The 57,671-nt window shown below is 63.0% G+C and carries 42 protein-coding genes, 1 other RNA gene and 1 pseudogene (2 of these 44 only partly in view); 25 read left to right on the top strand and 19 right to left on the bottom strand.

Annotated elements, in window-relative coordinates; translation table 11 throughout:
- The 3 genes from ACWHXP_RS01005 to ACWHXP_RS00995 form a co-directional block, all read left to right on the top strand.
- A protein-coding gene (locus ACWHXP_RS01005; RefSeq protein WP_489634680.1) for a DUF748 domain-containing protein crosses the window boundary here: on the top strand, nt 1-2,652 show its 3' portion. The gene continues 753 nt to the left of window position 1, outside the view; 2,652 of the gene's 3,405 nt are visible here — the last part of the coding sequence; its start codon lies beyond the left edge, outside the window; the stop codon is at nt 2,650-2,652.
- A gap of 182 nt (nt 2,653-2,834) precedes the next feature.
- Nucleotides 2,835-3,215, top strand: a transfer-messenger RNA (tmRNA) gene (ssrA, locus tag ACWHXP_RS01000).
- A 424-nt stretch (nt 3,216-3,639) separates the two neighbouring features.
- Nucleotides 3,640-4,335 (top strand): type I restriction-modification system subunit M, encoded by a 696-nt coding sequence (locus tag ACWHXP_RS00995; RefSeq protein ID WP_489634681.1) that lies wholly within the window; start codon nt 3,640-3,642, stop codon nt 4,333-4,335.
- Here ACWHXP_RS00995 and ACWHXP_RS00990 read toward each other — a convergent pair.
- The 3 genes and pseudogenes from ACWHXP_RS00990 to ACWHXP_RS00980 all read right to left on the bottom strand — a co-directional run.
- A pseudogene (locus ACWHXP_RS00990) lies at nt 4,313-6,490 on the bottom strand (type I restriction endonuclease subunit R); the annotation flags it as partial. The gene ACWHXP_RS00995 and the pseudogene ACWHXP_RS00990 overlap by 23 nt on opposite strands.
- Before the next feature lie 121 nt (nt 6,491-6,611).
- The gene (locus tag ACWHXP_RS00985; RefSeq protein WP_489634682.1) at nt 6,612-7,832 is read right to left on the bottom strand and encodes a restriction endonuclease subunit S; all 1,221 of its coding nucleotides are present in this window, start codon (nt 7,830-7,832) and stop codon (nt 6,612-6,614) included.
- Nucleotides 7,829-9,280 carry an HsdM family class I SAM-dependent methyltransferase gene (locus tag ACWHXP_RS00980; protein ID WP_489634683.1) on the bottom strand — a complete coding sequence of 484 codons (1,452 nt, stop codon included), beginning with the start codon at nt 9,278-9,280 and terminating at the stop codon, nt 7,829-7,831. Before ACWHXP_RS00980 ends, ACWHXP_RS00985 begins: the two co-directional genes overlap by 4 nt.
- Nucleotides 9,281-9,363: 83 nt before the next feature.
- Between ACWHXP_RS00980 and ACWHXP_RS00975 the strand changes: the two genes are divergently transcribed.
- The 3 genes from ACWHXP_RS00975 (at nt 9,364) to ACWHXP_RS00965 (ending at nt 11,205) form a co-directional block, all read left to right on the top strand.
- Nucleotides 9,364-10,449, top strand: coding sequence for a type I restriction enzyme endonuclease domain-containing protein (locus ACWHXP_RS00975; protein ID WP_489634684.1), 1,086 nt, complete (start codon nt 9,364-9,366; stop codon nt 10,447-10,449).
- A 139-nt stretch (nt 10,450-10,588) separates the two neighbouring features.
- Entirely contained in the window at nt 10,589-10,864 is a 276-nt protein-coding gene (locus ACWHXP_RS00970; protein ID WP_259433091.1) for a type II toxin-antitoxin system Phd/YefM family antitoxin, read from the top strand.
- Nucleotides 10,861-11,205: a type II toxin-antitoxin system RelE/ParE family toxin gene (locus ACWHXP_RS00965; protein WP_489623685.1), complete on the top strand. Its 345-nt coding sequence runs from the start codon at nt 10,861-10,863 to the stop codon at nt 11,203-11,205. The genes ACWHXP_RS00970 and ACWHXP_RS00965 overlap by 4 nt, the downstream gene beginning before the upstream one ends.
- A gap of 30 nt (nt 11,206-11,235) precedes the next feature.
- Here ACWHXP_RS00965 and ACWHXP_RS00960 read toward each other — a convergent pair whose 3' ends face one another.
- Genes ACWHXP_RS00960 through ACWHXP_RS00950 form a run of 3 tightly spaced genes read right to left on the bottom strand, consistent with a single transcriptional unit; the run spans nt 11,236 to nt 14,979 of the window.
- Entirely contained in the window at nt 11,236-12,972 is a 1,737-nt protein-coding gene (locus ACWHXP_RS00960; RefSeq protein ID WP_489634685.1) for a tannase/feruloyl esterase family alpha/beta hydrolase, read from the bottom strand.
- A 59-nt stretch (nt 12,973-13,031) separates the two neighbouring features.
- Nucleotides 13,032-14,105 (bottom strand): maleylacetate reductase, encoded by a 1,074-nt coding sequence (locus ACWHXP_RS00955; protein WP_489634686.1) that lies wholly within the window; start codon nt 14,103-14,105, stop codon nt 13,032-13,034.
- Nucleotides 14,106-14,112: 7 nt separating this feature from the next.
- Nucleotides 14,113-14,979 (bottom strand): intradiol ring-cleavage dioxygenase, encoded by an 867-nt coding sequence (locus tag ACWHXP_RS00950; RefSeq protein WP_489634687.1) that lies wholly within the window; start codon nt 14,977-14,979, stop codon nt 14,113-14,115.
- A gap of 159 nt (nt 14,980-15,138) precedes the next feature.
- On the opposite strand from ACWHXP_RS00950, the gene ACWHXP_RS00945 reads away from it, so the two are divergent.
- The 11 genes from ACWHXP_RS00945 to ACWHXP_RS00895 all read left to right on the top strand — a co-directional run bounded on the left by ACWHXP_RS00945 (nt 15,139) and on the right by ACWHXP_RS00895 (nt 28,713).
- Nucleotides 15,139-16,056, top strand: coding sequence for a LysR family transcriptional regulator (locus ACWHXP_RS00945; protein ID WP_489634688.1), 918 nt, complete (start codon nt 15,139-15,141; stop codon nt 16,054-16,056).
- Between the two features lie 280 nt (nt 16,057-16,336).
- The gene (locus tag ACWHXP_RS00940; protein WP_134223205.1) at nt 16,337-16,933 is read left to right on the top strand and encodes a chalcone isomerase family protein; all 597 of its coding nucleotides are present in this window, start codon (nt 16,337-16,339) and stop codon (nt 16,931-16,933) included.
- Complete coding sequence (locus tag ACWHXP_RS00935; protein WP_489634689.1) at nt 16,930-18,183, top strand: MFS transporter; 1,254 nt, start codon at nt 16,930-16,932, stop codon at nt 18,181-18,183. Before ACWHXP_RS00940 ends, ACWHXP_RS00935 begins: the two co-directional genes overlap by 4 nt.
- 21 nt (nt 18,184-18,204) lie before the next feature.
- A complete protein-coding gene (locus ACWHXP_RS00930; RefSeq protein ID WP_489634690.1) occupies nt 18,205-19,779 on the top strand; it encodes a cryptochrome/photolyase family protein in 1,575 nt (524 codons plus the stop codon).
- A 225-nt stretch (nt 19,780-20,004) separates the two neighbouring features.
- Entirely contained in the window at nt 20,005-20,646 is a 642-nt protein-coding gene (locus ACWHXP_RS00925; RefSeq protein ID WP_489623693.1) for a response regulator, read from the top strand.
- 29 nt (nt 20,647-20,675) lie between these two features.
- Nucleotides 20,676-22,343 carry a sensor histidine kinase gene (locus tag ACWHXP_RS00920; RefSeq protein WP_489623694.1) on the top strand — a complete coding sequence of 556 codons (1,668 nt, stop codon included), beginning with the start codon at nt 20,676-20,678 and terminating at the stop codon, nt 22,341-22,343.
- Between the two features lie 15 nt (nt 22,344-22,358).
- Nucleotides 22,359-22,754, top strand: coding sequence for an Hpt domain-containing protein (locus ACWHXP_RS00915; protein ID WP_489634691.1), 396 nt, complete (start codon nt 22,359-22,361; stop codon nt 22,752-22,754).
- 35 nt (nt 22,755-22,789) lie between these two features.
- Nucleotides 22,790-25,096, top strand: a complete 2,307-nt coding sequence (locus tag ACWHXP_RS00910) for a hybrid sensor histidine kinase/response regulator (protein ID WP_489623696.1) — start codon at nt 22,790-22,792, stop codon at nt 25,094-25,096.
- 153 nt (nt 25,097-25,249) lie between these two features.
- The gene (locus ACWHXP_RS00905; RefSeq protein ID WP_489634692.1) at nt 25,250-26,995 is read left to right on the top strand and encodes a methyl-accepting chemotaxis protein; all 1,746 of its coding nucleotides are present in this window, start codon (nt 25,250-25,252) and stop codon (nt 26,993-26,995) included.
- Nucleotides 26,996-27,009: 14 nt separating this feature from the next.
- Nucleotides 27,010-27,972, top strand: a complete 963-nt coding sequence (locus ACWHXP_RS00900) for a chemotaxis protein (RefSeq protein ID WP_134223209.1) — start codon at nt 27,010-27,012, stop codon at nt 27,970-27,972.
- Between the two features lie 294 nt (nt 27,973-28,266).
- On the top strand, nt 28,267-28,713 hold the full coding sequence (locus ACWHXP_RS00895) for a bacteriohemerythrin (protein WP_489634693.1): 447 nt from the start codon (nt 28,267-28,269) through the stop codon (nt 28,711-28,713).
- Nucleotides 28,714-28,763: 50 nt separating this feature from the next.
- Here the strand turns inward: ACWHXP_RS00895 and ACWHXP_RS00890 are convergent, their stop codons facing one another.
- Nucleotides 28,764-30,392, bottom strand: coding sequence for an EAL domain-containing protein (locus ACWHXP_RS00890; RefSeq protein ID WP_489634694.1), 1,629 nt, complete (start codon nt 30,390-30,392; stop codon nt 28,764-28,766).
- A 360-nt stretch (nt 30,393-30,752) separates the two neighbouring features.
- Between ACWHXP_RS00890 and ACWHXP_RS00885 the strand changes: the two genes are divergently transcribed.
- From ACWHXP_RS00885 to ACWHXP_RS00860, 6 genes are all read left to right on the top strand, one after another.
- Nucleotides 30,753-32,384, top strand: coding sequence for a methyl-accepting chemotaxis protein (locus ACWHXP_RS00885; RefSeq protein WP_489623699.1), 1,632 nt, complete (start codon nt 30,753-30,755; stop codon nt 32,382-32,384).
- 54 nt (nt 32,385-32,438) lie between these two features.
- Nucleotides 32,439-33,803: an ATP-binding protein gene (locus ACWHXP_RS00880; RefSeq protein WP_489623700.1), complete on the top strand. Its 1,365-nt coding sequence runs from the start codon at nt 32,439-32,441 to the stop codon at nt 33,801-33,803.
- Nucleotides 33,800-35,146, top strand: a complete 1,347-nt coding sequence (gene nosR, locus ACWHXP_RS00875) for a response regulator c-di-GMP phosphodiesterase, NosR family (RefSeq protein WP_489623701.1) — start codon at nt 33,800-33,802, stop codon at nt 35,144-35,146. Before ACWHXP_RS00880 ends, nosR begins: the two co-directional genes overlap by 4 nt.
- A gap of 179 nt (nt 35,147-35,325) precedes the next feature.
- The gene (locus ACWHXP_RS00870) at nt 35,326-39,849 is read left to right on the top strand and encodes a CHASE domain-containing protein (RefSeq protein ID WP_489634695.1); all 4,524 of its coding nucleotides are present in this window, start codon (nt 35,326-35,328) and stop codon (nt 39,847-39,849) included.
- Entirely contained in the window at nt 39,846-40,820 is a 975-nt protein-coding gene (locus ACWHXP_RS00865; RefSeq protein ID WP_134223215.1) for a diguanylate cyclase, read from the top strand. Before ACWHXP_RS00870 ends, ACWHXP_RS00865 begins: the two co-directional genes overlap by 4 nt.
- Nucleotides 40,821-41,196: 376 nt before the next feature.
- Nucleotides 41,197-41,832 carry a response regulator transcription factor gene (locus tag ACWHXP_RS00860; RefSeq protein WP_134223216.1) on the top strand — a complete coding sequence of 212 codons (636 nt, stop codon included), beginning with the start codon at nt 41,197-41,199 and terminating at the stop codon, nt 41,830-41,832.
- 71 nt (nt 41,833-41,903) lie between these two features.
- On the opposite strand, the gene ACWHXP_RS00855 is transcribed toward ACWHXP_RS00860, so the two are convergent.
- From ACWHXP_RS00855 to ACWHXP_RS00840, 4 genes are read right to left on the bottom strand one after another with little or no spacing between them, the layout of a single operon-like run.
- Nucleotides 41,904-42,626, bottom strand: coding sequence for a GGDEF domain-containing protein (locus ACWHXP_RS00855; protein ID WP_209582496.1), 723 nt, complete (start codon nt 42,624-42,626; stop codon nt 41,904-41,906).
- The gene (locus ACWHXP_RS00850; protein WP_034336874.1) at nt 42,626-43,015 is read right to left on the bottom strand and encodes a DUF1987 domain-containing protein; all 390 of its coding nucleotides are present in this window, start codon (nt 43,013-43,015) and stop codon (nt 42,626-42,628) included. The genes ACWHXP_RS00855 and ACWHXP_RS00850 overlap by 1 nt, the downstream gene beginning before the upstream one ends.
- 28 nt (nt 43,016-43,043) lie before the next feature.
- Nucleotides 43,044-43,607, bottom strand: a complete 564-nt coding sequence (locus ACWHXP_RS00845) for a SiaB family protein kinase (protein ID WP_489634696.1) — start codon at nt 43,605-43,607, stop codon at nt 43,044-43,046.
- Nucleotides 43,604-44,887: a PP2C family protein-serine/threonine phosphatase gene (locus ACWHXP_RS00840; RefSeq protein WP_489623704.1), complete on the bottom strand. Its 1,284-nt coding sequence runs from the start codon at nt 44,885-44,887 to the stop codon at nt 43,604-43,606. Before ACWHXP_RS00840 ends, ACWHXP_RS00845 begins: the two co-directional genes overlap by 4 nt.
- A gap of 532 nt (nt 44,888-45,419) precedes the next feature.
- Between ACWHXP_RS00840 and ACWHXP_RS00835 the strand changes: the two genes are divergently transcribed.
- Both ACWHXP_RS00835 and ACWHXP_RS00830 read left to right on the top strand, forming a co-directional pair.
- Complete coding sequence (locus tag ACWHXP_RS00835; RefSeq protein ID WP_489634697.1) at nt 45,420-46,280, top strand: SDR family oxidoreductase; 861 nt, start codon at nt 45,420-45,422, stop codon at nt 46,278-46,280.
- Between the two features lie 133 nt (nt 46,281-46,413).
- Nucleotides 46,414-46,773, top strand: coding sequence for a response regulator (locus tag ACWHXP_RS00830; protein WP_489634698.1), 360 nt, complete (start codon nt 46,414-46,416; stop codon nt 46,771-46,773).
- A 3-nt stretch (nt 46,774-46,776) separates the two neighbouring features.
- Here the strand turns inward: ACWHXP_RS00830 and ACWHXP_RS00825 are convergent, their stop codons facing one another.
- From ACWHXP_RS00825 to ACWHXP_RS00790, 8 genes are all read right to left on the bottom strand, one after another.
- Entirely contained in the window at nt 46,777-49,293 is a 2,517-nt protein-coding gene (locus ACWHXP_RS00825) for a hypothetical protein (RefSeq protein ID WP_489634699.1), read from the bottom strand.
- Between the two features lie 8 nt (nt 49,294-49,301).
- Entirely contained in the window at nt 49,302-50,576 is a 1,275-nt protein-coding gene (locus tag ACWHXP_RS00820) for a DUF3142 domain-containing protein (RefSeq protein WP_489634700.1), read from the bottom strand.
- Between the two features lie 118 nt (nt 50,577-50,694).
- Nucleotides 50,695-52,014: an MFS transporter gene (locus ACWHXP_RS00815; protein ID WP_489634701.1), complete on the bottom strand. Its 1,320-nt coding sequence runs from the start codon at nt 52,012-52,014 to the stop codon at nt 50,695-50,697.
- Between the two features lie 463 nt (nt 52,015-52,477).
- Nucleotides 52,478-53,188, bottom strand: coding sequence for a response regulator transcription factor (locus ACWHXP_RS00810; protein ID WP_489634702.1), 711 nt, complete (start codon nt 53,186-53,188; stop codon nt 52,478-52,480).
- Between the two features lie 166 nt (nt 53,189-53,354).
- Nucleotides 53,355-53,765 (bottom strand): response regulator, encoded by a 411-nt coding sequence (locus ACWHXP_RS00805; protein WP_051156474.1) that lies wholly within the window; start codon nt 53,763-53,765, stop codon nt 53,355-53,357.
- A gap of 251 nt (nt 53,766-54,016) precedes the next feature.
- Nucleotides 54,017-54,412, bottom strand: a complete 396-nt coding sequence (locus ACWHXP_RS00800) for a response regulator (RefSeq protein WP_134136627.1) — start codon at nt 54,410-54,412, stop codon at nt 54,017-54,019.
- A 2-nt stretch (nt 54,413-54,414) separates the two neighbouring features.
- Nucleotides 54,415-55,890, bottom strand: coding sequence for a DUF7125 family protein (locus ACWHXP_RS00795; RefSeq protein ID WP_121043674.1), 1,476 nt, complete (start codon nt 55,888-55,890; stop codon nt 54,415-54,417).
- Nucleotides 55,891-56,143: 253 nt separating this feature from the next.
- Nucleotides 56,144-57,671, bottom strand: the 3' portion of a protein-coding gene (locus tag ACWHXP_RS00790) for a methyl-accepting chemotaxis protein (RefSeq protein WP_489635887.1). The gene runs 23 nt beyond the window's last position; 1,528 of the gene's 1,551 nt are visible here — the last part of the coding sequence; the start codon falls outside the window, past its right edge; it ends in the stop codon at nt 56,144-56,146.

The following is a 57,671-nucleotide window of genomic DNA, read 5'->3' as shown; positions in this document are numbered from 1 at the left end:
CCTGCCGAATTACCGGTCATCATCCAGAGTGCCAAGCTGAGCACCAAGCTGGATCTGGGTTTTACCCGCAAGGATGACAAGCCGACCGTCACCCTGGCAGGCGATGTGCGCCTGGATGACGTCGCTCTGCAGGACAAGGCCCGCGCACCGCTGCTCAAAGCCAAGTCGGTAGCGCTGCAGGTGAAGCAATTTGACGTGTTGGCCGCCAGCGGCGAATTGAACCAGCTCACGCTGGAGCAGCCGCAAGTCTGGGCCGGCATGAATGCGCGTGGCGAGATCAACTGGCAGCGTGCGCTGGCCGGTGGCGGCAGTGCCGGCGGCAAGAACAGCGCAGGTACCGCGAAGAAGGATGCCCCCGCTCCTGCGGCCAGCACACCCCAGCCGACAGCCCCCATCGTGCTGCAACAACTGACCGTGCGCGGCGGCGAAGTGAACTGGCGCGACGAAGCCAATGCGGCGCCTGCCCAATCGATCAAGCTGAGCAAGATCGACATCAACGCCACCCAGCTCTCTACCGCCGCTGATGCCAAGCCCGCGCACCTGACCCTGTCGGCGGTGGAAAACGGCCATGGCAAGCTGGCCTTCGACGGCCAGCTGCAGCCGCTCAAACCCGGGGTGGCAGGCAAGATCACGCTGGAGAACATCGACCTCGCCGGCTACCAGAATTACCTGTCACGCGCCCCCATCAGCGGCGTAGCCGGCAAACTCTCCGGGCAGACCACACTGCAGCTGCGTGACGGCCATCTCAAGCTCGACGACAGCAAGGTACAACTGGCCGACCTGCGCTTGACGCCCCCGGGCAAGGGCGCACAGCCGCTGGCGCTGGAATCGCTCTCGCTGCAGGCACCCACGCTCACCGATACGCTGGACCAGGCCATTCCCTTCAAGCTGCAGGCGCGCTTCGACAAGAACGGCAGCGCCGATCTGGCCGGACAGGCTGCAGCGCACTTCAGGAGTGTGGCGCTGGATCTGGATGTGAAGGATTTGCCCATCACGCCCTTCCAGCACTATTTCACCGATGTGCTCAATGTCACCATCAGCAGCGGCCTGGCCAGCGCCAAGGGCAAGCTGGAGCTGACGCCCCCGCTGGACGAACGCAAGCTGGCCCTGGACTACAAGGGCAGCGCCGCCATCACCAACCTGCGCATGCAGGACAAGCTGACTTCCACCGACTTCCTGCGCTGGCGCACGCTGCAACTGGCCGGCATCCAGGCCAAGTTGGGCGGACGTGCGCAGGTGGCGCTGGAGAAGGTGACGCTGTCCAACTTCTACGCTCGCGCCATCCTTTCCGAGAAGGGCCGCCTGAACCTGCAGGACATCGTGGTGGCCGATGCGCAGGAACAGGGCTCGATCACGGATGATGGCAAGAAGGGCGGCAAGCCTGCCAGCACGGCAAGCGCGCGCAAGACCGTCTCCGCCACCCCGGTCACGCCCGCTGCCGCGCCCGCGGATGCGCCCATCGTGCGGATCGGCCAGGTGGTGCTGGAAGGCGGCAACATCAACTACACCGACAACTTCGTCAAACCCAACTACACCGCCAACATGACGGGACTGTCCGGCAGCATCGGCCAGATCTCTTCGGAGAAACCGCAACCGGCCCCGGTCAACATCAGCGGCAAGATCGACAACGATGCTCCTCTGCAGATCTCGGGCTCGCTCAATCCGCTCTTCAAGCCCATGTACCTGGATCTCAAGGCCAGCGCCAACGGTGTGCAGCTGCCGCGCCTGACGCCCTACTCGGCCAAGTACGCCGGCTATCCGATCACCAAGGGCAAGCTCTCGATGGATGTGCAATACAAGATCGAGAACGACAAGCTGGTGGCCCAGAACGATCTGCGCATTGAACAGCTGAGCTTCGGCGAACGCGTGGACAGCCCGGATGCCACCAATCTGCCGGTGATGCTGGCGGTGTCGCTGCTGAAGGACCGCGATGGCAACATCAACCTGAACCTGCCGATCTCCGGCTCGCTGTCGGATCCGGAGTTTTCGGTCGGCGGCATCATCGTGCGGGTATTCGTGAACCTGATCGTCAAGGCCGTCACCTCGCCCTTTGCGCTGATCGGGTCGATGTTCCGGGCGGACGAGCATATTGGCGAGCTGCGCTACATCGAGTTCTCGCCGGGCTCCTCGGAAATCACCGACGAGGTGCGCAAGAAACTGGATGCGCTGGGTTACGCGCTGCATGAGCGTCCGGGCATCAAGCTCGACATCACCGGTCGCGTCGATCCCCAGGTCGATGACCAGGGCCTGCGCCGCGAAGCGCTGGAACGTGCCATGCGCAGCCTCAAGCGTGCCGACCTGATCGCCAAGGAAGGCCAGCCGGACGGCCCGGTGCGCGTGAGCGCGGCCGAGCGCGTCAAGTACCTGGAGCGCGTCTACAAGGATGCCAAGTTCGACAAGCCGCGCAACATGATCGGCCTGAGCAAGAGCCTGCCCGAAGCCGAGATGGAAAAGCTGATCCTCGAGCACACCGAGGTGACCAAGGATGACTTGCGCAACCTGGCCCAGCGCCGGGCCGACCAGGTGCGAAATTATTTGCAGGAACAGAGCGTGATCGATCCGGCGCGCATCTTCCTGATCGCGCCCAAGCTGGATGGTGCGGGCATTCCTGAAAAGGAACCGAAGGCACGGGTCGAGCTGACCATCCAGTGAGCAGGCGATGCGCCAGCGGGCGGCGCGGGGCTTGAAAAGCCGTGCGCTGCCCATATAGTAGGGAGTAGGTTATAATTCACCTCCCGCCGAACAAGCGGGCGCCTCTTGAAGAGACTCGGAGAGAGGCAAGCGTAATACGCAAGTTCACGCGCCCAGCGGGATTTGCGAAGCTTCAACACCACGGGGCCGACTTGGTTTCGACAGGGGTTGCAAAGCGGAACAGGGCATGCCGAGGACTGGTTACCTCGTTAATCCATCCGGAACTGCTTAAATGCAAACGACGAATCTTACGCTCTCGCAGCGTAAATCGCACCTAGAAACCTAAGAAACTTCTAGCTCTACAGCACTTCTTCCCTGGGGTGTGCTGGCAACAGCGGTAGAGTCATTTACAGGGAATCGTGGCGTATGGGGTTACTTCATACGTCATTAAATCCAAGGTAACTCGTCCTGTCGAAGCGTGTGCGTCCGCGTCGCCAGGATCAAAACCAATTGACTGCACTACGCATGTAGAACTGTCTGTAGAGTGCTTCTGGACGCGGGTTCAATTCCCGCCGGCTCCACCAATAACAAGGGCTCGGAATTCTCCGGGCCCTTTTTCTTGCGATGGCCTCCTCCCCGCTCCCATCCCTTAGTGCTCAATGCTCGTTTTTCGCAAGCTTTCCGCAGTTCGTCACGGGCAATTCAAGGCATCTCAAAGTAGCAGCCGCTGCGCCCGTCTGGTAGAGTGCTGACGATTCAAAGCGACTTGATACATCCGTGCTCGCCACTGCCTGAGACGCCAAACCTTGGTCACTGCGTTCGATGTCACCCGTCATCGCGTCACGGTGAAAAACATCGACGCCCGCTGGCGCAAGCACCAGGAACGGGCCGCGTACAAGATGGAGGGATTCGGAATTTCCAGCTCTCTGAGGGCGATAAATGGATGCGCGCCGGGGGCGCGGATGAAGATAGTAGCGCATCCGATGAACAGAACAATGAGAACTACGCATGAATGTGCAGCAACTCGAAAACGAACTGTGGGACGCCGCTGACCAGCTGCGTGCCAATTCCAAGCTCACCGCCGCCGAGTACTCGATGCCGGTACTGGGGCTGATCTTCCTGCGTCACGCCGATAACCGTTTCAAGGCTTACCTGCCCGAAATAGAAGCTGACATCCCGCCACAAGTGCCCGCCGCCCAGCGTGAGACAGTGGTGAAGCTCGGCTTTCAAGGCAAGGCCGCCATCTATCTGCCTGAGGACGCGCGTTTTGATCGCATCGTCAGCCTCCCGCAAGGGGCCAAGGTAGGCGAGATCATCGACGCCGCCATGGACGCTGTCGAGGCCGAATACCCCGTACTCTCCGGCGCACTGCCACGTGGCTATGCCGCCTTCGAACCCGATCTGCTGGCCGAGCTGGTCAAGATTTTCGACCGCCCCGCCATCAAGGCGGCCACCGGCGATGTGTTCGGGCGCATTTACGAATACTTCCTCAACAAGTTCGCCATGAGTGGCGCACAGGAAGGCGGCGAATTCTTCACGCCGCCATCATTGGTACGCATGATCGTCAATGTCATCGAACCGGATCACGGACTGGTGCTTGATCCGGCCTGCGGTTCGGCTGGCATGTTCGTGCAGACCGGCCATTTCATCGAAGATGTGCGTCATGCGGTGGTCAACGATTCTTGCCACGACCAACCCGATTGACGCGGGCGATGGCTTGCATCAGGGTATGGCCCTGCATGGGCTTGTCCAGATACAGCGTGGCCAGGCATTTCACGTCGAAGCCGGTCAACCACATCGCGCAAACAATAGCGATGCGGAACGGGTTATCCGCCTTCTTGAATTCTTTTTCCAGGTCGCGTTTGACCATCTTTTCACGGTGCGGCCTGATGTCCAGCGGCTCATCGCGGAAATTCTTCCACTTGGCGAACTCTGCGACCTCGCCCTGCTCCTGGGACACCACTACACAGCACTCGGTGGCGTTCATCCACTCCACGTGTTCCCGTCGTTGCTTGAGCAGAGCATTAGGTGCTTTGCCCTTTGCTGCGAACAAGGCTTCTTCGGCAGCAACAGCGGCCTCCAACTGGGCGGCTTTCTCTTGCCAGTTGGCTGCGATCAGATCGTGCATCTTCACGCAGGTGATCTTGTCCAGGCACACCATCAAGGCCTTGCCGCCACCGTCTTCGACCGCACGCCAGCGCTGGTGAAAATGGTCCACAAAGTCTTGCGCCACCTTGTCCAGTCGTGTGGGCGAGGTCAGGATGGGGTAATCCCGCGCCAATTCGCGATAGAGCTTTTCTTCTTTCTCGTCGCTCCACGGATCATCCAGCGTAGCAGCCTGCTTCGCGATCTCGATGTGCTGCGCGAGACGTTCGCTTACCTTGGGATCGATGATCTTGAGCTTCTCACCGGCATTTTCATAGAACAGGGGCAGCGTCGCACCGTCGGCGACTGCACGCTGAAAGTCATAGATCGAGACATAGTCACCGAAGACCTGGCGAGTCAGCTGTTTCTCCCCGGCATCGATCAACGGGGTGCCCGTGAAGCCCAGGAACTTTGCGCGTGGCAATCCTTTGCGCATATTCAGCGCCAAGCGTCCGTACTGCGTCCGGTGTGCTTCGTCGCTGATGACGATGATGTCGTCACGCTCGGAATAGGCCTCCGTCACGCGCTCACGATATTTCTGAATCAGGCCGAACACATAGCGCCGGTTCTGGTCACGCAACATCGAGCGCAGTGCAGCGCCATTCTTTGCCTGATCAGTCTTGGTATTGGCGCGCCCGCAGTTGGTGTAGGTCGATGCAATCTGATCATCCAGCTCGGTGCGGTCGGTGATGACCACGAACGACCACGACGCAGATAATTTGCGATGGATTTTCTCGGTCAAAAATACCATCGAATACGACTTGCCCGAACCTTGGGTATGCCAGAACACGCCCAGTTGACCGGCTGCGACCTCTGCCTGGACCTTGGGATCGGTGGAGGTCAACCGGTCGATCACACGATTCACGCCAAGGTACTGGTGGTTGCGCGCCACGATCTTGTGGGTACTGCCCTCAGTGGCATCAAAGAGGATGAAGTTCTCGACGATATCCAGCAGGCGCTGCTGATGCAGCATTCCCTGCAAAAGAAGCGGTAGCAGGGGCTGGTCTTTCGCGGGTTCCGGGTCATCTTCATCCAGTCTTTTCCAGCGATAAAAATGCTCCTTGCTGGAGGTCAGCGAGCCGTACTGCGCATCGTGACCGTTGGAAATGATGACCAGCGCGTTCCAGTGGAACAGATGTGGAATGGTGTCCAGGTAATCAGCGTAGTTTTTCTTGTATGCGCTGTCGATGTGCACCTCGAAGCGCTTGAGCTCGATGAACACCAGGGGCAAGCCGTTGACGAAGCCGATCACATCCGGGCGACGCAGCCACAACTTGCCACGAACCCACAACTCGCGCACGGCGAGGTAACGGTTGTTTTTGGGTTGATCGAAATCGATCAGGCGCAGGCGTTTATCGGTCAAGCGGCCGCCAGCGTCGCGGTATTTCACCGGTACACCATCGCGCAACAGCTTGTACTTTTCCTCGTTTTGCGCGATCAGCGATTTGGTGATGTCGTCCTGAATCACCAGTGCCAAGGCATCCTGATAGGCGACGTCGGGTAACCCCGGATTCAAGCGTTTGAGCGCTGCCAGCACCTCGCGGGTGAGCACGACCTCTGCATCCGAAGTGCGGCCCAGCAGACTAGTGGGCCCCCATCCACCTTTTGCGCCTTCATCCTGTGCAAACACGCTCTGCCAGCCTAGCTGCTGTTCCAGCAGTTCTGCCGTCGGCGCCTGAATCAACAGGTCTTCGGAATAGTCCTTCTTGGCCATCTTCTTGGATTCCTCCACGGGGCGCTTTGTGGTTATCGCCGCTGTCTATTTTTATTAACTGTAGGTCAGTCCGCTGTGTCGCCGGTGATAGCGCTGACATGGAAGCCGCTACAGTGCTTGGTCACGATGCTACCTCATCGGGTAAGGTGATGCCGGAAACGTCGAGTTGGCCGGACATCAGTTTGGGGAGCAGGAGGTCGCGGGCCTTGGCTAACTCTCTGTTCTGAGCATTCAAGTTGGCAACCGAGTCCATCATCGGGTTAACCTGTGCAGCAAATGCCGAAGCAGTTGTATCGTCAGGCACCAGTATTAAATGATTGTCCAATGCCGAACGGCGGATGTGCTGCATGGTTGCTCCGACAGCATGACCAGTAAGTTCCGGTATTGCTGCTTCGACGGCGAATCGTACTAGTCGTTTGTGTAACTCTCTGTGTGGAATGACTTTGAACAAGTGCTGATTAAGCAACGCAGGGCCTTCACTCCATTCGTTGACCAATAAGGTTGCCGACCACGAAAAAAGGATATCTCCGGTATTGATGTGGTTTCGCTGCGGAACAATGTTGCCCTGGTTGTAGGGCGTCTTGCTAGTGATACCACTTCGAAGCTCAGGAATCTTTACGATAGGCAGACCAGATTCGCCTAGATGCTCAGGCTTGAAAGCAAAACCATTGATGAAATCCGCGACGCTGGTCATCGGTTTCTTACACCACCCCTCCGGCACCCCATCGTTCACTGGCACTGATTCGTGACCAGGAAAGCGCAGGTGCACGAACCATTCGCGGTAGAGGCGGCGGGCGGCGTCCTCGAGCAAGGCGATGCGGCGCTGGTTGGTGGCGATCAGGTCGTCGTAGGCGTGCGCTATCGATGCTGCAGATCGCTGCGTTTCAATATCATCAGGCACATGAATGACATAGTTCTCCAGTCTATCCATTTCCAATTTTTTTGTGCCGTGCGCGGCTTCCGTTGCCAAATCGCGAATCGCGTTGGCATGAGCCGATAGGCTATAGAAGATGAATTTTCCGTCAACACCAGATTTGGGAATCAATGCTTTTACGTCTTGGTTAAATGCCATTGGACGTTGGGCGAGGGAAATTCTGAATTCTTTGGCCAGCGACATGCCCCGAACTACGGCAAACGTCGTGCCGGAGGGAACCAGCCTACTGCCCGCATTCAATCCGGCTTGACTAATCCGTAACGAAGTGTCTTGCAAGAATCGCTCTGTCATTTCGGCCGAACTAACCCATGGGATTTCCCCATCCCAAAATTCTGGTGTCCCTTTGTTCGGCGTGCCACCCGAAAGGAATTTGACACATTCATTGAGGCGCCGGGGTTTCCAACTCATCCCAACAACTCCTCAAAGTTGCTGGCAATCCGCCCCGCCAGTTCCGCTGCCTTTTCATTCAGCTCAGCCAGTTCTGCGTGAATGCCGCGCATAGTTTCCGCAAAGTCGTCCTCATCCTCCTCAGCAGCGGCAGCCACGCCCACATAACGCCCGGGGGTGAGTGAGTAATCGTTGGCGGCGATGTCATCAACGCTGACGGCCTTGCATAATCCCGCCACATCCGCAAACAGGGCCTGTGGAAAGCGGCTATGCAGCCAGTGCACCTGATGGATGAAGTAGGCAGCCTGCTTGAGCGCATCGAGTACCGCGTCGCGCACGGAGGGGGCTTCGTTTTTCTTGCTGTCGGCCGCCAGCAAGGCGCGCTTGGCGTCGCGGGCGGCTTTGCCGTCGAATGCCTTGCTGCTGCGCACGCGCAAAGTTTTTTCCGCCGTGTCCAGCAACTTGAGCCATTGTTTGTGGCGTGCTTCGAGCAGCTTGCCGGTGGCTTTGAGTTGCGGGGCCAGCACATCAAGCGTGGCTTGCAGAGCCACTTGCGCAGCGTGCTCCTTCTGGCCTGCTTTGGCGATCGCAGATCGGCTCTGCGTGCAGGCAGTAAGCAAGGCGTTGATGGCGTCCGTGGCGTGCGTGTCGGCTTGGGCAGCACTCAACTCGGCCTTGAAGGCATCGAGCTGGGCCTGCGTGATCTGCGCGTCCTCGGCCTGGTCGGCGTTCAATTCGGCAAGCCGGGCCTGATCGGCGAAGGCTTGCAGAGGCGCAGCCAAGGCACCTATGGCGGCAGTGTCAGCCTTTATACGGGCGGGAATGGCAGAGAGCCACTCATCTACCTGACGCTGGTATGTTGCCACCAGGGCGATGAATTTCTTGCGCTCACCCCGGTACAGCCAGACGATGGCGTTGAGGTTGGCGAGTTGCTCTTCGGTGAACACGTGCGAACGTGCCGAGACGACGTGGTAGACGTTGCGTGCGTCGATCATCAGTACCTGGTCTTGCAGGTTCTTCGACTTGCCTTTATCGAAGAACCACAGGGTGCAAGGCAGGCTGCGGGTGTAGAAGAACTTGTTGCCGATGGCCATCATCACATCGACGTGGCCCGTGTTGACCAGTTGCTCGCGGATGTCGCGGTCTTTGTTGCCAGCATCGGAGGCACTGGAGGCCATGACGAAACCAGCGCGGCCCTTGTCGTTCAGGTAGGCATAGAAATACTGAATCCACAGGCTGTTGGCATTGGAGATGGCGCCAGTCTTGGCATTGGTACCTGGCAAGCCAAAGGGCAAGCGCCCGGCCTCATCAACCTGTGCCTCCACCTTTTTGGTATCTACACCGTCCACATTGAAGGGCGGGTTGGCCATGACGAAATCGCATTGACCAATCAGGTGTTCGGCCTGGTCGTAGAAGGTATTGCCCTGGCGGATGTTGGAGGCATCCAAACCATGCACCACCAGGTTCATGCGTGCCAGTTTGGTGTTGGTGTCGCTTTTTTCCTGGCCGTGGAAGGTGACGGAAGCAGGGGCTGATCATCGATTACAACGGCATGATCAAAAGCCTGCGCCGGGCACTGGCAACTTTTGCGCAAGGCGATCGTGCTGGTACGGGCAAGGGAGATGCTGAACAGGATACGGTACGGGATGACACTGAGGCGCTGGGGGAATATGCCGATAGCCTCAAAGTAGCGACCGAGTTCCTGATGGATCTGGGTTTTGATGTCGACGAACTGATCAAGGCCAAAGGCTTTGACAAACAGCAGCAGATCTTGGTCGCTGTCAACCTTCTCTGCGAAAGCGACGAGCGCCGCAAGACCTATCAGGTGATCGTTGAGGATGTGCAAGCGCGCCACCGCAGCCTGTTTCCTCACCCTGGCCTCTTTGATTTCGATGCAGTGGAAAGTGCAGTGACCGCCATTTACAACAAGATGCAGGATGCCCGTGTATCACCCGACGTCAGCAGCTTGCTACAGGATTTGTACGACGTAGTAGATGTGTCGGTAGCAACCGAAGCGCCGTGCGCCAGAGAACCTAAAGCCCGGTATAACCTTTCCAATATCGACTTTTCTCGCCTGCGTGCCGAATTCGAAAAATCGCCCTTCAAGAATGTGGTGGCGATGAATTTGATGGAGAAGATCGAGGAACGCCTGGCCGCAATGGTGACACGCAACCCGACACGCGTGGACCTGTATGCGCGTTACCAGGAAATCGTTCGCGAATACAACAAAGACAAGGATACGGCCGAAATTCAGAAGGTGATGGATGACCTGTTCGCCTTCAATGACGACTGCAGCGAAGAGGAAAAGCGCTACCTGCGCGAAGGACTTGATAGCGAGACTGAACTGGCGGTGTTCGACTTACTTCAGAAAGATTCACTCACCAAGGGTGACCGAGAAGAGATAAAGCGAATCGCGAAGGACTTATTGGCCAAATTGGCCGATCAGCGTTTCGCAATGGAGCGATTGCGTAGTATGGCGACCGTGCAGGCCCAAATGAGGGCTGAGATCATCAAGCACTTGTACGCGCATTTGCCAGTCGGCGCCTACGATTCCAACGAAATCAACATGAAGGCGGGAGCGGTGTTCTCCCATATATACAGCGCGGGCCTGGGCGGCGATGCACAGGTGGTTCATTGATTCGATAACGCAGCAGGACGCCCGGCCGCGGCCGGTCAACTGCTTTCGCGGTGCGGGAAATCCTTGGGCACGATTGCCCCTCCTTGCCCAAGGACCATAAAAAGACTATATTAAGTCCACCCCAATCAGGAGCACGTCCATGCGCTACTCATCCCAAGTCAAACCGATCAGCTATCTCAAGGCCAATGCCGCCGACGTGTTGACACATTTAGCCGAGCAGCGTCAGCCGTTGGTCATCACCCAAAATGGCGAAGCCAAGGCCGTTCTGCAAGACCTTGCTTCCTATGAAGAAACTCAGGAAACGCTCGCCTTGCTGAAAATCCTGGCGCTTGGCAATCAGGATGTGGCTGCCGGCAAGCTCACACCGGTAGGCGATGTCGTTGCCAGGCTGCGTGCCAAGCGTACGGCTGAATGAAGAAGAGCAAGTCTGCCAGATTCGAAGTCCTGCTGACCAAAGGGGCAGAGCGGGACCTGGAAGCCATCCATGACTACATCTCTGAATTCGACTGTGTGGCCAACGCCGACCATGTCCTCGATCAGTTGATGCATGTTGTAGAGAGTCTGTCGAGCTTCCCTGAACGTGGCAGCTTTCCAAAGGAGCTGGTCAGTCTTGGCATCAAAGAATATCGTCAGACTCTCTTCAAGCCTTACCGCGTGATCTACCGCGTGGCCGGGCAGCAGGTCCTGATTTACGTGATCGCAGACGGTCGCCGTGACATGCAATCCGTGTTGGCGGCGCGCCTGCTGAGCGCCTGAAGACGCTCCCGCAAGACGCACATCAATGCCTCACCGCCCCACACAAACAAAACTCCCCGCCTCATTCACGGACCCGCTCCCCCGATACTGCGGCCAAGCCGGATACCGGCACAGCGGCCGGCTGCGGCCCGGTACCACGGTGGTATCCACCACGATCTGATCCACCGGGGCCTTCCCCTGCTCCACCCATTGCTCCAGCGCAGTCAGTGAATCCCAGGACGCATTGAAAGCCGTACCAAACACGTGCCCATAGCCGGGGATCTCGTAATAACGCACGAAGCCCTCAAGCTGCTGTTCCCCCATCGCCTTCTGCAAGCGCCCCAGATACTGCCGCGTGGCCTGCGTGCTGACCAGCGCATCGGCCGTGCCATGCGCGATCAGGATCTTGCCGCCCTTGTTGCGGAAGGCCGAAAGATCGGTCTGATTCACATCCTGCAAGCCGTTCAACGCCACCACCCGCGCCTGATACCCGCCCGGCCGCAGCGGATCCAACGCCAGCGGATTGAAGTTAACATCGCGCGTAACGAAGTAGCGCACCCACTGATCCCAGAAGGTGCTGTGATACGGCGGACTGCCTTTGCTGCTCACGCCCGGCATCGGATTGGCGGGCTGCTCGGTGCCCAGTCCCAGTGTCTGGATGATGGCCTGGAAAGGACTGCCCGTGCCCATGCCCCAATCCGTGCCCCAGGTGTTGAATCCGGGATAGCGCGTCTCGCCGCTGGCCAGTGGATAAGGCAACTCCAGCGGCGTGCTGAAGACCTTGAAGGCAGCAATCTGCGCGTCCGACAGGCAACCGTCGCCGCCCTCGCCTCCGCCTTCGCAACGCAAGGGCTTGCCGTTGAGCGAGGCCGTGGCCGGATCGAAACGCGCATTGCAGGCATCAACGTTGCTGATGACGCCATCGGCCACGCCATCAAGACGGTCACACGCCGCCATGGCGGCATCGAACAGGAGCTTGCGCTTGGCCGCATCGGGATAAGCCCCCGGCTGCGCCATGGCCTGCGTCATGCGGCCAAACTGCAGGTTCAGTGCGACGGCATTCCAGGCCGGATACAAGGCAATCACGCCATCCACATCAGACGGCCAGCGACTGGCCATGGCCAGGGCTTCACGTCCGCCCGTGGAGCCGCCGGCGAAATACACCCGTGCAGGCCGCTGTCCATAATGGGCGGTGACGATGGCCAGCGCCGCGTCGCGCGTCTTCTTCAAGGCATCGCCCGCGAAATTGCGCAAGGCTTCGTCGTTGCTGCCAAACGAACCATCGCGCGACGTGGTGGCATTGGCCTGGTGGCCGGAATCGCTGGCAAAGGTGGCATAGCCGCGCCCCAAGGGACCGGGCTGCGTGGCCGCGCCGGCAGGGACGTTGGCGGCCACGTCCGGAATGGTGCCGTCATAGCCGCCGCCACCGAACATCAGGGCCTTTCCATTCCACTGCGCCGGCAGGTCCACCTGGAAGCGGATCGCCGGTGCAGCGGGATCGACCGGGCTGATCTCGCCACTCACCTTGCAGTAAGCACCAACAGCCTTGGCGCCGTCGCCGCTGGCAACCACGCTCTCGATGGCCGTCACGCGTGCGCCGCGCGTGGGCAGGCCGATGGCTGCGGCCGGAAGGGTGAAGGTACGCAAGGCGGTGCAGCTTTGCGGCGTGCTCGCCGGCGTGTCGGTGACAGGCTTCTCGGGCGCGCTGCTGCATGCGGCCAGCAGCGCGATGAGGCAAGGACTCAACAAGGCCGGATACAGCATGGGCCTGCGGGTGGTTCGTGGCATGGCGGTCTCCTGATGGTCTCAACGTTGTCTACGTAACGCTTGCACCGCCACACTATACGTCACTCAGGCGCCCGCCCCTGCCAGGCATTCTCCAGCAAGGCCCGCAATGTCGTCCGCTCAAGCGGGCGCGGATTGGCATAGGCATTCTGCAGGGCGATGTCGGTGCAGCGATCCAGCTCCTCATGCGGCATGCCCAGCTCGCGCAGGGACAACGGTGCCTGCAGCCGGGCAGCCAATGCATGCACACCTTGCGCGGCATCGTCGGTCCCCAGGGCGCGCGCGATGCGCTGCATGGCTTCCGGTGCCGCCGGTGCGTTGTAGGCCAGCGCGTGCGGCAGGATCACGGTATGCGTCTCGGCATGCGGCAGGTTGTAGCTGCCGCCCAGCGTGTGGCACAGCTTGTGATGCAGTGACATGCCGACATTGCCCAGCATCGTGCCACACAGCCAGGCCCCATACAGACACTGGCTGCGCGCGGCCAGATCAGCGCTGCGTGCCACCAGCTGCGGCAAGCCCTCCGCCAGTGCGCGCAACCCCTCTTCGGCCAGCAGCGACATGATGGGGTTGGCATCCGGCGCATAGAGGCCTTCGGCTGCATGCGCCATGGCATTGATGCCGCTGGTCACCGACAGCTTCAGCGGCAAACCCGCGCTCAGTTCGGGATCGTAGATGACCGTGCGCGGCAGCACGCGCGCATCGCGCCCGGTCTTCTTGAGGCCGGCTTCGGTGATGCCATAGATGGGCGTCATCTCGCTGCCGGCATAGGTGGTCGGGATGGCCAGGATGGGCAGTTCGGATTCCAGTGCGATCGCCTTGCCCAATCCCATGGTGGAACCGCCGCCGATGGCGATGGCGCAGTCCGCACCGAGTTCGCGTGCGACTTCACGGGCATGGCGCGCGGTCTCGATGGGCACGTGCATGACGGCCTGGTCGAATATCCCGGCACAGCGCTCACCGATCAGGGCGGCGGCGCGCTCGGCCTCGGCGCGCTGGCCGGGCGTGCACAGCACGAGGGCGCGACGCGCGCCCAGCAGGTCGGTTTCGCGCACCAGGTGCTGCAGGCTGCCGGCACCGAAGATCACACGGGCGGCGGAACTGGTATAGGTAAAACTGTTGTTGGCAGGCAGGGACATGGCAGGATCAGGTGCGCTGAGGATTGAGGATGAAATCATAGTCCAGCGTGTAGAACGGTTGCTCACAGGTGCTGCCATCGGGCGCGCGTCCGGCCTCATGGCGCGGCCAGTCGGCGATGAGCGTGGAGCGCACGCCGAAAACGGCATCGGACTCCAGATACGCGTCCCCGCGGCGGAAGACATGGGTGATCAGCGTCTCATATCCCTCGGCCTGGATGCGGAAATGCAGGTGCGCCGGCCGCCAAGGATGACGGCCCAGCGTCTCCAGCATCTTGCCGACCGGTCCGTCATGCGGGATCGGATACGAATTGGCGAGGATGCTGCGGAAGTGGTAGCGTCCCTGCGCATCGGTATGCAGCGTGCCGCGCGCCTGCAACTGGTCGAGGTCGGGATACTGGACGTCATAGAAGCCATCCTCATCGGCTTGCCACACTTCCATCCTGGCATGCGCGACGGGCTGGCCATCGCGCCCGCGCACGCTGCCGCTGACGAAGCAGGGCTGGCCCTTGGCTCCGTTGGAGATATTCGCACCCAGCGGATAGACCGGCGAATTCTCCACGTGGAAGGGACCGAATACGGTCGCCTCGGTGCAGCCGGCGGGCTTGTGATTCTGCTGCGCCATCACCAGCGTCGACAGTCCCAGGGTATCGGACAGGAGGATGAATTCCTGGCGCTTGTCGGAACACAGCTGCCCGGTCTCGGTGAGGAAGCGGATGCCCTCGAACCATTCCTCCTCGGTCAGTTGTACCTCGCGCGCGAAGGCGTGCAGGTGCTGCACCAGGCTGGTCATGATCTGGCGCAGCCGTTCATCGGGCATGCCGGCATGGCGCGCCAGCACGGCCTGGGTAATGGTGTCTTCATTGAGATTGAGCATGGTCTCCTCGTCGCTGTTGTGTGTTGTGCGTGTGTGTTGTGATTGGACTGATTTTTCCGCTGAGCGGTAATATAGGTCTTATCTTTTCGCAGATATATGACGAAAGTGGAAAACTGTTTTCCACTTCGGCCTGCTCCCCCTCGCCGGAAAGCCCGTCCCATGGACCGCTGGAATCAATTCGAACTCTTCGTGCAGGTGGCCGAGCTGGGCAGCCTCTCGCGCGCCGCCGAGGCGCTGGGGATGTCCAATGCCGCCGCCAGCCGCAGCCTGGCCGCGCTGGAAGAACGTCTGGGCGCGCGCCTGGTGGAACGCAGCACGCGCCGGCTGGGGCTGAGCCAGGCGGGCGAGGCCTTCTATCGCCACTGCAAGGCGGCGCTCACGCAAATGAAGGAAGCCGAAGCCCTGGTCAATGCCAACAGCGTCGCCCCCGGCGGCCTGCTGCGGGTGACTTCCTCGCTGTCCTTCTGCATGAAGCACATCAGCCCGCTGCTGCCGCGCTTTCATCGTCTCTATCCGGACATCACGCTGGAGGTGGTCGCGGCCAACCGCTACGTCGACCTGCTCGACAGCGGCATCGATGTCGCCATCCGCACCCGCGAGTTCGAACCGGATTCCAACATCGCCGTGCGCCGCCTGGCCGCCACCCGCCGCATCCTGGCGGCTTCGCCCGGCTACCTCGCCGCACGCGGCGTGCCGCGCGCGCTGGATGACCTGGCCGCGCACGACCTGCTGGTGTACAGCCATTCCAACCATCCCAACCTGCTGCACTTCACCCATCGCGATGGCCGCGAACGGCAGCTCGACATCACTGCGCTGATGCAGTCCAACGATGGCCAGATCATCCGCGCGGCAGCACTGGAAGGCCTGGGCATCCTGATCCAGCCCAACTACATTATCTATGACGACGTCGTCGCCGGCCGCCTGGTGCCAGTGCTGGACGAATGGGACCTGCCGCGCCTGACCATCAACATTGCCTACCAGGGCCGCAAGCATCTGCCGGCCCGGGTGCGTGTCTTCGTCGACTTCCTGCTGCAGCATTTCCAGGAAATGGACTATGAGCGCAAGTGGACACGATGAGCAGCGCTGCGCAAGCATTTACCGTACATTCCACCGCTCCATACCAATTGGTAAATATTAAATACCGCTCGGTAGCTTTTATCTTAAACTGGTAGTAATCTTGTTGCCCGAGGTGTTGCTGACACCTCGACACTGTATTGCTGATCGCCTTGCAGACTGTATTGCCAAGGCCCTCAGCGTGTACTGAGGAACACCGCAGACTGTATTGTCGGCATGCAGCGCACTGTATTGCTCGCTGACAAGACTGTGATGCTGCTTCTTGCCCATGAGGAGACCCCCGATGCCCAATGCCACCGTTCGCTCCCTCGCTCTGCAACAGGATCTGCGCCAGCAGCACCTGCGTCTCACCTGTTGCGCGCTGTTCCTGATGGCGCTGTTGACCCTCTGGCCCGGCCGCGCCGCACACGCTGCACAACCCTGGCGCGAAGCCTTGCCCGCGCAGATCCAGACCGTGGGCAGCGGCACCATGACCTGGCTGGGTTTCCGCATCTATCAGGCCACGCTGTGGGCAGCGCAAAAGCCGCTGGATGAAAGCCAGCCCTTTGCCCTGCAACTCGACTACAAGGTCAAGATCAGCCGCGACAAGCTGGCCTCCACCTCCATTGAAGAGATCCAGCGCATGAGCCCGGCCCCCATCGCCGGCCCGACACTGGCGCGCTGGAAAAGCGAACTGAACCGCGCTTTCGTCGACGTCGCCGACGGCGACGAGCTGGTCGGTGTCTACCTGCCCCAGCGCGGCATGCGCCTGTATGACCGCGACAAGATGCTGGCCGAGATCGCCGATCCCGAACTGGCCCGCTCTTTCTTCAACATCTGGCTGGGCCAGCCCAGCCGCGATGAAAGCCTGCGCCGACGCCTGCTCGGGGAAACGCCTTGAGCACAGCCCCGCAGCCCGCAACGCCCCCCTCCGCGCGCCTGAGCAATGCCGCCTACGGCCTGCTGGGCGCGCCGCTGGCAATGGCCGCGCTGCCGCTGTTCGTGCAGATCCCGGCTTACTACGCCAGCCATGTCGGCGTGGCCCTGGCACCGCTGGGTTGGGTGCTGTTCGCCGCGCGCCTGCTGGACATGCTGCAGGATCCCCTGTTTGGTCACCTGCTGGATCGCTCGGCGCAACGCCAGAAGCGCTGGATGGCGGCTGCCGGGGTGGTGCTTGCAGTTGCCTTCATCTGTCTCTGGAAGCCACCCTCCACGCCGCAGGCGGCCATGGTGTGGCTGGTGGCGATGCTGGTGCTGGCCTATGGCGCGCACAGCATGCTGAGCATCGCCTATCTGTCGTGGGGCTCGCGCCTGCCGGAACAAGGCATGCGCGCCGTCCCCTGGCGTGAAGGTGCGGGGCTGGCCGGCGTGATTCTGGCCAGTGTGGTGCCGGTCGGCATCCTGGCCGCCGATCCGGCGCTGATCGACCAGCGCATTACCTGGTACTGCCTGTTCTTCGGCGCAGTGCTGGGCGTGGCGTTGCTGTTGCTGCTGCGCCAGCCGGCTCCGCCGATGATGGCGCAGGGCGAGCGCTGGGTCGTATCGCTGCGCGGGCTGTGGGCCAACCGGGCGTTTCGTTCGCTGCTGCCGCCCTATCTGCTCAATGCCCTGTCGGCCGCGATCCCGGCTACGCTGGCGCTATTCTTCATCGAGGATCAATTGCAGGAACGTGCGCTGGCTGGCGGCTTTCTTGCAGCCTACTTCGGTGCCGCCGCATTGGGACTGCCGCTCTGGAGCGCGCTGGCACGCCGCTTCGGCACCATCGCCTGCTGGCGTCAGGCCATGCTACTCTCCATTGTCGGCTTTGTCGGTGCGGTCCTGCTGGGGCCGGGCGACCGCTGGGCGTTTCTGCTGGTGTGCCTGGCCACCGGTGCAGCACTGGGTGCCGACCTGCTGCTGCCACCGGTCCTGCTGGCGCGGGTGGTCACGCAGCGCGCTTCGGTGGGTGCCGCCTTCGGCATCCTGACCATGCTGGGCAAGCTGGCCCTGGCGCTGGCAGGCATCGCCCTGCCACTGCTGTCAGCGCTCGATTACCAACCCGGCCAAGGGCCCAGCAGCAGCCTGCCGCTGGTCTACGCGGCCCTGCCTTGCGTGCTGAAACTGGCGGCGTTCGTGGCGCTGGGGCGCTATGGCCGTCAGCACGCTGCCTGAGCGATTTTCCGTTCGCAGATCATGAAGAAAAAGACCGACACGCACGCCACTCCCGCCTCCACCCTCCGCCTGATCCTGGGCGACCAGTTGAATGCGCAGCATTCCTGGTTCGACCACGCCGATCCTGAGGTGGTCTATCTGCTCATGGAAGTGCGTTCCGAAACCGACTACGTGCTGCATCACGCGCAAAAGATCCTGGCCATCTTCGCGGCCATGCGGGCCTTCGGCGAGCAGTTGCGCGCGGCCGGACACCGGGTGCGCTATATCCGTCTGGATGATCCCAGCAACCGCCAGTCGCTGGTGGACAATCTCGATGCCCTGGCCGCGCACTACCAGGCCACCCGCGTTGAATGGCAGGCACCGGATGAATGGCGCGTCGACCAGGCCCTGCAGCAATGGGGCGACACCTGGGCGCAGGCCCATCAGGGCCAGACCGCCGTGGTCGACAGCGAACACTTCCTCACTGCGCGCAATGAATTGCCGCGCCTCTTTGAAGGCCGCAAGCAATGGCTGATGGAGCATTTCTATCGCCAGATGCGCCGCCGCTTCGAATTGCTGCTCGATGCCGATGGCAAGCCCGAAGGCGGCCAATGGAATTTCGACCAGGACAATCGCAAGCGCTGGCCCGGCAATCCGCCCGAACCCCGGGATTGGCGCCAGCCGCACGACCATGGCGCCCTGTGGGAGATGCTGCAGGCACAAGGTGTGCGCAGCTTCGGCGAGCCCCAGGCCACGCAGCTGCGCTGGCCGCTGGACCGTACCGAAGCCCTGCAGCACCTGGATCACTTCATCACCACCGTGCTGCCGCACTTCGGCGACTATGAAGATGCCATGAGCAGCAAGGCCCGGCGCCTGTTCCACTCGCTGCTGTCCTTCGCGCTCAATGTGAAGATGCTGCATCCGCTGGAAGTGGTGCGCCGCGCCGAGGAGGCCTGGCGGGAAGGCAAAGCGCCGCTGGCGGCCGTGGAAGGTTTCATTCGCCAGATCATCGGCTGGCGGGAATATGTGCGTGGCATCTACTGGTCGCAGATGCCCGGCTATGACGAGCGCAACGCACTGGCGCACCGCCTGCCGCTACCAGCCTGGTTCTGGACCGGACAAACCCGCATGAACTGCCTGCGCCACGCCATCGGCCAGTCGCTGGAGACGGCCCATGCGCATCACATCCAGCGCCTGATGGTGATCGGCAATTTCGCCCTGCTGGCCGGGCTCGATCCCAAGGAACTGCACCATTGGTACCTGGGCATCTACATCGATGCCTTCGAGTGGGTGGAACTGCCCAACACCCTCGGCATGAGCCAGTGGGCCGATGGCGGCATCATCGCCACCAAACCGTATGTCAGCAGCGCCGCCTACATCGGCCGCATGAGCGATTATTGCCAGGGCTGCGCCTACGATCCCAAGCAGAAAACCGGCGCCGACGCCTGCCCCTTCAATGCCCTGTACTGGGATTTCTTCCTGCGCCATCAATCCACCTTCGGCAACAACCCGCGCATGGGCATGGCCTATCAGCAGATCAAAAAAATGCAGCCCGACGATGTCCAGGCCCTGCAACAACGCGCGGCCGACCTGCGCAGCCAACTCGACACCCTCTGAACCCGCACCGGCAGGCGCTCCCGGCGCGCGATAATTGCTGCCGGCTGCGGTAAACGCAGGCAAAATACACAAAATCTGACGAACTCACGAAATTCTCTGCATAATGGGCCGTCAAAGGCTTGCCCATGGGCAGCACTGTTGCTTTTCGTCGAAAAACGATTATACCGAATTCAAATTCTATCTAATGAATTTGATTTATTTGTGTAAAATACCGATAATGAATTTATGAAAACCGCAAAGACAAGCAGCTCCGAGGTGTGCACCACGCAGGAAGCGGCGCACATCCTGGGCATCTCGGTGTCCTCCGTCCAGCAGTTGGTGGAGGCCGGCATCATTGAGGCCTGGAAGACCAAGGGCGGGCACCGCCGCATTCCGCTGGCGGCGGTGCATGCCTACAAGTCCACGCCGGGCTCCTCGTCGTCCGGCGATACGGCCGAGCACGGACGCAGCAGTCCGGCAGCGCGTCCCGGCAACGGCCGCACCGCCGTGCTGGTGATCGAGGACAACCGCCTGCAGCGCGAGCTGTATGCCGGTGCCCTCGGCTCTTGGGGCTTGCCGCTGGATCTGGTGTATTGCGACAACGGTTACAAGGCGCTGCTGGAGATCGCGCGCAGCAAACCCGACGTGGTGCTGGCCGATATCGTGATGGAAGGCATGGATGGCTACGAAGTGGTCAAGACCATCCTCCACGATCCGGAGCTGCAGGATGTGAGCATCGCCATCGTCAGCAGCCTGGATGCGGAAGAGATGGCCATGCGCGGCGGTATTCCGGCCGGGGTGGTGTTCTTCCCCAAACCGGTCAATTTTGATGAATTGCGCGGTTACATGCGGGCCTGCTGTGCCCGCAGGGAGCGCGAGACCCGCTAAGGGATCAACCAGGAAAGGCCCGCAGTGCCATGGATGACCGGAAACACCCCCCTCTCCCCCTCCGGTTCGCGCGCATCGACCTGCGCCTGGCCCTGGGCCTGTTTTCGCTGTTGCTGATCTGCGGTCTCTGGCTGGGGGCGTTCAAGGAACTCAACGCCAGCCGCGAGAACCATCTGCAGGATGCCCGCCGCGATGCCCAGTCGCTGTCGCGGCTGTTCCTCGAACACGCCTACCGCACCATCGAGGCCGCCGACCAGGCCGCCCTCTACCTGCGCTATCGCTATGCAGAGCGCGGCCAGTCGCTGGACCTGGCTACCGAGATCTCCAACGGCCTGGTGGCGCGCAATGTCTACAACCTCTTCACCATCGTCGATGCCAAGGGTGACGTGGTGCTCTCCAGCAAGCCCTTCACGCCGCTGAACCTGGCCGACCGCGAGCACGTACAGGTGCACATGCAGGGTGGCGAGGACAAGCTGTTCATCAGCAAGCCGGTGCTCGGGCGCGTCTCCAAGAAATGGTCGCTGCAGCTGACCCGCCGCATCAACCGTCCTGACGGCGGCTTTGGCGGCGTGATCGTGGTGTCCATCGATCCCCAGTACTTCACCAGCCTGTACCACCAGATCGATGTCGGTCATCATGGCGTGATCACGCTGGTCGGGGCCGATGGCACCGCGCGCGTGCGCCGCACCGGCGACATGGACGCCATGGGCGAGCAGGTCAACGGCGGCAAAGTCTATGCGGCCATGCTGGCGCAAGGAAGCGGCGTGATCGACGCGTTCAGCCGGGTCGACGGGCGCGAGCGCATCTACGCCTTCCACAAGCTGCGCGACTATCCGCTCTACGCCTCGGTGGGCATCGATATCGAAGAGCGCCTGGCCCCCTATTACCGTGAACGCAACCGGACCTTGACGCTGGCGACCCTGATCACCCTGGCCGTGCTGATCTTCAATGCCGTCCTGATCTGGATGGCCGGCTCGCTGGTGCGGAGCCGCCAGGAAGCCATGCAGGCCAGCCAGGCCAAGTCGCGCTTCCTGTCCAACATGTCGCATGAATTCCGTACCCCGCTCAACGGCGTGCTGGGCTATTCGGATGCGCTGCGTGAGGAACTGGGCGAGTCGCCGCTGGCGCAATACGCCACCGCCATCCATGACAGCGGCAACCGCCTGCTGGAACTGGTCGAGTCCATCCTCGAAGTGACCGCCCTGGAAGACCGCCGCGTGGCCGTGCATCGGGAACCGGAGAACATCCGCGAACTGGTCAGCCATGCCATCGCCCGCCATTACCAGGCAGCCCAGACCAAGGGCCTGCAGCTGGAATGCCGTATCAGCGACGACGTCCCGCAGATCATCGTATGCGACCAGCGCAAGGTCCTGCGCGTGCTGGAAAACCTGATCGGCAATGCCGTGCGCTATACCGACACCGGGCGCGTGCTGGTCGAAGTCGATCGCAGCAGCGACCAGCTGGACATCCGTATCAAAGACACCGGCATCGGCATTCCCGCCGGGCAAGTCGATACCATCTTCGAGAAGTTCACCCAGGCCGATGACAGTGAGCGCCGCGCCAAGGACGGCGCGGGCCTCGGGCTGACCATCGCGCAACGGCTGGTGACGCTCATGGGGGGCCAACTCATGTTACAGTCCAAACAACATCAAGGATCGACGTTCAGCTTCACATTGCCGCTGCAAGAGCCGAAGTAAATCGGCCGCCAAGCCATGAGAACAGAGGGGATTACCGTGCAACTGGGCCAGTCACTGACCGATTATCACCACATCGACCCGAGCCAACTGCTGGAAGCGGTGGGCGGGGACACCGGCACCGTCGCCTCACTGGCGCGCACCTTCGCCGACAGCGCGCCGGCCATTTTTGCCCGGCTGGAGCAGGCCGCCCGGGATGGCGATGCCGAGCGCAGCCGGCACGAAAGCCATAGCCTCAAAGGCATGAGTGCCATGTTTCAGGCCCAGGTACTGACAATGCTGCTGCAGCAGACCGAACAGGCCGCCCGCAACGGCCAGACGCCGCGTCCGGAAGAACTGGCGCAATTGCAGGCCAGCTTCGCGCTGGTGCTGGATGAAATCGGGCGCTGCGCGCGCTCCCTCCCCCAGTCCTGACCTGCACGGGCGCATCTTCCCTGCCCGCCCTGCCCATGACGCCATCCACGCCCGCTCCCGGCTCGCCGCCCGCACCGCCGCGCATCCGCAAATCCGCCGTCACGCTCGGTGCCCTGCTGTTGGGGCTGCTGACGGCGACCGTCATCATTTCCGGCAGCCTGCTGTACCGCGCCAGCCTCAACGACTGGCGCAACGATCTGGCCACGCTGTCCACGGTGCTGGCCGAAAGCACCGCCCAGACCATCTCCTCGGCCCGGCTGGTACTGGATAGCATCCAGTCCGACATCGAAGCCGCCAACGTCAGCGATGACGCCCAGTTGCGCGAACACGTCAGCACGCCCGAGTACTCCCGGACCATGCGCGAAAAGATCCGCGGCCTGCCCTTCATCTCGGGCATCGGCATCAGCAATGCGCAGGGCCGCATCATCAGCCTGTCCCGCGTATTTCCGCCGCCACCGCTGGACCTCACCGACCGCGACTACTTCTTTCATCACAGCCAGAATGCCTCGACCGAGGATTTCCTGAGCGAAACGGTCAATTCGCGCGCGGCGGGCGTACCCACCTTCTATCTCACCCGCCGCATCAATGATCGCCAGGGCCGCATGCTGGCCATCGTGGTGGTGGCGCTGCCCTGCGCGTTCTTTGAAGATTTCTTCAGTGCGGTGACCAAGGACAAACCCTTTTCCATCCTGCTCGCGCGCGAGGACGAGAAACCCCTGATCGCCACCGCCCTGGTGCACGACAACACCGTGCGGCGCGACATCAAACCGCTGGCCGACCTGCACCTGCCGCGCCCGCCCGGCACCGACGCCAAGCAACCCTATTACTTCATGCAAGCCCACTGGCTGGGCATCCACCGGCCGGTGCGCAATGCGCCGATATATCTGGAAATCGGTGTGACCGACAAGGTCTATTTCAGCGAATGGCTGGAATCGATGTATCCCTTGATGCTGGTGGCTGCCATCAGTCTGGTCGGCCTCATCGGCGGCTTCGGCGTGGCCCTGCGCCAGGTCCAGCGGCGCGAACAGGATGCGCAGCTGGCCCTGGAACTGAAGGAAGAAGCGGACCATGCCAACGAGGCCAAGTCGCGTTTCCTGGCGATGGTCAGCCATGAAATCCGCACCCCGATGAACGGCATCCTGGGCCTGTCCGAACTGCTGATGGAATCGGGCCTGTCGAGCAAACAGCAGCACTATGCCGACAGCATCCACAACGCCACCGGCGGACTGGTGCGCATCATCAACGACATCCTCGATTTTTCCAAGATCGAATCCGGCAAGCTTGATCTGGAGGGCGTGGCCTTCCACCCGGCGCGGCTGGTGCGCGAGGTGGCCGAACTGTACCGGCCCTCGATCCACAACAAGGACGTGCAGCTGGATGTGCGCATCGATTGCGACGACGCGCTCTGTCTGGTCGGCGACCCCTCGCGCCTGAAACAGGTGCTGGGCAACCTGCTGAGCAATGCCATCAAATTCACCCAGGCCGGCTATGTGCGGCTGAGCATGTCGGCGCAACGTGAAGAAGAAAGTCCGGAGCGCTGGCGGCTCTTCTTCGCCATCGCCGACAGCGGCATCGGCATTGCCCCGGAAGCGCTGGCCCAGCTGTTCCAGCCCTTCACCCAGGCCGACACCTCGATTTCGCGCCGCTTCGGCGGCACCGGGCTGGGCCTGGCCATCAGCAAGAATCTGGTGGAACTGATGGGCGGCAAGATCGCCTGCCAGAGCGTGCCGGGCCAGTCCACCAAATTCAGTTTCGACATCCTCTGCCCGGAAGGGGTGGCGGAAGCCCGCCCGGACGCGGCCCCGGAGACGGTAATGAAGAATAAGGCTTCACTTGCACCGGAAGCCACCGCCAGTGCGGCCTCCTTCCCGCCAGCACCTCCCGCGCAGATGCCCCCGCTGTCCGCGCTCACCCCTGCGCCTGCACCTGCTCCGTCGCCTGCGCCTGCCTCTTCCGCCCTCACCGGTGCGCGCATCCTGGTGGCCGAAGATACCGAAATCAACCGCCAGCTACTGCGCATTCTGCTGGCGCGCCGCGGCTGCATCCTGGAAGAGGTGGAAAACGGCCAACTGGCCCTGGATGCCCTGCGCAGCGGCAACTATGACCTGGTGCTGATGGATTGCATGATGCCGGTCATGGACGGCTACCAGGCCACCGCCGAAATCCGTGCCTTCGAACAGGCCAACGGGCGTCCGCGCACGCCCATCATCGCCCTCACCGCCAGCGCCATCGAAGGCGACCGCCAGCGCTGCCTCGATGCCGGCATGGACGACTACCTCAGCAAGCCCTTCACCCAGGTCGGCCTGATGAATGCCGTGGAAAAGTGGCTGCAAAAAACCTGAGATCGATAAACCTGAGTTGAATTCAGGAAAATCCTTGCGGAAATAAAACAACTGATTAAATCGTTTTATTTGATTTATTTGTTTAGCCGTCTTATGATGGTTCCTGAGCGCACATGAATATTCCAACACTGCGCATTGATCAGGAGTGTCATCATGAAATGGTTCTACGATCTGAAGATCGCCCACAAACTCAATGCCGGCTTCCTGGTCGTGCTGATGTTCATCGTGGCGCTGGGCGGCTTCTCCATTGCGCAATTGGCGCAGGTCAACCAGAGGTCCACCGACATCGCGCGAAACTGGCTGCCCAGCATCGACACCCTGTCCAAGATCAGCCTGGCACTGGCGCGCTCGCGCAGTTTCGACATGCAGCAAGTGCTGACTGAAGACAAGAAGGAAGAGCAGGCTGCACGTGAGCGTGGCAACAAGCAGATGGCCGTGCTGGAAAAGGAAGTGGCGCATTACGCCACCCTGGTGTCGGAGCCGCGTGAAAAGGAGCTGTTCCCGGAAATCCAGCGCAACATCGCCGCCTACAAGGCCGCCCACGAGCGGATGGAAAAGCTGTTCATTGATGGCCAGAAGCAAGCCGGCTATGCCGTCCTCACCGCCGACTCCACGCCCGTCTATCGCAAGCTGCAGGACCAGATCAACGAACTGAGCGAGGTCAACAGCAAAGGCGCAGCCGTCTCGGAGCAGCAGGCGACCACTGTCTACGAGCAGGCCCGCATGGCCATCTTTGCCCTGATCGCCATCTGTGTCGTGTTGGCCCTGACCTTGTCCTGGTGGATTGCCCGCCTGGTCTCCCGTCCGCTGACCCACGCCGTCTCGATCGCCCGCCAGGTGGCTGAAGGCGACCTGACCGCCCGCATTCCCGACAACACCGGCCGCGACGAGACCGCCCAGTTGATGGCCGCCCTGAAGCAGATGAACGACAACCTGCTCAACATCGTGCAGGAAGTCCGCACCGGCACCGACACCATCAGCACCGCCTCGGCCGAAATCGCCACCGGCAACATGGACTTGTCTTCCCGTACCGAACAACAGGCCGGTGCCCTTGAAGAAACCGCCTCGGCCATGGAAGAACTGACCTCCACCGTGCGCCAGAACTCCGACAATGCACGCCAGGCCAACCAGTTGGCGGTCTCCGCGTCGGAGGTGGCCCAGGCCGGAGGCCAGGTAGTGGGCAAGGTTGTTCATACCATGGATGCCATCAATGAATCGTCGCGCAGAATCGCCGACATCATCAGCGTCATTGACGGGATCGCCTTCCAGACCAACATCCTGGCCCTGAACGCCGCCGTGGAAGCGGCCCGTGCCGGGGAGCAGGGACGCGGCTTCGCGGTGGTCGCATCGGAAGTCCGTTCGCTGGCCCAGCGCAGTGCCTCGGCCGCCCACGAAATCAAGGCCCTGATCGACGACTCGGTGGCCAAGGTCGACACCGGCACCAAGCTGGTCGGTGAAGCCGGCCAGACCATGAACGAGGTGGTGGCCAGCGTCAAGCGCGTCTCCGACATCGTGGCCGAAATCACCGCCGCCGGTGCCGAGCAGAGCCAGGGCATCGAGCAGATCAACAATGCGGTGGTGCAGATGGATGAAAACACCCAGCAGAACGCCGCCCTGGTCGAACAGGCTGCCGCCGCCGCCAAGGCCCTGCAGGAACAGGCAACGCGCCTGAGCCAGACGGTCGGCGTGTTCCGCCTCGATGCCAGCGACGTTCCGGCCACGGTGCATGCCAAGCCGGCGATGGCCGCCGCCGCAGCGCGCAACATCACTCCGGCCCGCCCGGCAGTCGCCGCACCGCGTGCCAGAAGCCTGGGTCAGACGGCATCGGCGGCACGCCCGGCCACACCGGCCAAAAGCCAACACGACAGCGCCGACAACGGCGACTGGGAACAATTCTGAACCTCGGGGATGACATGGACGCCTTTCAAAAAGAAATCGACGAACGCACCAACCTGACCTCCAGCAACAAGTTCGAACTGCTGCTGTTCCGCCTCGGCAACCCGGAAGGGACCACCGACAAGCCGGGCGAGCTGTATGGCATCAACGTCTTCAAGATCCGCGAGATCGTCCCGATGATGGACATCACCGCCGCCGCCGGCATGCGCTCCCCGATGCTGGGCATGGTCAACATCCGCGGGCAGGTGATGTCGGTGGTGGACCTGCCGGCAGTGGCCGGCTGCAAGCCGGGCCATGGACTGAACATCCTGCTCATCACCGAGTTCGCCCGGCACACCCAGGCTTTCGCGGTGGAATCGGTGGAAGAGATCGTGCGCCTGGACTGGAGCCAGGTCCTGCCGGCCGACTCCAATGCCTCCGGCAACGTGGTCACCAGCATCGCCCGCCTCGATTCGGCCCAGGACGGTGGCCGCCTGGTGCAGGTGCTGGACGTGGAACAGATCCTCAACATGGTCTCGCCGGTCAAGGAACAGATGCAGCCGCCGACGCCGGGCAGCAACGAGTTGAAGATCAAGCCCGGATCGGTCGTACTGGCCGCCGACGATTCACGCATGGCACGCGCCCTCATCGAGCAGTGCCTGACCGATCTCAAGCTGCCGTACGTGATGGCTACCGACGGCCTGCAAGCCTGGAAAAAACTGCAGGAGCTGGCCCGCGAAGCGGAACAGGAGCACAAGCCGCTCACCGACAAGGTCGCCATGGTGCTGACCGACCTCGAAATGCCGGAGATGGATGGCTTCACCCTGACCCGCAAGATCAAGGCCTCGGACCTCTACAAACAATTGCCGGTGGTGATCCATTCTTCACTGACCGGTGCCGCCAACGAAGACCATGTGCGTTCGGTGGGCGCCAATGGTTATGTCGCCAAGTTTTCCCCGCCTGAACTGGCAGCAATGCTGCGCAAGGTGCTGCCCCCCTGACGGCACCTACTTGCAGAGCCAGGAACGGCGCTTTTTACAAGCGCACGGCCGACACCCCGTCGGCCGGCAAGACCGGCCCCACGCCACCCTGACGGTGCCGTGGGGCTTTTCTTCATATGGCCGCGGTGCAGCACCCCGCCAATCCGGGCTGGCTTGAGCTATCTCAAATTATTTCGAGGCCAGGCTCCTAGAATCGGCTGTGAACATCCCTCCGGCACGCCCGCGCCCTGCCGGCGATGTGGATGTCTCCGCCCCGACCTGCGTACGGTCGCGCCCTGTATCAGGAGGCTGGCCATGATTCCCACTGCCGATCGTGTCGTTTCCCTCTCCCCGTCTGACGACAGCAACGGACTGGCCCAGCGCATTCCGGCCCTGCTGGCGGAGATGGATGCCGAGCACCGTGAAGTACTGGAGAGCGTGGCCGCGCTGGCGATCGTGCCGCCGGCCGGTTTTGCCAGCGCTTATGCAGCCCTGGTGGCGCAGATCGAGGCAGGATTCCGGGAAGAAGAAAAGATGATGGATGAGATGGGCTACAGCGATCTGCGTGCCCATCGCCGCGACCATGCGGAACTGCTGGCGCTGCTGCACCGGCTGCGGCCTTATCTGGACGATGGCAACGCGCCGCTGGCCGATATCGTCATGGGCATGATCCCGGCCATGCTGGTACGCCATATGGCGGGGATGGATCAGGCACTGGCGCTGGCCTTGCGCGTGCGAGCCACTGCAGCAGGGCCATGCTGAACTGAGCACGGCCCGGCACGGATCAGGCCGGAAAATTCACCCTTCGGCGCTCAGGCATTCAAGGGGGTGGACGCAAGGTCCGTGCGGTCGCTGCGAATGCTCTCCGGCCCGGTACCGTAATCGGCCAGCGTGGCCCGGTAGAAATCAATGAACTCGCCTGCCGGCAAGGGCTTGGCGAACAGCCAGCCCTGGGCGAAGTCGACCCCGTGCTGGCCCAGATAGGCGGCCTGCTCCAGGGTTTCCACGCCTTCGGCGACGATGAACAGATTCAGGCTCTTGGCCATGGCGATGATGTGATCGATCACGGCGCTGGTGGCTGCGCCCGTGCCGATGGTGCTGACGAAGGACTTGTCGATCTTGAGCGCGTCCATGGGCAGGCCCTGCAGGTATTGCAGGTTGGAATAGCCGGTCCCGAAATCATCGAGCGCCATCGAATGCCCCAGCTCGCGCGCGCGTGCCAGCGTCACGCGGGCCGAGGCAATGTCCATGCAGCCGCGTTCGGTGGCTTCCATCCACAACTGCTCGGTGCGGATGTCGGTTCCGGCAAGCGTCTGGCTGACCACGTCGATGATGCGGCCGGTCTTGATATCGTTGGCAGCGACGTTGACCGCCACGTGCAGGGCCCGGTCGGCGCGCAGGGTATCGCCCAGTTCTTGCACCACGGCCGCGATGACCTGATCGGTCATGGGCAGGATCAGTCCGCTCTCCTCGGCCAGCGGCACGAACAGGTCGGGCCGCACGATGCTGCCATCCGGCCGTCGCCAGCGGATCAGCGCCTCGGCACCGATGCAGCGGCCGCTGGCCAGCTCGATGATGGGCTGGTAGTAGACAATGAACTCCTTCTTGCGCACCGCCAGCTGCAAATCCGCCAGCGGCGACAGGCGCGCCTGCGATATCCGCAGCACCAGCATCACCAGTCCCAGCGAGAGCAGCACGCCCACCGGCAGGAACCAGCGCTGCTCGCTGGTCATGGTCTCCACCACATGCTGGCCATCAATGATGGCGGCGGCGGTCCAGCCGTCGCGGCTGATGGTGGAGACAAAGAACCCATCGAAATCCTGGTTGCCGACGCCGCGCAAGGCGCGACCGGCCATGCCGCTGGCGATGGGCATGCCGTACTGCGCGACCAGGCCGAAACCGTTGCGCGCCAGCACCACATGCACGCCATCTTCCAGCACCACGTCGACAAAGCGTTCGCGATGCACCAGCGCCGCATGGGCACCGTACTGGATGGACATCATGCTGGGCCCATCGCTGATGTAGGAAGCCTGTTCCAGCGCCACACCGACGCCGTCCGCCGTAGTGAACACCGCCTCCGGCTGCGGACGGCGCAACGCCTGCGCGCGGCGATCCCAGGAGGTGCACTTGAGCTGGCCGTATTCGTAGTAGCCCATTTCCTCGATGGCACCGGAAGTGACGGCGATCAGACGCATCTGCGCGATGTGCTCATCCGAGCAGGGAAACAGCAGCAGCGGCGACATCGACTTCAGCGCCCGCTGGGTATTCTGGAAAGCGGCTTCGGCGCGATCCACGACCGACTCGGCATAGCGCGTCAGGCGCTCGTGCTCGGAATCGATCACCGCCTGGCGCGACAGCCACAGCATGCTGATCACCGGCGCCGTAGCCGCCACGATGGTGGCAATGACGGTCAGGACCACCACCTTGCTCTTGTTGTTCACATCGCCCCCTTGTGCTGCCGCTTGCTTCGCGGCCAATTTGCCCCGGAATTTCTGTCTGATGCTCATCATTAGACCGCGATTAACCGATTAAATCAATTTAATCATTTTATAAATTGATGAAGCGTCTTTGCGATGCTTGAGAAAAGAGCTCCGCACAGGGGCCATGGATCTCACTTTTTCTTTATAAATCAAAGACAAAAGACATCAATCACCGGCGCGCAGAAGGGCTTTTCGTCTTGACAATACAGTGGGGTCCAAGCAACGAATTTACCGTTTATTCCCAAAAAGAATCATTTTTTTAGCGATTTCAATGAATTTATGTTTTAATGATTCCACCAATCAATTTTTCAGGAATCGATCATGCGCCTCAACCTGCCCGTCACCCAACAAGAGCGTGAGATCGAAGCTTATGCCTCCATCGTCTCCAAGACCGATATCAAGGGGCGCATCACCTACGTCAACCCGACCTTCATCCACATCAGCGGCTTCACGGAAGAAGAGCTGATCGGTGCGCCGCAGAACATCGTGCGCCATCCCGACATGCCCGAGCTGGCCTTCGCCGACCTGTGGAGCACCCTCAAGGCCGGCCTGCCCTGGACCGGACTGGTCAAGAACCGCTGCAAGAACGGCGACTTCTACTGGGTCAAGGCCAACGTCACGCCGATCTGGGAGCGCGGCAAATGCACCGGCTACATGTCGGTACGCACCAAGCCCACGCGCGCCGAGATCACCGCCGCCGAGCAGGCCTACAAGGAACTCAAGAAGGAAAGCGCCCGCATCGCCGTGCATCGCGGAGAAGTGGTGCCGACCGGCCTGCGCGGCAAGTTGCGCCAGGTCTCGCAGGTATCGCTGAAGACACGGCTGGATCTGGGCCTGGGCACTGCGGCCGCCGGCATCTGTGCGCTGGCCTTCCTCAACGGGCAGTGTGCCGAACACGCCAGCAGCCTGCCGACCCTGGCCGCTACCGGCGTCGCCCTGGGCAGCCTGGCACTCTTGCGCATGACCCTGGCGACGCGCATCTTCACCCCCTTGCGGCGTGCCGTGGCGCAGGCGCGCCGGGTCGCGGGCGGCGATCTGTCGGCCGCCGACCTGCAGGCGCGCCGCGATGAAATGGGTTCCCTGCTGCAGGCCATGGAGCAGATGCGGGTCAATCTGGTGGCATCGGTAGGCGACGTGCGCCGCAGCGGCATGCACATTGCCCAGGCCACCGGCGAGATCGCTCGCGGCAACATGGACCTGTCCTCCCGCACCGAATCACAGGCCAGCAGCCTCGAAGAAACCGCTGCCAGCATGGAAGAGCTGGCCTCCACCGTGACCCAGAACAGCGAGAACGCGCGCCAGGCCAACCGCCTGGTGGAAGAAGCGCTGGCCACCACGCGCGATGGCGAAGCCTCCATCCACCACATCAACGACACCATGGATGCCATCCACAAGAGCGCCGAGCAGATCAAGCAGATCACCGGACTGATCGACGGCATTGCCTTCCAGACCAATATCCTGGCCTTGAATGCGGCGGTGGAAGCAGCGCGCGCCGGCGAACAGGGACGCGGCTTTGCAGTGGTCGCCGGTGAAGTGCGCAACCTGGCACAACGCTCGGCCCAGGCCACCAAGGAAATCAAACTGCTCATCGACGAATCCTCGCAGCGGGTTGGTACCGGCGTGAAGCTGGCCGGTGACATGCGCGACACCATGGGCGGCATCATGCGCTCGGTGACGCAGGCCGCTACCGCCGTGGCCGAGATCACCGCCGCCTCGGGCGAACAGCAGACCGGCATCCAGCAGGTCAACGAAGCCGTGGTCCTGATGGATGAAGTGACCCAGCGCAATGCAGCGCTGGTGGAAGAAGCAGCGGCCGCCGCCGGCAGCCTGGAGGAGTCGACGCAGCAGATGATCCAGGCCATCAGCGTGTTCAACCTGGACGGCATGGCAGCTACGGCCGCGGCCTTGCCCACGCACGACCACAAGCGTGTGGCCCTGCCCCGCGCTGCCTGACCTGGAGGGCGCGGCTCCAGCCCCTGATCCGGAGCCATCGCTGAGGAGGCGAACATGGGACACAGCGAAGCATTGATGGCCAACGAGTGCGCCAGCCAACGCACCCATGCCGATGACGCGCCCGACACCCGGGCGCTGGTCAAGGCCAATGCACGGTATCGCCACATCATCGGCAACACCCCCGCCATCATCTACAGCAGCGTGCCCTCGGGCGATTTCCAGCTCACCTTCGTGAGCGAAAACGCCTCCCGCGTGCTGGGCTACGAGCCTTGGGAAATGCTGGACGACCCGAACTTCTGGTTCAACCACATCCACCCCGACGACACGGCCGCGATCTTCTCCAGCCTGGCCATGCTGTTCGTGGAAGACCAGAAGATCTACGAATACCGTTTCCGTACCCACGACGGCAGCTACCTGTGGATGCACGACACCCTGCGCCTGATCCGCGATGCCGAGGGCACGCCGCTGGAAGTCATCGGCCTGATGACCGACATCACCGGCCGCAAGCAGATGGAAGACACCCTGCAGCGCCAGGCCGAGGAACAGCGCGCCCTGATCGAACAGCTCAAGATGGCCCAGGCCCAGCTGATGCAGTCCGAGAAGCTGGCCTCCATCGGCCAGCTGGCCGCCGGGGTGGCGCACGAGATCAACAATCCGATCGGCTTCGTCAACGCCAACCTCAACACCCTGGGCAACTACGTGGCCACGCTGCTCGAAGGCATCAAGCTGTACCAGTGCGTCACCAACGGCAGCCTGCCCTCCAGCGTGGCGCAGTCGGAGGTGCAGGCCTTCGAGGACCGCGCCGACCTGCAATTCCTCAGCGAAGACGTGACCGAGCTGCTGGCCGAATCCAACGAGGGTCTGCAACGCGTCAAGAACATCGTGCAGTCGCTGAAGGATTTCTCGCGCACCGGCGAAAGCAACTGGCAGATGGCCGACCTGCATCGTGGCCTGGACAGCACGCTCAACATCGCCAACAACGAGCTGAAATACAAGGTCACCATCATCAAGCAATACGGCGAGCTGCCCATGATCAAGTGCCTGGCCTCGGAACTGAACCAGGTCTTCATGAACCTGCTGGTCAATGCCGCCCAGGCCATCCAGGAGCGCGGCAGCGTGACCATCCGCACCGAACGCTGCGACCAGCGCGTCGCCGTCTGCATCAGCGATACCGGGCACGGCATCGCGCCGGAACACATCAACCGCATCTTCGAACCTTTCTTCACCACCAAGCCGGTCGGCAGCGGGACCGGGCTTGGACTGTCGCTGTCCTACGGCATCATCAAGAAGCATGGCGGCGATATTCATGTCAGCAGTGAACCGGGCAAAGGCACCACCTTCCGGATCGAATTGCCCATCGATCCCGCCAGCGCCCAGCCGCCGAGCAAGGCCTCGGGCGAACCAGGAGAAGCATCATGACCGCCATCCAGAGCCAGGAGCTCCAGACCCTGCAACAAGCCGACCCGTTCGCCCTGCCGCCGCCCTGCGTGCTGCTGGTCGATGATGAACAGAGCATCCTGTCGGCCCTGAAACGTACCTTCCGGCCCCAGGGCTATCGCCTGCTGACGGCCACCAGCGCCGAAGCCGGACTCGACATCCTGGCCAGCGCCGATGTCGACCTGGTCATTTCCGACATGCGCATGCCCGGCATGAACGGCGCCCAGTTCCTGGCCCAGGTCAAGCAGCAATGGCCGGCCACCATGCGCATCCTGCTGACCGGTTATTCCGAGATCGGCAGCACCATCTCGGCCATCAACGATGGCGGCATCCACCATTACCTCTCCAAACCTTGGGAAGACCGCGAGCTGCTCATGGTCGTGACCCACGCGCTGGAGGAACAGCAGTTGCGCAAGCAGAAGATGGCGCTGGAACGCAAGGTGCGCGAACAGAACCTGCAACTGGCCGATTTCAATCGCCAGCTGGAACGCCAGGTGCAGGCGCGTACGGAAGAATTGCGCCAGACCGTGCTGTTCCTGGAGAACGCCCAGGAAGAAGAACAGAAAGCCTTCCTCTCCATGCTGCATGTGTTTTCCGACATCAGCGAACTGCGCGCCGGCCTGGCCAACGGCCAGTCCGCCCGCATCGCACGCTGGTGCGAACAGCTGGGGCTGCGCATGGGGATGACCGCCCATCACGCCAAGGAGATGATGATGGCCGGCATGCTGCACGGCATCGGCAAGCTGGACCTGTCCGATGAACTGGTGAAGAAGCCCATCGAAAAGATGAGCAGCGATGAATTGCAGCGGTTCCTGTGGCATCCGGTCAAGGGCCAGATGCTGCTGACACCCATCCCGACCCTGGCCGAGACCGGCGAGATCATCCGCCACCAGCACGAGCGCTATGACGGCCGGGGCGTGCCGGAAAGCCTGTCAGGCGACGCCATCCCGCTGGGCTCGCGCATCCTGGCCGTGGTGCGCGACTTCGAGGGTCTGTGCAATGGCGGCATCACCAGCCACAACGTGAGTCCCGAGAAAGCGCTGTCCATGCTGCGCACGCATGCCGGCCATCGCTATGACCCGGTGGTGGTCAACACCTTCATCGCCATGATGGAAGAGCAGCGCATGGCGCTGGAACAGCAGACCCGCCTGCTGTCCCCGGCCGAGCTGCGGGTCGGCATGAAGCTGGCCGAGGACCTGCGCACCAAGTCCGGCGTGCTGCTGCTGAACAAGGAACACGTGCTGGACGAAGCCATCCTGGCACGCTTGCGGCGCTTTGAGCAGATCGATGAGATGCCGCTGAAGGCCAGGATCGTGTTGCACTGATGCAACCGGTGCTTGTCGGTCCGCAAAAGGCTTGAGGGGAAACCTGTCAGCCGGCAGGCGGACCCGGGAATTTCCCGATTGCCCGGCCGCCTCAGGGCTGGTGCAATCAGCATGACCGGGCGCGTTGCGCCCGTTCGCGTTGGGGGACGCGATGCTGTTCCACTATAAAAAATGACACCATGACCAGAATCACCCGAAATACCTGCCTGTTCCTGCTGATCGCCTTCAGCCTCTTGCTGGCCGGCGTGGCCGGCCTGTCGCACCTGAACCAGAAGGAGGTACGCGACAGCCTGGCGCTGGACAGCCGCTGGATCCGCGACGACATCGAATCCCTGCTGCGCCGATACGAACACGGCCTGCGTGGTACCCGGGGGGCCATCCTGGCCATCGGTGCGGACGACCTGAGCCGCGAAAAACTGTTGCGCTACATGGACAGCCGCGATCTGGCGCAGGAATTTCCCTGGGCCGGCGGATTCGGCTTCATCCGCCACGTTCCGCTCGCGGCGCTGCCCGCCTACGAGAAGAAGATGCGCGAAGACCGCCTGCTGTTTTCCGGCATCACCCAGCTCGCCGACAACCCCGGCGACCGCTACGTAATCGAATACATCGAGCCCCTCGCCCCCAACCGGCCGGCCCTGGGCCTGGACATCGCCTCGTCGCCGGAACGCCGCTCGGCCGCCGATCACGCCATGCTGACCGGCCGCGCGGAACTGACCACACCGATCAGGCTGGTGCAGAAGGAAGGGCGAACGGCCAATGCCTATCTGTTCCTGCTGCCCATCTATGCCGGCTCGGTCACGCCGCCGACCATGGAGCAGCGTCAGGAAAGAATCCTCGGCTGGGCTTACGCGCCGCTGTCGGTGCACGACATCCTCTCCGAACTGAGCCGGCGCTGGAACATGCATGCGCTGGAAATCCTGGTGGAGGACGTCGCCAGCAATACCACGGCCGTCGAACTGTTCCGCAGCGGCGGCTTTGACCAGATCGAGGATGCCGTCAGTCTGGAAACGGCCGTTCCCCTCTATGGCCGGGCCTGGAAACTGAGCCTCCGCGCCGCCCCCGAATACGCGCAGGCCCACCAGTTCATCAGTGATCGTGCCACGCTGCTTTCCTGCATTACGCTGGCCATGTTGATCCTGGCCAGCGCGCTGGCCTATCAGGTTTTCTCCACCCGTGAACGCAAGCTGCAGGAAGCCCGTGCCCTGCTGGCTGCCGTGGTGGACAGCTCGCCCGACGCCATCGTCACCACCGATGCCCGGGGACTGATCACTTCCTGGAACCGGGGGGCCAGCGACACCCTGGACCTGCCCGAAGGACGCGCACTGGGCACTGCCCTCTCCACCCACGCAGCGCTGCGCGAGCTGGACCAGCAGGGCAGTACACGCTCCACTTCCCCAGGCTTCAGTCCCGGCAACGTCCAGCAGGAGGAGCCCCACGTGATCAGCTTGCAGGGCGAGTCGATACGCTACGCCTCGGCCCTGATGTTCCCGCTGCGAGATGGTGCAGGCCGGCAGATCGGCAAGGCCTTCATGCTGCGCGACGTCACCCGCGAGAAGCGCATCGAACGCCAGTTGCACCGCATCAACGAGGAACTGGAACTGACCGTGCAGCAGCGCACCCATGCGCTGCACCAGGCCAAGACCATGCTGCAGACCGTGCTCAACGTCATGCCCTCGCTGGTCGGTTACTGGGACAAGCATCTCATCAACCGCTTCGCCAATGCTTCCTACGAGCGTGTCTTCGGGCGTGAGCATGGGGAAATCACCGGCATGTACATGCTGGATCTGGTCGGGACGGAACTGTATGAAAGCGCACTGCCCCATATCGACGCGGTGCTGGCCGGAGAGAAGCAAACCTTCGAGCGCACCTTCACCGATGCCGTCAACGGCTACAAGCATGTCCTCACCACCTACATCCCGGACGTCAACGAACAAGGCGAAGTCAACGGCTTCTATGTCGTGGCGCACGACGTCACCGAGATCACCCACAACCGCAACCAGCTCAGCGAGGCACTGGCCCAGAACCAGTCGCTGCTGGACCAGGTGCAGCAGTCCAACGCCCTGCTCAACAACGTGCTCAGTTCGGCCACCGGCGTAGCCATCATCGCCACGGCACCGGACGGCGTGATCACGCTCTTCAATCGCGGGGCCGAACGCATGCTGGGCTATCGCGCCGAGGACGTGATCGGGCAGATGAAGGAGGAAGCCTTCTCGGGCCGCCTCAACAATCCCGCCATCCGCGCCCAGGCGATACTGGACGAGAAGGCCGTGAGTGACCTGCGCTACCGCCGCAAGGATGGCGTGACGCTGCCGGTCACGCGTCAGCAGACCTCCATGCTGGATCACCGCCAGCGCCACATCGGGGACCTCTACATCGCCGTGGACATGAGCCTGCAGCGCCAGCAGGAAGCCGAACTGGCAGCCGCCCGCGACCAGCTGATGCTGGCCGCCGAAGTGGCCAAGCTGGGCGTGTGGGTCTGGGACCGCACCGGCGACACCTTTGAATTCAACCGCCAGATCGCCGAGATCTACGGCATCGGGGATGGCCGCAGCGGGCAGGTGACCACCTATGAGGGCTGGCGCAGGCGCGTGCATCCCGACGATGTCGGCTATGTGGAATCGGCCCTGCAGGCGGCGCTGGCCGGTACCGGGGAGTTCGAACCGGTGTTTCGCGTGGTGCGCGCCGACGGCAGCATCCGCTTCGTGCAGGCACGTGCCCACGTCGACCGCAACGGCATGGGCGCGCCGGTGCGCGTGATCGGCATCAACCTGGACATCACCCAGCGCATCGAATTCGAAAACAACCTGGTCGAGGCCCGCCTGAAAGCCGAACAGGCCAACTCCGCCAAGAGTCTGTTCCTGGCCAGCGTCAGCCACGAGATCCGCACCCCCATGAATGGCGTCCTGGGCATGATCCAGCTGCTGCAGAGAACGCAACCGCAGCCAGCCCAGCGCGACTACCTGAACAAGGCCGAGATCTCGGCCAAGTCCCTGCTCAACCTGCTCAATGACCTGCTGGATTTCTCGAAGATGGATGCCCGGCAGGTGCAATTGGACTTGCAGGCGTTCTCGCTGGAGCATTTCCGCCACGACCTGACCGCAATCCTGGCCGGCAACCCGCCGCAGGAGGGCGTGAGCCTGCACATCGAACTGGATGGCGACCTGCCGCAGCGCGTGGTGGGCGATGTCTATCGATTGCAGCAAGTGCTGGTGAACCTGATCAGCAATGCGCTCAAGTTCACGCACCTGGGCCGCATCGACGTGGCACTGCGGCGGCTGGCGGCGGACAACACCCGGCAAGTGATGCTGCGGGTGGAGGTCAGCGACACCGGCATCGGCATTGCTCCGGAACGTCTGAAGGACATCTTCGATGCTTTCACCCAGGCCGAAGCCTCCACCACCCGCCGCTATGGCGGTACCGGGCTGGGGCTGGCCATCAGCCGCCATCTGGTGCAGCTCATGGGCGGCCAGTTGCAGGTGAGCAGCGAACCGGGACGCGGCAGCCGCTTCTGGTTCGACCTGCCCATGGAGATCGAGGACGCCACGCCGCTGTCGCAGGCGCGTGCAGCGGACGAGCACACGCAGGCCGAGCATGCGCCCGCCGGCGAGACCGCGCGCGAACTGGAAGGGGTGCAGATCCTGCTGGTGGAAGACAATGCCGTCAATCGCCAGGTCGCCACCGGCCTGCTGTCCCTGTATGGCGCGCACATCAGCTGCGCCGAGAATGGCAGCACCGGCGTGGCCATGGCCTGCGATCCCGAGCGCCACTACGACCTGATCCTGATGGATCTGCAGATGCCCGGCATCGACGGTATCGAAGCCACCCGTCGCATCCGCCGCCAGCAGGACCTGCGCCACATCCCGATCCTGGCCATGACCGCCAATGCCTCGCCGGAAGACCGCCGCCGTTGTATCGCAGCCGGCATGGCTGGTCACATCGCCAAGCCCATCGACGTAAGTACGCTGGTGCCGACACTGCTGGCGCATCTCCAGCATGAGCGCAGCATCGCTGCGCAAGAGACGCTGCCCGCCGAGGCCACGCGCGTGGACGTACCGCCCGCCGACCGCCAGCAGGTCGACGTCTACGCTGACCTGATGCGCCGCTACCGTCAGGCCAGCGACGTCTATCGCACCACACTGGATGCCGCCGGGCCGGAACTGGAGCGCCTCTTCGCGGACTACGACGCGGCGCTGGCGCAGGCTTCGCCGGGCGGCATCGAGCAGGCCGCCCATGCGTTCAAGGGCTTGTGCGCCACCATCGGGGCCAGCGGCCTGGCTGCTTATTTCGCCGGGATCGAGCGCGTGTGCCGCGCTGGCGAAGGAGTGCCGTCCGATCGCCTTTTTACTGCCTGGCGCGAAGAACTGGTCGCGGTGCGGCGCGATGCGGGTGTGGTCTTGCAGCAACTGGCGATGCAGGCGCTGCAGGGGGTTTCCGGCTCACCGGGACCGGCTGCGCCGCAGGCCGGCGCGGAGCCGGCGACAGCGACAGCGACAGCAGAGGCTTCCGATTTTCCTGATAGGCAGGCGCTGCGGGCCTTGCTATTGTCGAGCAACCTCGAAGCGCTGGACCTGGCCGAAGCCATCGGCAAGCGCCATGGGCTGATGCAGCAGACGCGCTACCAGCAGTTGTGGGAACTGATCGAGAAACTCGACTTCCCGGCGGCGTTGGCCCATCTCGATGACCATTTCGGAGAACCTCGTTGAAACGTATCCTGGAAGAACTCTCATCCCTGCGCGGCAGCCGTCCGCGCGTACTGCTGTGCGATGACCAGCCCATCAACATCCGTCTCGCCAATGCCCTGCTCAAGGGCGACTACGAGATCTTCATGGCCACCAGCGGCCTGCAGGCCATCGATCTGTGCGAAAAGGTGGTGCCGGACCTGATCCTGATGGATGTGAACATGCCCGGCCTGAACGGCTACGAGACCTGCGAACGGCTCAAGCAGAACACCGCCACGCTGGGCATTCCGGTGATCTTCCTGACCGGCTTGCAGAGCGAGGAAGACGAGGTCAAGGGCTTCGATGCGGGCGGCGTGGATTTCATCAGCAAACCGATCAACGGCACGGTGCTCAAGGCGCGCGTGCTGACACACCTGACGCTGAAGCTGCAATCCGACTTCTACCGCAACATCGCCGTCACCGATTCGCTCACCGGCCTGTTCAACCGCCGCAAGTTCGACAGCGAGCTGGCCGAGAAATGGGAGCTGTGCAAGCGCTCCGGCCAGGCCATGTCGCTGCTGATGATCGATATCGACTACTTCAAGAAATACAACGACCACTACGGCCACCAGGCCGGCGACCACTGCCTGGCCGAAGTGGCGCACGCCATCCGCAGCAACTTCCACCGCAGCTATGATTGCGTGGCGCGCTACGGCGGCGAGGAATTTGCCTGCATCCTGCCCATGGCAGGCCGCGAGCAGGCCTTGAAACTGGCCCGCGACGTCTGCGACGCCGTGGCCCGCCTGCACCTGCCGCATGCCCGCTCCGAAGCCAGCGAATTCGTCACGCTCAGCATCGGCGTGGCCTCGGTCGAGGTACCCGGTCACAGCAGCACGCCGGCTGCGCTGATCGCCCTGGCCGACCAGAACCTGTATCAGGCCAAAGCGCACGGCCGGGCGCAGGTGTATTGCGCCACCCCCGTCGAGGACGCTGCCTTGCAGTCCTCAGCGTCCTGATCCCCGCTGCAGCACCGTCCGAACAACACAGTCGGCCCTGAGCCGGCTACCGGCGTTGGCGCTGGAGATGCGCATCCAGCCGCAAGGCAGGAGAGAGATGGCCGCCGTCCTGATCGCGATCCGGCCGGTGTGCCGGCCACCCGTCCCCAGCGGTCGCTGCGCCGCAACGCGATCTCGAAAAATAACGAGGAAATTTCCGAATAAATTTGAACTTACCGGCCTGAATTTCAAGCTTCGTCGACTATTTTCGACATCCCGGTAAAACTGCGTTTTTCTTCCCGCATGTCCTTGTCAACTGCAACAGTTTCCCCGGCAAGGGAGCGGTGAAGCCCATTGAACCCGTTCGATGCGTCCCTATCGGTCAAGGAAGAAAAACATGACAACTGCACATCTCGCTCATATCGTCGGTGGTGAAGATTCTCACGGCGGACCGCTGGTCCGGCTGCTGGAAGCCGCCGGATTCCATGTCGCCCATCACCCCTCGGCCGACCAGTTCCTGCAGCACACCACCGGTACCGCACGCGGCGGACTGGTTCTGGAAGTCCACATGCAGAACCTCGACGCGCCACGTCTGCGCTCGCTGCTGGATGAACGTGAACTGGGCCGGCCGCTGATCGTCATCACCGGCGCACCGCCGGCCGCCTCCCCGGAGGACAAGCGCTACGGCCCGCACGACCCCGGCCAGCGCCTCATGAGCGGTCCGGCCGGCGATGCCGGCACCCAGCCGATGGTGCGCCAGCAGCTGGTGGAAGCCTTCCGCGGGGCGCTGATGCCCTTCGATGAATCGGGCCCGCAGATGCAGCAGCGGCAGGAGCATCACCAGCGCCTCAAGACCCTCACCCGTCGCGAACGCGAAGTGCTGGAACGTCTGGTGAAAGGACGGCTGAACAAGCAGATCGCCGCCGAACTGGGGACCTCGGAACGGACCGTGAAGGCCCATCGCCAGCAGGTCATGCGCAAGATGAACGCGGGCTCGCTGGCCGCGCTGGTAGCGGCGATGACGCGCTACTGAATGAAGAAAACTGACAGGGCGGCCGATGCCGCCCACTTGCCCTGCCCCTGCTCCATCACGGTCACCGGAGCTCAGCCGGTGACCGATTCCTCCGACTCCACCCGATTGCGTCCGCCGCGCTTGGCCTGATACAAGGCCTGGTCGGCGCGCGCGTAGGCTTCCTCGAAATCGCTGCCGGCGGCGGCCCAGGCCACGCCGAAGCTGGAGGTGACCGGCCGCGCCGGCAGGCACTGGAAACGGTCACCGGCAATCGCCTGGCGGATCCGTCCGGCCAGGATCACGGCCTGCTCCAGCGCCACGCCGGACAGCAGGATGGTGAACTCTTCGCCGCCGACGCGCCCGATGACGCCATTGCCTGCCAGCGTGGTGCGCAGGCGCGCGACCAGCTCGCGGATCACCGCATCACCGGCCGGGTGGCCGAATTCATCGTTGATGCGCTTGAAGAAATCGATGTCCAGCACGATCAGGGACATCGGAGATTGCTGCAGGATCTGGTGCGCCTGCTCGAACACAGCGCCGCGATTGAGCGCACCCGTGAGATTGTCATGGCGCGCCTTGTAATCGAGCTCATCGCTCAGTTGCTTCAGGCGCGCATTGAGCAGGTTCAGTTCGCGCTCGGTGCGGTCGCTGCGCGAGATCAGGCGGCGGCTCTGGCGCATCAGCTGGCCATAGTGCTGCACCAGCTCTTCCAGCGCTGCACGATGGCTGGCCGGGTCGCTGGCAGGATCGGCCAGCACCGCATTGGCGCGGTGCAGGGCTTCGGCTTCGGCCGCGAAAAGGTCGCCGCCGTCCATCAGCTCTGGACCGCGTGATCGTGGAAGACCAGCGCGGCGAAATCTTCCTGCAGCTCCTGGCCGAATTCGAAGATGGTGTCGTCTTCCTCGTCGTGGTACCAGTTGAGGACCACTTCGGTGCCGCTCTCGGCCTTCTCGTTCAGAGCATCGAAGAGCGAGAACAGCATCTTGGTGCTGGAGCTGTTGAAGTAGGCCAGCGCCACGTTGACGGTGATCGTGCTGCCCTGCTCATCGTCGGCCAGGAAGCGGCGCAAGGTGGTGATGATCTCGCCCCAGAACTGGGCGGCATTCTCGGGATAGGATTCGCCCTTCAGCGAAAGCGTGCGCTGGTCGAAGCGGAAGTCCACTTCGGGAGAGCTGGCGCTGGCGGCGATGAATAAATTGTCCATGGTATCGTGTGTCAGAGGCAGCGGGCCCTCAGATGGTGGCCCGGAGATAGAAGGTCTGCGCGCCATCGGCGGCGGGCTGGGAGAATTCGAAATCCAGCGGTGCACTGGCATCGCGTGCCACCGTCAGGAAACCCAGGCCCGCCCCCCTGCTGTCGGCCGGTGTTTCGGCGCGCAGCATTTCCTTGTAGGCCGCCTTGATTTCTTCATTGGTCAGCGAGCGCAGGTGTTCCAGCTTCTCGCGCAGCTTGTCGGCCATCTCGGCATCGACCGGATTGGCGCAATGCAGGAAGTAGCGGCCATCGGTCTGGGTGATGTAGACCGCCCCGTGGCGCATTGGCGGCTCTGTGACTTTTCCTTCCTTCTCATGCAGATCTGCCGAGTAGTGCACGATGTTCTGCGCCATCTCGATGAAGGAAGAGAACAATTTGCGCCGGGTCTGCGCCAGCGCGCCGGTATGCTCGGCGCGCAGCTTCACGGCCTCGGCCATGGCGGCGATGATGGTCTGGGAAAAATAGCCGACGTAGTAGAAGACGATGTCGCGCCGTGCGACATAGCTGTGGAACTCCGCCCACTCCTGCTGGATACCGTTCATGCGTGTGTTCCGTGTTGAGAGTCTTGTTGAGAGCCTGGCTGCGCGGCATCCAGGCGGACGCCGAAGAAGCAGATGTCGTCACGCCGCCGCTGCGTGCCCTGGTAATGCCCGTGGATGTCCATCACCACGCGGCCCAGTGCCGGCATGGCCAGGCTGCCGTGTTCCAGCAGGGTACGGCGCAGGCGCTGCTTGCCGAAGGCGATGTGCTTGGGGCCACCGATCTGGTCGATCACGCCATCGGTGCAGACGAAGATCATGGACCCCGGTGCCAGGTGCTGGCTGTGGTTGTCCCACTGCATGTCGTCGGGCGTATCGACGTAGCCCAGGCCGACGCGCTTGCCTTCGATGGTCAGCACCTCGGTGCCATCGGCCACCAGCAGGAACAGCGGCATCTTGGCGCTGCTGCTGGTGAGGGTGCGGGTGGCGCTGTCGAACCAGAAGAAGCAGGCATCCATGCCGTCGTCCGATTCGGAGGGCTTGCCGGACTGGCCGTGCTGTCCCAGCACGCGTTTCATGCTGCGGTTGACTTCACGCATGAGACGCGCCGGATCGTGCGGGCCGTGCAGTTCCAGCGCCTGCTTCAGCGACGACGAAGCGATCAGCGTCAGGAAGGCGCCCGGCACACCATGGCCGGTGCAGTCCGCCACCGCAGCAAACCAGCCGCCGGGATGCGGTTCGAAATGATAGAAGTCGCCGCCGACCACATCACGCGGCTCCCACACCAGGCAGGCATCGGCCAGCGCCTCGGTCATGGCCGCGCGCGAGGCGCTCAGCATGGCGCGCTGGATCACGCTGGCGTAGTCGATGCTTTGCATGACCTGGCGATTCTTCTCTTCCTGCATCGCCACCAGTTCGCGCATCAGGGCCAGGCCCGCACCGAGCCCGGCCAGCTGGCCCTGGTCGACGATGATGAAACCATCGGCCAGGGTCTTGTCGCCCGAGGCCACGGCCAGCGCACCCAGAGTTTCGATGGGGGTATCGGCTTCGACGATGAGGGGGTCCTTGTCCATGAACGCGATGCAGCTCTTGCGCTCGTAGAGCTCGCGGTGATACGGCTTGGACATCTGGGACATGAAGATGTGGCGGCTGATGAGCCCGATGGGCCGCTGCCGCTCCACCACGGGCAGGCTCACCAGCTCCTTGTGCTGGCCGAAGATCTCCAGGACGGTAGCGTTGTTCTCATCGAACTGGACCACCGGCACCTGGACCGCCAGCGCTCCCGCTGTCGGTTGGAACAACTTGCTCCCTGTCGCCGGAGTCAGACTGAAATGACTTTCCACCGTGCTCGCCCGCGTCGTGATTTTTGGATAGACCGCGGATCATATTTCATTCCTGTGACAACAATGTGACGCTGTTAAGCGACAATCAACCAATTACGCGACACGATGCGTCTTGTTGGATCACGAAGAACCCATGCATCCCGTCCCGATTGTTCCACAAGCCGAATTCCCAATCGAGATAAGCCTGCATGCGCTGGCCGGATTGTCGGCCCCTTCATAGGGACGGCGACTGAATGGAGTGTGGACATGTCCGTCTCTCTGCAGACAACGGATGTTGTCGCTCCGCAGCGGTCGATCTGCGCCGGTTCAAGGCACAACCATCAATCATTTGCAGCGCTTTCCCTGGGCCTGACAGTGCGTGACCGCCCCGCCCCTCCGTCAACGAAGCGCTGTGCACAAGATAGGCATTGACCTCATCTTCAGCCTCTCCGTCACCGCCGTCAGTGAGCGACCGCACCCACATCAGGGTGCGGGACTACAGACCGGCTCGTATGGACTTTCTAACATAAGTGATCCATACAAGGAGGACAGCATGAGCGATCACAAACCCGAAGGCCTTCCGCCCCAGCACCAGACCCATCAACCCGGCAGCGAACAAGAGATGCACCCGCGCCCGCACAGCGCACCGGCCGGCCAACCCGGACGGCGGCTGGCAGGCAAGGTCGCGCTCATCACGGACGGCGACAGCGGCATTGGCCGTGCCGTGGCGCTGGCGTATGCGCGCGAAGGGGCAAAGCTGGCCATCGTCTATCTGGATGAGGAAGAGGATGCGCGACTGACCCAGAAAGACATCCAGGCCCTGGATGCACCCTGCCTGCTGATCCCCGGCGACGTCGGTTCGCCGGAGTTCTGCCGCAGCGCCGTGCGGTCCGTGATGGATGCCTATGGAAGGCTGGACGTGCTGGTCAACAATGCGGCCCAGCAGTATCCGGCCCAGAGCATCGAGCAGATCTCGGCCGAGCAGCTGGAGCACACCTTCCGCACCAACATCTTCTCGATGTTCTATCTGGTCAAGGAAGCCATGCCCTTCCTCACGCGGGGCGCGCGCATCATCAACACCACCTCGGTGACCGCGTATCGCGGCAGCAAGCATCTGGTGGACTATGCCGCCACCAAGGGCGCCATCGTGGCCTTCACGCGTTCGCTGTCGCAGCAGTTGGCCCCGGCCGGCATCCACGTCAATGCAGTGGCACCGGGGCCGATCTGGACGCCCCTGATTCCCGCCAGTTTCAGTGAGGAAGAAGTGGCCAGCTTCGGCAAGAACGTGCCGCTGGGCCGGCCGGGACAACCGGATGAGGTGGCGCCGGCCTATGTCTTTCTTGCCACGGAAGGCGCCTCCTACATGACCGGGCAGGTGCTGCATCCCAATGGCGGGGAGATCGTCAATACCTGAGCTTGTCTGCAGGCATTGCATTACGCTGTCCATACATCCGGGCGCGGCAGCTTGCCTCAGGAAAACCCCGATGGCAGCCATGTTGCTGCCAGTGCATGATGAGCTTGCCCCATGACTTCGCGAGAGTCCACTCATGCACAAGACCGCCCTGATCGCCACCACCCAGCCGGAAGTCAGCCGTGCGCTGACCGAATGGCTGGCCATCAACGACATCGACATCCAGATCGCCAGCAGCGGCACTGACGCCATCGAGCACATTGCCCTGGACCGCCCTGACGTGGTGCTGGCCCAGCTGGCCATGGAAGGCATGAGCGGCCTGCGCCTGGCGCATTACCTCAAGGCGCAGGAGCAGCTGGCCAACGTGCCGGTGATCCTGCTGTGCCGCGATGAGCGCGAGATGGATCTGGTCAAGGGCAAGTGGCCGGCTTTTCTCTGTGCCGGCTCGCTGCATCCCGCCCTCATCTCCGAATTGAAGCGCGAGCTGGTCAACTGAAACTCAGGCCACCGTCTTTGCCGCACGCCGGCGGCGGCGCCATTGCGCCACGCCGAATCCTGCGCCCGCCACGGCCGCCAGCAACAGCGCCGCGCTGAGCGCGCGATGCTGCACCCCCCAGCGGCGCGTGGTGCGCCATGCCTGTACGTACGGGAAGCGGGCGGCGGCAGCAAAATCCGGCTCCACGCAGTTCTGGCCGAAGTCGGCCGAGAACGGCACGGCCGCCCCTTCCTTCACGTAGCGCAGATAGAGTTGTTCTGCACGCGGCTGATCGTAATAGACGAAATTCACCCCTTGGCACAGCACCGCCGCGAAGGCTTGCGAGCGCGCGGGCAAGGCATCGGCGGATTTCATGACGTAGTCCGCCGCGATATCCCGATAATGGAAACGCTTGTAGGGCTTGGCTTCAGTGGCGGCATAGCGCTGGCGCTCGCCGTCGGTCACCAGCGGACCGGGGAGATCGGCCTGGGCTCTGGCTTGCGGGTTGTCCGGCAGCGGCTTGTCCTCGTTGCCATACATCCCCATGCCGCGTCCCGCACCGCCCGGATAGCTGCCGCCGTAGACGGCATAGTCCGGTCCCTGTTCATAGCCCATGATCTCCATGCCCTGGCGGCGCGCAATGACGGCGGCCTCGTACCAGCCCTGGGCGCGGCTGCTGGCGCGCCAGGCGTGCTGCCCGCGGTCCAGTGCCTGGCCGTACTCGCGCGCCTTGGCGCGCATCCGCCAGCCGGCCGGGACTTCGTGGCCCTCGGCATCGTAGGTGCTCTGGATGAAGCGCTCGTCGCGGTCGTCCGGGAAGTAAGGCAGCGCTTCTTCCACGCGCCCGTCGCGCACCAGGCGCCGCGCCAGCAGCTGGCGCAGGTTGTCTTCGACGGTGATGGCCGACAGGCCCACGGCCACCCAACGCACCGACTGCGGTCCTCCACCCTGCTTCTGCACTGCCTTGGCCACGGCTTCCGGTGCCGGCATGGGCGAGGCTGGGGCATGGGCATCGACGTAGGTTTTCAGTTCATCGGTGGTCAGCACGCGCTCGGCCACATAAGCCATGTCATTGGCGTAGGCATAGTCGCCGTAATAACCGCCGCGTGACTGGCGCGCGCTGTCGCTGGCAGCCTGGTGGAACTGCGCCAGCGCTTCCACATACTGCCCGCGCGAGAGCGTCAGCACGCCCTGTTGGCCCATGAGCAGGCTGGCATTGGATGGGTCAAGGCTGGCATCGTTGCGCGGGAAGGCCTGCGCAGCGCGGGCGTAAGCTTGCACGGCGGCGGCGGTGTCTCCACGGCGCAGCGCCAGCTTGGCACGCACCCACCAGGACAAGGCGGTCTCCTGCCGGTTCGCCAGCGTGGCAGCGAGGTCATAGCGGCCGGTGCGATAGGCCAGCGCGGCCACGCGGTCGGCGCCTTCGATCTTTTCCAGGCCGCGCCGCTTGAGGGCATCGACCAGGGTCACCAGGACGCTGTTGGGCTTGACCTTGGCACTGCGCGCCGCATCAGGGTAGCCGGACGAACCGCTGTTGGGCGCGGACGGATCGTAGTAACTGTCGCCGTTGCCGCTGCCTTCGGCCATGTCGCCCACGCGCGCCAGCGCATAGGCCACCAGCAGGCGCTGTGCGACCGGATCATCGATCAGCGCCGCGCTGATGTCGGCGTGCCCCAGGCTCCATGAGGCCAGCGCCGTCAGCGAATCCTGCGCGTTGGTTGACCCGCGTGCCGCCTGCTCTGCATACAAGCGAATCGCCTGCTTGAAATCGGCCGGCGGGATGGTCTCGCCGCAATCCCGCCCTTCATTGAAATCGGACCAGTTGCAGGGACCGCTCTGCCCCGACAGCATCAGCCGCGCCTGCTCGCCGTAACTGGCCACGGCCAGTCCCAGCGGATCGGGCGCGCCGCCCACGGCCAGCGTGCGCGCTTTGGTGAAACTGGCAATCGCCTCGGCACGCCGCCCCTCAATGGCGTGCAGACGGCCCAGCATGAAGGCCGCCCACACCGCGCGTTCGCTGGCCTGCTGCGGCGGCAGTGCCAGTACCGCTTCGAAACGCTGGCGCGCCGCTGTCAGGGCATTGGCGCGGAAGTCCTGCGCCCCTGCCGTGTAGAGACGAATGGCCGGCGGCAGGGCCGCACCGGCCGCATAGGCGGACTCGCCATCGGAAGCGGCGCGCATGGCCTGCAGGGCAGCCCACTGGGCGCCCTCCAACTGGCCCTTCTCGATCATGCGCAAGGAATGCGGATCGTCGGGCTGGCCTGCAGCCTGTTCGTAGCCGCTGCGTTCATCGGCTTGCAGCTTGTCGGCCGGGGTCACCAGATGCGCGGCTTCCCAGGCGAAGGAATTGGCGGGCGTATTGCTGAGGGTACCGGCGCGGTCATCCAGCAATTGCAGCGGGAAATCCGGCCCGCAGGCCACCACCGTAGCCGCACCCAGCACCAGCAGGCTGCTGGCGGCGCAGGCGATTTTGGTCATGCGGCCCAGGCGGGGCAGGCTGCGCTGGCCCGTGGCGCGGGGGGCAGCGGCAGAACACTTCATGTTTGTCATCAGGATCCCATTTCCAGTGTGAGTTCGGGGGCCGGCGTGCCATCGGCACAACGCAGCCAGCCGATGGTACGGCTGCTGCCGGCGCGCAGCAGGCCGGCCTGGGCCAGGCGCAGGTAGCGTCCCCGGGCATCGCTTTCCAGCGTGTAGCCATTGATGCCGTCACCACTGCAGACGTTCCCTGAAGACGCTGCATTCCGTGGCGCGAGGTTCACCCGCACGCGCAGCGGCAAGGGTGCGTCGGCGTTGCCGGCATTGTCGATGCGGATATCGGCGGGCGCGTTGTTGCCCTGCCCGGCAACCAGTTGCACGGCCAGGCCGCCCTTGAGCGGCTTGCGTTCCAGCACGGCCAGCCAGGTCGAGAGACTCCAGGCGCGACGGTCATCGCCGGTCGGCAGGCGGAACCAGATCAGCCCGGCCAGTCCCGGCGGAGGCGCCGCTTCCACCTCGGCCACGAAACGCGCCATCACCTGCGGTTCGGCCATCAGTTCACGCCCCAGGCCGCCGGTCAGGAGCGGACGTTCGCTTTCGACTGCGGCGATGCGGCCCTGGCTGTCCCAGCTCACGCGCGAGCCATAGGCCGGCAGCGCCACGTGCCAGGGGCGGCGCGTCTGCGCGGCGTACTGGCGCATCCAGTCGCGGGCGCGCTCGCCATCGAAGAGGCCCAGGCGCGGATCGAGCACGGCGTGGACCTGCAGTGTCGAAGCATCGGCCACGGCCAGCAGTGGCGCCAGCTGCGGGCTGGCCAGCCAGGTCGGCAAGGCCGTCACGGTCAGATCCGTCGGTGCAATCCGGGCCTTGAGGCTGCGCAGGAAGGCGGTGTATTCGGGCAGGCGCGCCGTGGCGCAGTCGTAGTCGATTTCCAGCGCAGCCGGTTGCAGGCCGCGCTGGCGCCAGGCGGCCAGCAGTGCGAGCAGATGATCCTGGATCGCGGCCGCATCGAAGCGCGCCAGCTGGCCGTTGATGCGCACCGTCATCAGCAGCGGGCGGCCGGTATTGGCCAGCGCCTCGGCGTCGGGCGTGATGTCGATCCAGCGGCCGGAGGCCCCCAGTTCGGCCGCCAGCACGTGCCAGCGCGCCACCTGGGCATTGGAAGCAGAGAGCGCCGTGCGCAGGGAGGGGGTCCACTGGCGCTGCCAGATGTAGACGTCCTGGGAGAGCTTTTCGGCAGGGACTGGATGGCGGGAACACGCCGCCAGCAATACAGCCAGCAGCATCCAGGTCAGACACAGGCAACTGCGCCTGGCAAAGCTCGCGGGCAGGAAGGCGAGGGGCATGGTCGTCGGCGAGGTGGAGTTCCGGTTGGCCGGCATTGTACGCTCGCCGACACCCAAAAAACCAAGGCCCGGCACCTTGCGGTCACCGGGCCTGGTCAGCCTTGCAGGAGGGGCGCGATCAGGCCTTGTAGCCCTTGCTGCTCATCGGCACGAAGGCCAGCAGCACGCCCAGGATGGACAGGCCGATCACGTACAGCGCCGGCCCTTGCGGGTCAGCCTTGATCCACAGCGAGATCAGCACCGGCGTCAGTCCGCCGAAGACCGCATAGGCCATGTTGTAGGCGAAGGACAGGCCGGTAAAGCGCACCGGCGGCGGGAAAGCGCGGGTGGAGACGATGGGGGTCAGCGAGATGCTGCCCACGAACAGGCCCACCAGTGCATAGCCCCAGATCAGCGACTCGGGCGAACCCGGCAGCTGGCCGTAGAACCACCAGGTCGACAGGCCCAGGCCACCCCAGCCGATGATCATGCTGGCGCGGGTACCGATGCGGTCGCACAGCCAGCCGATGGCCAGGCAGCCGATGGTCAGCATCAGGGTGCCGGCGCAATTGGCCTGCATCACCAGCTTGGCCGGCAAGTGGTGCACGGTCTGCAGGTAGGACGGCGTCATCAGGATCACCACCACCACCGCGCCCGACAAGCACCAGGTCATGCCGGCGGTCAGGACGCTGGCGGCGCGGTGTTCGCGCAGCACGGTCTTGAGCGGCAGTTCATTGGATTCCTTGCGGCGTGCGGCCAGCTCGCGGAACACCGGGGTTTCTTCCAGATAGCGGCGCAGGTAGACCGAGATCAGTCCGAACACGCCACCCAGGATGAAGGGAATGCGCCAGGCGTAGCCGGCCACTTCAGCCGGTGCGTAGACGCTGTTGATGAAGATGCCCATCAGCGAACCCAGCAGGATGCCGCCGGTGATGCCGGCGGTCAGCGAACCGACGCCGAAGCTGTAGCGGTTGGCCGGCACGTGTTCGGCCACGAAGACCCAGGCACCGGGCATTTCACCGCCGATGGCAGCGCCTTGCAGGGTACGCATCAACAGCAGCAGGATGGGCGCAGCCACGCCGATGCTGGCGTAGGTCGGCAAGAGGCCGATGACCAGCGTGGGCACCGCCATCAGGAAGATGGACAGCGTGAACATGCGCTTGCGGCCGATCACGTCGCCGTAGTGGGCAATGATGATGCCGCCCACCGGACGCGCCAGGTAACCGGCGGCGAAGATGCCGAAGGTCTGCAGCATGCGCAGCCATTCCGGCATGTCGGCCGGGAAGAACAGCTTGCCGACCACCGCCGCGAAGAACACGTAGATGACGAAGTCGTAGAACTCCAGCGTGCCGCCCAGGGCGGACAGCCCCAGGGTGCGGTAGTCGGAGGAAGTGAGCGGTCGGTGCTGGGACTCGTTCAGAGCCCCGGTAAATTCAGCAGATTCAGCGGAAGTGGTCATGATGGTTCACTAACGGCAAAGCGGCGACCCGGTCCGCCGCCACATCGCCCCGGGACAATGACGCCCATGGCAATGCCGCAGCGGGCCGGATGGCCTGCTTCAACTTGTTCGTTCGGGTGGCCGCAGAGGGCATGCCAGGAAAGATCAGGACATGTCTGCGAAGGACAGATTCAGCGGAAAACGTAAAGCGAAGAAATACGATTTAGCGTCGAAACTTGCTTAATGATACCCCAAAAACCGGCAAAGCTTCCGCAACGCAGCATTTCTTGCTGCCCGGGCAGGAGCTGGCAGCATCCCTGCCGGTTCCGGGCCGAGATGAAGTTTCCTGACCTGGAAAAGCAAAGAAGCCCGCCAGGCAGCCACTGCTGCAAAGCGAGCTTCATGACAATGTGAAGCAACTGACCAAAATCCGGGAGCGCCCTGCCCGCCCCCGCCCATGCGAGCCGGCAGCGGCAGCGCAGCCTCAGGATTCCAGCACGATATCGACTGCCGAGGACCGGCGCAGCATCAGGAAGCCTTCGCCATAGATGTTGCGGATTTGTATGGGCGCTTCCTCCAGCGAGCGCAATTTCTGGCGCACGCGGTAGATCAGGGCATCGATGCGATGCGCATCGTATTCCTCGCCGCCGGAACGCAGCAGGTCGAACAATTGCGCGTGCGAGACCGGATAGTTGGGGCTTTGCAGCAACGCCGCCAGGGCAGTGCTTTCCTTGTCGGTGAATTGCAGTGCCACCGAGCCATTGCTGGAGAGGCGTCCCGATCGGCGGTTGAAGGCCCATTTCTCCGACTGCGGCGAACTCTGGTGCGGCGCGGTCTTCATGCGGCGCGCCAGGGCGGTCAGCGTGGCCGAGACCTCTTCCAGCTTGACCGGCTTGACCAGGTAATAATCGGCCCCGTCGCTCATGCAGCGCACCCGTTCCTCGCTGCGGGTAGCAGCGGTCAGGATGATGATGCCCATGGACGGGAAATTCTGCCGCAACGATGCCAGTTCGGGCAGCAGGCTGCCGTCTGGCAAGCCGATGTCGGATAACAGGATGTCGGGCTGACGACTCTTGAGGATGTCCCTGGCCTGGCCCAGTGCCGAGCAGACCGAGATCTCGTAACCCAATTCCCCCACATGTGCGCTCAACGTGTTACGCCAGTCGAGATCGCTTTCTACGATAAGTACTTTCATCACTCTTGTGTTCCGGACGAAACCTGTTTTTATGACTGCCGGAGCATCCCCGCTCCCCCTCCGGAACCTGACCCCGGAGCCAGCTGCAGGCGTGGAAATGCTTTCCATAATCACAACGTTATACAGAAAATATCTGCGGATAAAATCATAAAAACTCGCAGATGCCTTACACCTGAAAACTCCACTGGGCCTGGCTTTGCGCATGTTGGCGCAAGAGGCCGGTGACCGTCCCGAGCAGGTGGTCGACCGAACAGGGTTTGAGCAGAAAAGCGGCGATCGTGGGAATGCGCGCACTGGCCGCCGGCAGGTGGGCGCTGATCAGGACCACCGGAATCGGGGAAAAACGTTCATGCGACTTGATGTAGCGCGCCAGCTCCATGCCATCCATGCGCGGCATGCGCAGGTCGGTCAGCACCAGGCTGGGGGCCTGCTCCTGCATCTGCGCGATGGCATCCACGCCATCGGCCGCCGCCACCACCTGCAGTCCGCCCTGCTGCAAGATGCCGCACAGCATCTCGCGCGACTCGGGATGATCTTCCACGACCATCACGGTCGGTGCCTTGCTGATAGTTGCCACCGCGTCTCCCTCCTGCCTTCTGTCCCGCACCAGATGTCACGGTGACTTGTTGTGACTGATGGTGATGGTTGGCGACAAAACGCGATATCAGGAAATTCCTGAAACTTGGACAACATTGCGCAAACGCAAGGTACAAGCGGGGTGCGCATGCACGGATGTGCACCTGGAAAAAAGCGAAGGGAAGCAAGACGCAAGGCCGCGCCCGGCCAAGGCAGAGCTTGGCTGCAGGCGGACTCAGGCGGGGGAAAGGATCAGGGGCGTGCGGTCAGCAGGCGCTGGATTTCGGCCAGCATCTGCTCGAAGAAGACCGGCTTGCGCAGGAACAGGTTGTGACTGGATTGCGACAGATCGTGACGTTCCGGAGCACCGCTGCACAGGATGATGGGCAACGTGGCCCCTCCCGGCAACGCGCGCAGGGCCGCACACAGCTCCAGCCCGTTCATCACCGGCATCATGCAGTCCGAGATGACCAGGTCCGGCCAGGCCTGCTGCGCCTTGGCCAGCGCGTCGGCCCCGTGCACGGCCGTCACCACCCGATAGCCGTGCAGCTCCAGCAGCATGGCATAGGTATCGGTGATATCGATCTCATCGTCGACGATCAGGAGCAGGGGCAGTGCCGCCTGCTGTGGGGGTGACGCTCCGGACATGGTCAACGTCCATCCGCAACCGGCGCGGCAAGTGGGGTCACCAGGCCATCGATCTCGATGCCGGCATCCGAAATGTTCATCAGGCGGCTGGCACCGTCGTAGCCGTTCTCGCGCAGTTTCATCACTGAAATCTGGCGGCGGTTGACGCTGTCCTTCACCACGTATTCCAGCAGCATCATGTTTTCGTACAGCTGCGAGGAATTGGGGTCGACCTGGGGCTGCGATTCGCGGAAGTACGGCAGTTGCTCGGTGATGAAAGTCGTCACACCGCGCGCGCGCAGTTCATTGGTCAGCGCCACCAGGAAGGGACGCATGCGCTGCTGCTGCACCACGATGCTGCGCAGGCCATCCACGCCATCGATCAACAGGCGCGTCACGCCACGGCGCGCGATGTTGTCCAGCATGCGCTTGGCGAGGTCGTCGCACAGCATTTCCAGCGGCAGCTGCCACATCACCTGCAGCGCGCCGCTGTCGATATGTTCATCAAGCTGCATGCCGGCCTTGCGGGCCTTGGCCAGCAGGCGTTCGGGGGATTCGTAGAAGCCCAGGATCAGGCATTGCTGGCCGTCCTTCAAGCCTTGTTCGATGAAGTGCAGCCCCATGAGCGTCTTGCCCACGCCGGGGCTGCCCAGCAGACAGGTCAGCGAACCGCTGACCACGCCGCCGCCGATGCACTTGTCCCAGGACGGGATACCGACGCTGACATAACGATCCGAGGTACCCGGCACCTTGCCGGCGCGAGTGGCGGTGGCTTCGAAGCGGGGGAAGATCTCGACCCCGCTCTGGTTGATCTCGAAGACGTGCTTGCCCAGCAGGTGATTGGCCCCGCGCAGCTTGAAGACCTTGATCTCGCGCTCCAGCTGCATGCCGGACTCGTGCTGGCTCAGTTCGATGACGCCATCGACCAGGGTGTTTTCGGACTCGGGCATGTTGCCTTCCACCGGCGACAGCAGGAGGGTGGTGCAATTCATGGTGAACACCAGCGCATTCAGGGAATGCATGAATTCGGACAGGTTCAGGTCCGACGGACCGGAATCCCGCACCGAGCGGAAACCGTCGATGATCAGCATGGCCGGGCGATGGCGATTCAGTTCGGCACTGATCAGGCGCAGCAGGCCGCGCAGGCCTTCGCTGGCCAGCGCACCGTAGCCGCTCAACATCTGCATCTGGTCGCCGACCAGGCTCTCATCGAAAAAGTCAAAATTGCTCACATGATTGAGCATCTTGGCGTGCGATTCGGCGATCAGCGTCAGCAGCATCACCTTGTTGCCGCTGCGTGCCTGCGCAAAACCGACCTGCGAGGCCAGCGTGGTCTTGCCGCTCCCGGCCAGTCCCTGGATCAGATAGAGGCTGCCCGCCGGCAGGCCGCCGCCCAGGATTTCGTCAAAGCCGGCAATGCCCGTGCTGATCAACGAAATGCGGCTGGGCCGCAGCGTCGCAGCGGCAGCAGGTAAGGGAGACTGCGGGAGATGGCTCATGTGGATGAAGGCTCGGTGCTTATTATTGTGCAAAGATTTAATGAGTTTTTCGTCATTATACGATTCCCCACGGTATGACTAAGGTTGTCATACACCGCAAAAGTTGCACCTTGGGGAGGTAAATACCTGCGCCGCGCGCAGGCGCGGGAAGAAGGCCGCAGGGGCCGGGAAGGCGGCGGGAGGTAGGGGGCTGGCCGCAAGCTCATCAGTACGCGTGGCCGGCCACCCAGGCCCGGCCACGGACTGCGGGCAATCAGCGCAGCTTGAAGACGCTGACCGTATTGGCCAGGCCGGCCGCCTGTTCCTGCATGGATTGCGCGGCGGCGGCGGCCTGCTCCACCAGGGCCGCGTTCTGTTGCGTGACTTCGTCCATCTGCGAGACGGCGCGGTTGATCTCGTCGATCCCCACGCTCTGTTCGGTACTGGCCGCCGAGATCTCGGAGACCACATCGGTCACGCGCTTGACGCTCTCCACCACTTCCGACATGGTCGACCCGGCCTGGCGCACCAGCGTGGTACCAGCCCCGGCCTTGCTGACCGAATCGTCAATGAGCTGCTTGATCTCCTTGGCAGCGGAAGCGGAACGCTGGGCCAGCGAACGGACTTCGGAGGCCACCACCGCAAAGCCGCGCCCCTGCTCGCCGGCACGGGCCGCTTCCACGGCGGCGTTCAGGGCCAGGATGTTGGTCTGGAAGGCAATGCCATCGATCACGCTGATGATTTCGACGATGCGGTTGGAGGCATCGTTGATGGCTTCCATTGTCTGCACCACCTCGCCCACCACGCCGCCGCCACGCGCGGCCACGCCCGAGGCGGCCATGGCCAGCTGGTTGGCCTGGCGGGCGTTGTCGGTATTCTGCTTGACGGTGGAGGTCAGTTCTTCGAGGGCCGAAGCGGTTTCTTCGAGGGCAGTGGCCTGCTGCTCGGTACGGCGCGACAGGTCCAGGTTGCCGGTGGCGATCTCGGTGGAGGCGGTGGCGATGCTGTCGGTGCCATTGCGCACCTGGCCCACCACCTGGCGCAAGCCCTCGTTCATGGTCTGCAGGGCTTGCAGCAGCTGGCCGGTTTCATCCTTGCTGTGCACGCTGATCTCGGCCCCCAGGTCACCCCCGGCCACGCGGCGGGCGATGCCCACGGCATCCTGCAAGGGGGCGGCGATGATGCGCCCCATGGTGATCGCCAGGCCCATGCCGATGGCCAGGGCCGCGATCAGCAGTCCCAGCACGCCCACGCGCGACTGGCTGAAGGTGTCATCGGCACCGGCGGTGGCGGCATCGCCGCCCTCCTGGTTGATCTTGATGAGCTTTTCCAGATCAGCAAGGATCTGCGGATAGAGCTTGTTGGAGTAGCCGAGAAAGAGATCGCGCCCCTGCGCATTGTCCTTGGCCAGGAAGGCGGCCACGATCTTCTTGTGCTCGGCCAGGAATTCCGCTATCTGCGCCGCGACCTTGGGATAGATCTCGCGCTCCTGCGGGGTATCGAGGGTGGCGGCGTAATCCTTCATGGTCTTGTCCAGACCGGTCAGGATGGCCTGGCTGCGCGAGACCAGGCCATTCATCGCCTCGACATCGCCGTCGTAGATCGCCAGTTGCGATTCGGTGCCGCGCAGGCGCACGAAATACAGCTTGATGTCGCCCAGCTTCTTCTGTGCCGGCATCCAGTCGCGCGAGATTTCAGAAGACGCATTCTTGACCTTGGCCAGCTGCTTGATCGAAAAGATCCCCAGTATGGCCATCAGCACCAGCACCGCCAGGAATGCCAGCTGCAGTTTCCTGGCAATC

It is taken from the genome of Herbaspirillum sp. Her2, assembly GCF_057961375.1.
The sequence above is the reverse complement of the archived record's forward strand: the minus strand, read 5'-3'. Positions and strand labels throughout refer to the sequence as shown.

Bases quoted from the DNA above. Each gene is read 5' to 3' on its own strand.
- ACWHXP_RS00980 (WP_489634683.1), bottom strand. From the start codon at position 9,280: ATGAACCTGGTGGTGCATGGTTTGGATGCCTCCAACATCCGCCAGGGC.
- ACWHXP_RS00835 (WP_489634697.1), top strand. From the start codon at position 45,420: ATGAGCGATCACAAACCCGAAGGCCTTCCGCCCCAGCACCAGACCCAT.
- ACWHXP_RS00810 (WP_489634702.1), bottom strand. From the start codon at position 53,188: ATGAAAGTACTTATCGTAGAAAGCGATCTCGACTGGCGTAACACGTTG.
- ACWHXP_RS00975 (WP_489634684.1), top strand. From the start codon at position 9,364: ATGATCAAAAGCCTGCGCCGGGCACTGGCAACTTTTGCGCAAGGCGAT.
- ACWHXP_RS00860 (WP_134223216.1), top strand. From the start codon at position 41,197: ATGACAACTGCACATCTCGCTCATATCGTCGGTGGTGAAGATTCTCAC.
- ACWHXP_RS00870 (WP_489634695.1), top strand. From the start codon at position 35,326: ATGACCAGAATCACCCGAAATACCTGCCTGTTCCTGCTGATCGCCTTC.
- ACWHXP_RS00795 (WP_121043674.1), bottom strand. From the start codon at position 55,890: ATGAGCCATCTCCCGCAGTCTCCCTTACCTGCTGCCGCTGCGACGCTG.
- ACWHXP_RS00925 (WP_489623693.1), top strand. From the start codon at position 20,005: ATGAAAACCGCAAAGACAAGCAGCTCCGAGGTGTGCACCACGCAGGAA.
- ACWHXP_RS00995 (WP_489634681.1), top strand. From the start codon at position 3,640: ATGAATGTGCAGCAACTCGAAAACGAACTGTGGGACGCCGCTGACCAG.
- ACWHXP_RS00815 (WP_489634701.1), bottom strand. From the start codon at position 52,014: ATGACCACTTCCGCTGAATCTGCTGAATTTACCGGGGCTCTGAACGAG.
- ACWHXP_RS00820 (WP_489634700.1), bottom strand. From the start codon at position 50,576: ATGCCCCTCGCCTTCCTGCCCGCGAGCTTTGCCAGGCGCAGTTGCCTG.
- ACWHXP_RS00910 (WP_489623696.1), top strand. From the start codon at position 22,790: ATGACGCCATCCACGCCCGCTCCCGGCTCGCCGCCCGCACCGCCGCGC.
- ACWHXP_RS00825 (WP_489634699.1), bottom strand. From the start codon at position 49,293: ATGAAGTGTTCTGCCGCTGCCCCCCGCGCCACGGGCCAGCGCAGCCTG.
- ACWHXP_RS00800 (WP_134136627.1), bottom strand. From the start codon at position 54,412: ATGTCCGGAGCGTCACCCCCACAGCAGGCGGCACTGCCCCTGCTCCTG.
- ACWHXP_RS00965 (WP_489623685.1), top strand. From the start codon at position 10,861: ATGAAGAAGAGCAAGTCTGCCAGATTCGAAGTCCTGCTGACCAAAGGG.
- ACWHXP_RS00950 (WP_489634687.1), bottom strand. From the start codon at position 14,979: ATGCTCAATCTCAATGAAGACACCATTACCCAGGCCGTGCTGGCGCGC.
- ACWHXP_RS00885 (WP_489623699.1), top strand. From the start codon at position 30,753: ATGCGCCTCAACCTGCCCGTCACCCAACAAGAGCGTGAGATCGAAGCT.
- ACWHXP_RS00960 (WP_489634685.1), bottom strand. From the start codon at position 12,972: ATGCCACGAACCACCCGCAGGCCCATGCTGTATCCGGCCTTGTTGAGT.
- ACWHXP_RS00855 (WP_209582496.1), bottom strand. From the start codon at position 42,626: ATGGACGGCGGCGACCTTTTCGCGGCCGAAGCCGAAGCCCTGCACCGC.
- ACWHXP_RS00920 (WP_489623694.1), top strand. From the start codon at position 20,676: ATGGATGACCGGAAACACCCCCCTCTCCCCCTCCGGTTCGCGCGCATC.
- ACWHXP_RS00945 (WP_489634688.1), top strand. From the start codon at position 15,139: ATGGACCGCTGGAATCAATTCGAACTCTTCGTGCAGGTGGCCGAGCTG.
- ACWHXP_RS00955 (WP_489634686.1), bottom strand. From the start codon at position 14,105: ATGTCCCTGCCTGCCAACAACAGTTTTACCTATACCAGTTCCGCCGCC.
- nosR (WP_489623701.1), top strand. From the start codon at position 33,800: ATGACCGCCATCCAGAGCCAGGAGCTCCAGACCCTGCAACAAGCCGAC.
- ACWHXP_RS00845 (WP_489634696.1), bottom strand. From the start codon at position 43,607: ATGAACGGTATCCAGCAGGAGTGGGCGGAGTTCCACAGCTATGTCGCA.
- ACWHXP_RS00940 (WP_134223205.1), top strand. From the start codon at position 16,337: ATGCCCAATGCCACCGTTCGCTCCCTCGCTCTGCAACAGGATCTGCGC.
- ACWHXP_RS00915 (WP_489634691.1), top strand. From the start codon at position 22,359: ATGAGAACAGAGGGGATTACCGTGCAACTGGGCCAGTCACTGACCGAT.
- ACWHXP_RS00880 (WP_489623700.1), top strand. From the start codon at position 32,439: ATGGGACACAGCGAAGCATTGATGGCCAACGAGTGCGCCAGCCAACGC.
- ACWHXP_RS00830 (WP_489634698.1), top strand. From the start codon at position 46,414: ATGCACAAGACCGCCCTGATCGCCACCACCCAGCCGGAAGTCAGCCGT.
- ACWHXP_RS00900 (WP_134223209.1), top strand. From the start codon at position 27,010: ATGGACGCCTTTCAAAAAGAAATCGACGAACGCACCAACCTGACCTCC.
- ACWHXP_RS00895 (WP_489634693.1), top strand. From the start codon at position 28,267: ATGATTCCCACTGCCGATCGTGTCGTTTCCCTCTCCCCGTCTGACGAC.
- ACWHXP_RS00850 (WP_034336874.1), bottom strand. From the start codon at position 43,015: ATGGACAATTTATTCATCGCCGCCAGCGCCAGCTCTCCCGAAGTGGAC.
- ACWHXP_RS00905 (WP_489634692.1), top strand. From the start codon at position 25,250: ATGAAATGGTTCTACGATCTGAAGATCGCCCACAAACTCAATGCCGGC.
- ACWHXP_RS00985 (WP_489634682.1), bottom strand. From the start codon at position 7,832: ATGAGTTGGAAACCCCGGCGCCTCAATGAATGTGTCAAATTCCTTTCG.
- ACWHXP_RS00930 (WP_489634690.1), top strand. From the start codon at position 18,205: ATGAAGAAAAAGACCGACACGCACGCCACTCCCGCCTCCACCCTCCGC.
- ACWHXP_RS00970 (WP_259433091.1), top strand. From the start codon at position 10,589: ATGCGCTACTCATCCCAAGTCAAACCGATCAGCTATCTCAAGGCCAAT.